This is a genomic window from Gordonia amarae NBRC 15530, from assembly GCF_000241345.1.
Taxonomy (GTDB): domain Bacteria; phylum Actinomycetota; class Actinomycetes; order Mycobacteriales; family Mycobacteriaceae; genus Gordonia; species Gordonia amarae.
This window is the reverse complement of sequence record NZ_BAED01000020.1, coordinates 285,113-326,982: the sequence shown is the minus strand read 5'-3', so window position 1 is coordinate 326,982 and position 41,870 is coordinate 285,113. Positions and strand designations below refer to the sequence as shown.

Below are 41,870 nucleotides of genomic sequence, written 5' to 3'. Positions count from 1 at the left end.
GACGTTTCGACACCTGCCGCCACCACCTCAAAACCCAGCCACCAGAATAAGATTCACCCCCGCACCCACACCGTCGTCGCCGCGGGCACCTGCCCGTCGACAATCGGCGCGCTGGAAATCAGTACCTCACCCGCAGGCAGTGGGCACGGCCCGGAACCGAAGTTGGTGACGCACAACCATTCTCCGGGCCGCCGGAACGCGAGCACGTCGTCGGAACCGGTCTCCACCCATTCCAGATCCTCACCGCCCTGAAGTTCCCGCCGCAGCCGCAGGGCCTCCCGGTACAGATTGAGCGACGAATCAGGATCGGCATCCTGGACGGACACCGCACGCTCCCCGAACCACGCGGGCTGCGGCATATGGGCATCCCCGCTGCCGAATCCGAACGATGATCCTTCGGCCGTCCACGGAATGGGCACCCGGCAGCCGTCCCGCCCCACGTCGACGCCGGGGTGCCGGAAGTAGGTCGGATCCTGCCGGTCTTCGGGTGCGAGGTCGCCGACCTCGTGCAGGCCCAGCTCCTCCCCCTGGTACAGGTAGGCGCTGCCGGGCAGCGCCAGTTCCAGCAGGGTCGCGGCCCGGGCCCTGCGCAGGCCGAGTCCGGTGTCGACGTCATCGAGTGACCCCCCACCCAGCAGCCACAACCGGCCGACGTCGATCGACCCGTTCGCGTCGGGCAGCCCGTAGCGGGTGGCGTGCCGGATGACGTCGTGGTTGGACAGCACCCACGTCGACGACGATCCGGCACTCGCGGCGAGCGCGAGATTGACGGCGATGATGTCGCGGAACTGGCAGGCGTCGAAGTCGGCGCGCAGCAGGTCGAAGTTGAACGCCTGCCCGAGACCGTCGGCGCTGGCGTACCGCGACCGCCGGTCGGCCTCCACCCACGCCTCGGCGACGGCGAATCGCGCGGGCGTGTACTCGTTGAACACGGTGCGCCATTCGCGGTAGATGTCGTGGACGTCGTCACGGTCCCACAGCGGATGCGACCCGTCGAGCGGCATGGCCGCGAGTTCGGCGGTGCTGGGCAGTTCCTGCCCGAGGTTCTTGGCGAGTCCGTTGGCGACGTCGATGCGGAAGCCGTCGACGCCGCGGTCGGACCAGAACCGCAGCGTGGTGAGGAAGTCGGCGTGGACGTCGGGGTTGTGCCAGTTGAGGTCGGGCTGTTCCCGGGCGAAGAAGTGGTAGTACCACTGGCCGTCGCCGACGGGATGCCACGCGGGCCCGCCGAACGTCGACTGCCAGTCGGCGGGTGGTTCCGAGCCGTCGGGGCCTGTGCCGTCGCGGAAGATGTACCGGTCGCGCGCCGGTGACCCCTTGGGACTCGCGAGCGCTTCGACGAACCATTCGTGTCGGTCGGAGGTGTGGTTGGGCACGATGTCGACGATCACCTTGATGCCGGCGCCATGCAGCGCGGCCACCATGTCATCGAAGTCGTCGAGGGTGCCCAGGCGTGGGTCCACGTCGCGGTAGTCGTCGACATCGTAGCCACCGTCGGCCAGCGCCGACGGATAGAACGGACTGAGCCAAACCGCGTCCACCCCAAGTTCTTTCAGGTAGGGGACGCGGGAGGTGACGCCGGGCAGGTCGCCGAGGCCGTCACCGTTGGAGTCGGCGAATGAGCGTGGATAGATCTGATACACGGCGGCCTGACGCCACCAGGTCTCGTCGGTCACCGGCCCGAGTCTACGCGCGGGACCGGCCGTCGCACTCCGCTTCGGCAGTGCCCGCGGCGGCGGCCCACGCCACCTGGCCGGGCACCTGTCAGCCGGCCGGGTACTCGCCGATGGCCTGGGCCCCCGAACTCAGCAATGCCACCACCGAGACGACGAATTGCCGCGGGTTCGGCCTGGTCAGCGCCTCGTACACACGGGCCGCTCGCACCCCGGTGAGGGTGAGCGTCTTCACCCCGGGATGTCGCACCGCGTATCGCGGCATCAGCGCGATGCCGTGCCCGGCGGCGACGAGTGCCTCGATGGTGGTGAAGTCGAGCATCCGCTGGGTGACCCGTGGGGCCACCCCGGTGATCGCCGAGATCGACAGCAGCACGTCGTCTACGGGGAATCCCCCCTCGACGCTGATCCAGTCGGCGTCCGCCAGATCCGTCACCCCGACTGCGCCCTGATGCGCGAAAGCCGATGTGGCCGGGACGATCACGTCGAGCGGTTCGCGCATCAACTCGGAGACCGCCACCCGTGGCGACGACAGCGAGGCCGTCCGTTCGTCACGGTGGGTGACGACGATGTCGTAGTCGGTGAGCGCGGGCGGCGCATCGGCGTAGCCGACCTCCAGGTGACCGGCCCGCACATCGATCCCCGCCTCGGCCGCCTTCCGGAGCAGTCGGGGCAGCAGCAGGGTAGCCCCGGACGGGAACATTGCCAGCCGCACGGTGGCATTACCGGACTTGTACGCCGACATCTCCTCGGCCGCCCGGTCGACAGCTGCGATCACGTCGTCGGCCCGCAGCACCAGCGCGTGACCGGCGTCGGTGAGCCGGATCCCCCGGCCGTCGGGTTCGAGCAATTCCACGCCCGCCTCGTCGGCGAGCACCTTGAGCTGCTGCGATACCGCCGACGGTGTCATGTGCAGGGCGGCCGCCACGGCGCCCACCGACCCCCGGTCGGCGAACTCCCGCAGCAGCCGCAGCCTGCGCACTTCCATGCGTGAACGTTACCGCGCCCGGCGGGCCGGGTCGCATGGGTCCCGCTGAGAGGCCAGTCGAAAGGTCAAGATCACATGCGGCCGTGCGCCTTCGCACGCGGTCAGGATGACCGCATGTTGTGACTATGCTCAGCCTATGGCACTTGTCTTTGATACTGACCACTACGAGTATGAAATTGCACCGGAAGTCAGCGTGCTGTGGGGTCTTGCCGCAGTACAAACACTTCCGGATGGAACCGAATCGGACCGGATCAACTACGAAGTCAATAGCCGGATGGAGGCAGAGGCGGCGATCGAAGAGGCCATCCGGAACGAGGCGTCGGCACCAACGTGTATCACTGCCTCACTTCTCAGCACGACGGTTCACTTTGTCGACGGTTCACAGATGGACTTCTGGATACTGTTGGACGTCACCGACTGGCGGTGCCTTGATTGCCGTGTCGACATGCGAACCGTCGATGAGTACTACCTGCTGCGGGACGAGCTTTGGCTCAGCGTAGTGCCTGACAGAGTGGGACACTTGTGCATCGGTTGCGTCGAGACACGGCTAGGTCGACAACTCAGTCCCGATGACTTTCAACCCGGACGAGCGTCACTCGATGGGCGGTACTCGGCCCGGCTTCGTGACCGTACGGGCGTACCAGAATCTTGATGTTTCCGGTCCGGAGAAATCCAAAACCCCTCTGACCAGCCACGTCGCCCGCATATCTACCAAATCGATTGGCAACACCCCGCCCTCACAGAATCGTGAAGTTGCCGAGGAAGCGCCTCGGAGCCTCTACGAGAAGGGTGGGTTCGTATGCACGGAAGTGTGCGAACGTCTGGCTGGCCGGACCTCGCGATATCAACTGTGGGACTGTGCGCTCTGGCAATTCTGGCAAGCATCGGGATTGCTCTCTCATCCCCGTCGGGGGGGTAAGTACCTCGCAGGACACCTTTGCCGGGACACATCTGTATCTGTCTGCAAAGTCGCCTATCGTGCGCTGTCCGGTGTGTTCGACTCCTCACGGAGGACTGAACACGCCAAAAGACAAGCGGTGCCCGGACTGCGCTTCGAAGGGACTGACAATCAAGAAACCGATGTAACCAACTGTCCAATCGGCCTGCGCGTCGGTGACAACCGGGTTGAATAAAGGCGCGCTAGGGAACACTCTCCGTACATGCCCGAGTTATGGGTATGTACGGAGAGCGCTCCCTTACTTGTGGATGTTTCCTGGCGCCAGGTTTTGACCCTCTAAGCACCGCCGCGAAGCAGTACGACTACGAAGTCGTAAACGGTGAGCCCGGACGCGCGTCGGTCGGTGTGGCCACGTTGAAATGACCGGTCGGCGAACTCCCGCAGCAGCCGCAGCCTGCGCACTTCCATGCGTGAACGTTACCGCGCCCGGCAAGCGGGGTCGCCCCGTCAGACGTTCTGGGGTTCGGCCGCCGCTGGTTCGGGCTGCCAGCCCGGCCCCTTGGCGATGTACCCCCAGCGATCACGCCGGCGCTTGGCGTGCCATACGTCGCGGCCGATGGCGGTGAACTCGTGGGTGGCCACCCGCAGCGGGTTGAAGGTGTTGAGATTCTTGGTCAGCCCGAACACCACCTTCTCGTCTTCTGCCTGAAAGGTCTTGAAGATCCGGTCCCAGATGATGAGGATGCCGCCGTAGTTGCGGTCGAGGTAGATCTTGTTGGAGCCGTGGTGAACCCGGTGATGGGACGGGGTGTTCATCACGAATTCGATGGGCTTCCAGAGCTTTCCGACACGCTCGGTGTGGATGAAGAACTGGTAGACGAGGCTGATGGACTGCTGCAGCAGGATCATCCACGGCGAGAATCCCAGCGCGGCAAGGGGAATCCAGTACGGCAGCGAACTGAACGGGGTCCACGGCTGACGCAGTGCCGTCGACAGGTTGTAGTGCTCGCTGGAGTGGTGCACCACGTGACTGGCCCAGAAGATCCGGACGGTGTGGTGGGTGCGGTGGTACCAGTAGTAGATGAAGTCGTCGGCGAAGAACAGCGCCACCCACGTCCATGGATTGTCGGCGGGCAGGCTCAGCGGGCTCAGTTCGTAGACGGCGGCGTAGACGAAGAGCACCACCAGTTTCCAGCCGGCGTTGACCGCCACATTGCCCAGCCCCATCGCGATACTCGTTGCGCTGTCCCGGAGTTCGTAGCCGCGCTCGTCGTCGTCGGGCAGGAAGTAGAACGAGGCCGCCTCCAGCAACAGCGTGACGGTGAAAAACGGGATGGCGTAAAGGATCAGGTCGAACATGTCGGGCTCACTTCGTTGTGGCGAGAACGTCGAGGACGCGGCTGAGCAGGGTCGTGGCGAGTGCGGTGGTGGCCTCGACGTCGTGGTCGGCGATGTGCCGGGCCAGCCGGACGTGCGAGTCGCGGTCGGTGTACTCCTCGAGCAGGCCGAGATGCCGGATGGCCGGGATGCCGATGGTCTCCAGACCCGACAGCATCGTGTTCATCGCCAACCGGTAGGCGATATTGCCGGAGCCGTTGATGACCGCGATCCAGAACTCGATGTCGGCGGCGACGATGGCCTCGGGGGTCACGACCTCGCCGGGTTCGGGATAGGTGGCCGCGGCGTCGAGGACACGTGCGACCTGCTCGTCGTCGGCGCGCTGCGCGCACAGCCGGGCGGCGTCGACGGCGATGGAGCGGCGCATCTCGAACACGTCGCGGATCAACTCGGCGGACGGGACGGCGCCGGTCGCGGCCAGCGCGGTGAGGACGTCGAGGCCGGCGTTCTCGCGCCAGTCGAGTACCCGGGTCTTGTCGCCCTGCGAGATCCGGACGAGCCCGGCCTGGCGCACACCCTTGAGCGCCTCACGGATGGCGTGCCGGTTGACGCCGAACCGGAGTGCCAGCTCACGCTCGGCGGGCAGCGGGTCGCCGGGCGCGAGGCGGCCCGACAGGATCTCCGTGACGAGCCGGCCGAGCACCTCGTCGGAAACCGCTGCACGTTCGATCGGCTGAATCTCCATGCCGATGATCATGAACCATCGAAACTACTCTGGTCAACTGGTTGGACCAGTGCTAAGTTGATCGGGAGCCGGAACCCCAAGTTGTGGCTCAAACCCCGCAAGACGAACCCTGAGACCAGGCAAGACGGCCCCGCCGGATCGCCTGATTTCAGGGTTCGTCCGGTTTCTGATCCGGTCCGTTTCGGCCACGACGCCCAGCGGTCCGGAATAAAGCGGACCGGAGTTCTATTTTATCGGGTATGAAGAACATCGGCTTCCTGTCGTTCGGCCACTGGTCGTCGGGCCCGGGTTCGCAGACCCGCACCGCCGCCGACACCCTGCTGCAATCGATCGACCTCGCGGTGGCCGCCGAGGAGCTCGGCGCCGACGGCGCGTACTTCCGGGTGCATCATTTCGCTCGGCAGCTCGGTTCCCCGTTCCCGCTGCTCGCGGCGGTGGGCGCCAGGACCAGCAGTATCGAGATCGGCACCGGCGTCATCGATATGCGATATGAAAATCCGTTATACATGGCCGAGGACGCGGGCGCGGCAGACCTCATCTCGGGCGGCAGGTTGCAGCTCGGCATCAGCCGGGGATCGCCGGAGCAGGTGATCGAGGGCTACAAGTACTTCGGTTACGCACCGGCCGAGGGCGAGACCGACGCCGACATGGCGCGTCGGCACACCGAGGTGTTCCTGAAGGTGATCGAGGGCGGCGGTTTCGCCGAACCCAATCCGCAGCCCATGTTCCCCAATCCGCCCGGCCTGCTGCGCATCGAACCGCATTCGCCGGGCCTGCGGAACCGTATCTGGTGGGGTGCGGGCACCCGCGCCACGGCTGAATGGACCGCACGCCAGGGCATGAACCTGATGTCGTCGACGCTGCTCACCGAGGACACCGGCGTGCCCTTCCATCAGTTGCAGGCCGAACAGATCCAGCGTTTCCGCGACACCTGGAAAGAAGCCGGCCACGACTGGGAGCCACGGGTTTCGGTGAGCCGCAGCATCTTCGCGCTCACCAACGACACCGACCGCGCCTACTTCGGCCTGCGCGGCGACGACCAGGACCAGGTCGGCATCATCGACAACACCCGCTCCCGGTTCGGCCGCAGCTACGCCGACGAACCCGACAAGCTCATCGAGCAGCTCCGCGAGGACGAGGCGATCGCCGCCGCCGACACCCTGCTGCTGACCGTGCCCAACCAGCTCGGCGTCGACTATAACGCCCACGTCATCGAATCCATCCTCAAGGAGGTCGCCCCAGCCCTCGGATGGCGGTAAAACCCAACGGTGACAATCGAATCGGAATCCAGGTGTCATATAGTGGCACCTGGATTCCGATATGATCGGGTACTACTCAGTCGACAAGGAGCGTCGCATGATTCCGGTGACCTACTATCCGCCGGCGACGCAATGTCTCGTCGAACGCAATCGTGAGCTCATCGCGGACAAGCCGTACGCACATTTCTTTCGCGACGAGTTGTGGTTGCACGACGATGTGCTGCCGTATCTGCGGGCGCCGATGGATCCGGCGCAGGCGCTCCGGCCGCGCGACGAGCTGAATCGACTGCTCGAACCCGGCTACCAGGAGGTCGAGACCGGGTACTGCGGGTTACCCGACGGCAGCGGCTATACCACCAGCCTGACCCGGTTCCCGGGCGCGACGGCCGAGATGTTCCGCTGGTGGTTCTGGTGGCATTCGGTGGAGGCGGCCCGGTACACGCTGTGGTTTCCATGGAATCACGTATCGGCGCTCGCCCAGGACCGCGGCGTGCTCACCGCCCCCGGTCTCACCGACGAGCAGCGGTACATCGGAAACTCTCACGTCATCGACGAGTACATCGGCGCGGACCTGCAGAAGATCACCATCGACTTCGTCCCGCCGGGTGAGCTCGGCATCGACGAGGGAGCCCTCGCCGGGGCCGGCATACACGGCAGCGCCTGCGGATACGTCTCGCTGCGCACACCCGGATTGCGTTGCGCCACCATGGTTCATCTCATCCGCGACACCGACGACGGATTCGAGCTGCGTTCGCGCTACTTCCTCGCCGACCACCTGGTCCTCGGCCGCGGCAACCGCACACTCGACATCGACAAGCTGGTGCCCGCGTCGGCGAAGACCCGCTTCGCCGGGGAGCGCCTGGCCTACGAGCAGCTCCTGCACGACCAGATCGAATTCACTCACCTCGCGAGCTTCCTGCCCGACCTGTACGCCGAGTTCGGCCCCGGCAAAAACTCCCCCTGACACCCGAACCACGGTTTTACCAATCTATTTGGAATCCAGGTGTCACATATACTGACACCTGGATTCCAAATAGATCCGCGCTCGCCGGACCGACAGCGGCTACAGGACTGCGCGGACGGCTGCGGAGAGGCGGTCGAAGGCGGTGCGCGCCTGGGCCGAGAGCGCAGTCATGTTGACGAACCCGTGGATGAGGCCGCTCGCGCGGTCGAGGGTGACCGGGACACCGGCGGCGCGGAGCCGGTCGGCGTAGGCGATGCCCTCGTCGCGGAGCGGGTCGAATCCGGCGATCAGGACGTAGGCGGGCGGCAGGCCCGACAGATCGTCGGCGAGCAGCGGCGATACCCGGTGACCGGACCGGTCGGCCGGATCGGGAACGTAGTTCTCGGTGAACCAGTTGATGCGTTCTGCGGTCAGGTAGTAGCCGTCGGCGAACTCGCGCCGCGACGCCGTGTCGGCCGACTCCGATGAGTTGGTCACCGGATAGATCAGCAACTGCAGGGCGGGCTGTACCGCTTCCCCGCGCACATCCAGCGCCAGCACTGCGGCCAGGTTGCCGCCGGCACTGTCACCGCCGACGACGATCTTGTCCGCCGACACACCCCAGCGTGGTGCGGCGTCGACCACGAAGCGCCACGCGGCCAGCGCGTCGTCGGCTGCGGCGGGGAACGGGTGTTCGGGTGCCAGCCGGTATTCCACCGACACCACGTCGGCGCCGGTACCGATCGCCAGGCGGCGGGCCACCCCGTCGTGGCTCGCCCGGCTACCGAGGACGAAGCCGCCGCCGTGGAAGTACAGCACGATGCCCGACGACTGTTCGCCGGCCCGGTAGCGGGTCGCCGACACATCGTCATTGATCCGGAAGTCCTCGACAACCGCCATCGGCGGGAAGGTCTCGGCGATCATCGCCGACGATTCCTCCATCCGGTGCCGCGACTGGCTCACGGTGCCGCTGACCAGTGCCATACCGGGCACGTGCGCGGCGGCCCACGCGATCATGGCCATCGGTGGATCAAGATGCTCGCCGTCGGAGTTGACACGGGTCCAGCGGCTCAGCGGCGCCACGAGGGCGTCGGGCATCTTCCCCACGGGTTTCACCAGGGCTCGTTTGACCTTGGCGACCAGCGACAGCGGCGGTGTGGTGGCTTGGCTCACGTCCCTGAGCTTACCGTGCCCGTCCACTACCGTGACAACACCCATTGTCGTATAAGGAACCCGCCCCGGCACCCCGCTCCCCCATGCGGCACCTGTGACAAACTCACTCCATGCCCGAGCGTGAACAGCACAACCCGGCCCGGCTGCCGGCCCGCACGACCGTCGCCCTGGCGGCGGCGGGAGCGGCCCGCTGGGCCTCGCGGACCGCCGGACGCGGCAAGGGGTCGATGATCGGCGGCCTCATCGCCGAGAAGATCGACCCGCAGATCATGTCCCGGCTGGCCGCGGGCAAGAAGACCGCCCTGATCACCGGCACCAACGGCAAGTCCACCACCACCCGGATGACGGCCGCCGCACTGGCCGAACTCGGTGAGGTGGCCACGCAGGCCGACGGCGCCAACATGGATGCCGGCATCATCGCCACCCTGTCGCTGCAACGCTCGGCGCCCATCTGCGCGCTCGAGGTGGACGAACTGCACGTGCCGCACGTCAGCGACGCCGTCGACCCGGCGGTTCTGGTGCTGCTCAACCTCTCCCGCGATCAGCTCGACCGTGTCGGCGAGATCAACATGATCGAACGCCGACTGCGCGAAGGGATTTCGCGGCACCCGAACATGGTCCTCGTGGCCAACTGCGACGACGTGCTGGTCACCTCGGCCGCGTTCAACGCCCCGCACGTGGTGTGGGTGGCCGCGGGCGCGAGCTGGGTGGGTGACTCGGTGAGCTGCCCCCGCACCGGCGAACCCATCATCCGTGGTGACGACGGCTGGTTCTCCAGCGGTGACGAGACCTTCCGCCGCCCCGCCCCCGACTGGTGGGTCGATGACGAAAAGATCTACGGCCCCGACGGTTTCGAGGCTGAGCTGACACTCTCGGTGCCGGGCAAGGCGAACCGGGGCAACGCGGCGCAGGCGGTGGCGGCGGCCGTCGCGATGGGTGCCGATCCGGCGAAAGCCGTTGCCGCCGTGGGCACCGTCGGTGAGGTCGCCGGACGGTACGGCGTGCATCAGGTGGGCAATCATTCGGTGCGCACCCTGCTGGCCAAGAATCCGGCCGGCTGGCAGGAGGCGCTGTCGATGATCGATCAGGACGCCGACGGTCTGGTGATCGCGGTCAACGGTCAGGTTCCCGACGGCGAGGACCTGTCGTGGCTGTGGGATGTGCGCTTCGAGGCCTTCGAGACGATGAAAGTGGTTGCGGCGGGCGAACGTGCGGCCGATCTGTCGGTGCGGCTGCTGTACGCGGGCGCCGAACACGTCACCATCGACGACCCGATGAAGGCCATCGCCTCGTGCCCGCCCGGCCGCGTCGAGGTACTGGCGAACTACACCGCGTTCCGTGATCTCGGTGTGGCCCTCGAACGTGCGGAAGGCGGCAACAAGTGAGCGAATCGACCCTGCGCATTGGCCTGGTGCTGCCCGACGTGATGGGCACCTACGGCGACGGCGGCAATGCCCTCATCCTGCGCCAGCGTGCCCAGATGCGCGGCATCGACGCCGAGATCGTGCACATCACCCTCGACGACGAGGTGCCCGACTCCCTGGACGTCTACACCCTCGGCGGCGCCGAGGATTACGCGCAGCGCCTTGCCACCCGACACCTCACCCGCTATCCCGGTCTGCAGCGCGCGGCCGCCGCGGGGCGTCCGGTGCTGGCGATCTGCGCCGCCATCCAGGTGCTCGGTCACTGGTATGAGACGTCGGCGGGTGAACGGGTGGAAGGCATTTCGCTGTTCGACCTCACCACCAGCCCGCAGGAGCGGCGCAGCATCGGCGAACTCGTCACCGACCCGGTACTCGACGGTCTGACCGAACCGCTCAGCGGTTTCGAGAACCACCGCGGCGGAAGCCTTCTCGGCGCCGACGCGAAACCGCTCGGCAAGGTCCGGCACGGCGTCGGCAACGGTGTGGGCGACGGCACCGAGGGCGTGGTGCAGGGTTCGGTGATCGGCACCTACATGCACGGCCCCGCCCTGGCCCGCAACCCGCAGCTCGCCGACCACCTGCTCAAGCAGGCCCTGGGCGTCGACACGCTCGCCCCGCTCGACCTGCCCCAGGTCGACCGCCTGCGCACCGAACGCCTGGCCGCCGCCCGCCGCGGTTAGGCGTATGAGAGCCCGCCGCGGTTAGGCGTATGACAGCCCGCCGTCCGGATTGACAAAACTTCATATATGTTGCCACTCTAAGTTACCGGTCAGTAGCGGTAGGTGCAGCGAGGGTTGAGGAGTGACGCACATGCGTAGGACAGCGGGGACAGGGATCATCGGGCGGTTCGCCCTCGCGGCGGGGGCGGCCGCGCTGGTGGCGACGGGGGCCGGGGTGGCCGATGCCGCGCCGTCGAAGACCATCACCAGCTATGTGGCGCTCGGCGACTCGTATTCGGCGGGCACCGCGATCCTGCCGCTCTCGGGTAAGGGCCAGTGCGGGACGTCGGCGATCAACTACCCGAGCCTGGTGGCCAAGAAACTGCGGATCAAGAACTTCACCGATGTGACCTGCGGCGCCGCGAAGGTCGGCGATTTCACCAAGCCGCAGCCCGTTCCGTCCGCTCCCCCGCAGTTCAACGCGCTGCGCAAGGACACCCAGCTGGTGACCGTCGGTATCGGCGGTAACGACATCAAGCTCGTCGAGCTGGCGGCTAGCTGTATCAACCCGGCCGCCACTGCGACCTCTCGTAACTGCGCACCGCGTCCCGGGCAGAAGGACAAGGTCGGCGCCACGATCGACGCCTTTGCCCCGCAGTACGACAAGGCGATCGCCGGTATCCGCGCCCGCTCGCCGAAGGCCCGGATCCTGCTGGTCGGCTACCCGTTCGCGATCCGCCAGGGTGGTTGCCCGGGCCGTCAGCCGCTCGGCGGTCCTGACGCCACCTACATTCAGGACAAGGTCAGCCAGCTCAGCCGGGTGATCAAGGAACGTGCCGAGGCCAACGGCGTCGAGTATGTCGACATCGAGTCCGCCACCAAGGGGCACGACGCCTGCGCGGGTGCCGAGTCGCAGCTGGTGGGTGTGGTGCCCACGGACGGCCAGTCGCTGACCCCGCTGCACCCGAACGCCGCCGGCCAGCGCACGATGGCCGACACGGTCATCAAGCAGCTCGAACACTGACCACAGCGACCTCATATCCGTGAATCCACCCCGCCGGGCGGCGGGGTGGATTCACGTTTTCGGGGTGTGCCGGACGATCCCGGCGTGATCGGCGGCGGCGGCGAGCACCTCACGCAGCATCGCCGGGGTCAGCCGGCCGGTGAAGGTGTTGTGCTGGCTGACGTGATAGCAGCCGAACAGGGTGATCGTCTCGTCACCACGATGTAATGAAACCTGCATGCCATGACCGAATTTCGGCGCCGGACGTGGCACTTCCCAACCAAAGTCCCGCAATTCACGCAACGCCACCTGCCACCCGAAACCACCGAGCACGACGACCGATCGTGCTGTGGGGAACAGCAATTCCATCTCGCCGCGAAACCACTTGGCGCACTTGTCCCGTTCGGCGGGCGTCGGTTTGTTCTGCGGCGGAGCGCAATGCACGGGCGCCACCATCCGCACCCCGAACAGTTCCATCCCATCGTCGATCGACGTCGCCACCGGCTGACTGGCCAATCCCACCTCATACAGGGCACGGAACAACACATCGCCGCTCTGGTCGCCGGTGAACATGCGGCCGGTGCGGTTGGCGCCGTGCGCGGCCGGCGCCAGCCCGACGATCAGCATCGCCGCATCGGCCGGCCCGAAACCGGGAACCGGTCGGCCCCAATACTCCTGATCGGCGAACGCGGCCCGCTTCTCCCGCGCCACCTGCTCGCGCCAGCGCACCAGCCGCGGACACGCGCGGCACTTGACCACCGCGGCGTCGAGCTGATCCAGCGTCCGATAGCGCACACAGTCACGCTACGCCAGATCAACAGGGATGCCGGTCAATCCAGGATCAGGCACCGATCGCGGGTCCGGTCCACCCCGAACCAGCCGCGTTCGAACTGCTGCCACCGCGTCAGGTGTTCGCGTTCGGCCTCCCCGTCGCGGGCGACGGTGCGCGCCAGGCGCTGCCCCTCGGTGCCGCCGTCGACCCACAGCGCCCGAGTCAGCCGCTCCGCGATCGCGGTGCGTGCCGACGACACCCCCTCGATGATCAGCAGCGGTTCCCAGCGCACCCACACCGGCCGGCCGGCCGACGGCGCCCCGTCGCGCCACACCCGCGGCCGGTACACGTAGTCGCGGCGCCGGAAGAACGGCCGCAGGATGTCGGTCTCGAGTTCGGGCCACCACGCCACCGGGTTGTCCCAGGTGGCGAAGTCGTCGGTGCGGATCAGCACCGCCCCGGTGCCGCGGTGCGCCAGCTTGGTCATCAAGGCGTCCGCGATCACTGATTTTCCGGCGCCCGACGGCCCGTCGATGGCGACGATCCCGGTGGACAGTTCGGCCGCCAGCTCGTCGAGATGCCGCTCCACGACGGCCTCGAGTTCGACGACCGCCGTCCGGTTCCCGGTGAGCACGGGCGCCAGAAACTCAGTCACCATCAACTCCCCTTGATCGGGAACTTTGGGGTGAGAATCGGTGCTTGCGGGGCGGAGGTCACGGTGGTGCGGCCGGTGCGCAGGTAGGTGACGACGGCGTTGTCGATGACCTTGTTGCGGCGGCCGACCTGGCCGTGGTCGCCACCGCCGACGGTGATCAGGTGGGTGCCCATCAGCCGCCGCATCGCCAGCGACTGCCGGTACGGGGTCTGCGGGTCGCCGGTGCTCTGGAACTGCAAGGGCTGCACCTTCAGGCCCCGGTTGCGCACCGGGACGGCCTTGCCCACGGGTGCGGCGCCGGCGCATGCCATGCCGGACTTGTACAGCAGGCCGGGCGCTTCGAAGGCGTCGCCGACGATGAAGTTCTGCACGTACGACGCGGGCCACTGCGTGGGGTCGGCCACCGACCGGTTCTCGTTGCACAGCATCAGTTGCTGCATGCTGGTCGAAGCCGTCAGCTCTTGGAGCACCTCGGGCGTGAACACCGTGATGTCGCGTTTCGTGGCGAGGAGCTGCCCGACCATCGACCACATGTTGCGGTCGGGTGCGGCCAACCGTGTCACCCCGAGCAGTTGCGACAGGCCCTGGACCTTTCCGGGGTTGTTGACGGTCGCCAGATAGTTCTCGAACCGGGCTCGGGTATCGGCGGTGAGGTTGGCGCCGCGGACGTACAGTTCGCCGAGCGCTTTCAGCCCGGGCGGCACGTCGCCGATCTGGGCGGGCGGCGCCGACAGCGACGGCGGCACACCGGCCTGCTTCTCGACCCGTGTACTCCAGGTCCGGTACACGGCCAGCGGAGTCTTCCCGGCGTGGTAGCTGCGGTCGTTGCGGGCGATCCACGCCATCATCTCGTGGACCCGCCGCTTGTAGCCGGGGGTCTGCGCGACGAGGATGTCGCTCCAGGCCAGTGCGGGGTCCATCGCGGAGTCGAGGATCAGCCGGTCGGTGTGCTGCGGGAACAGCGTCGCATAGGTGGCGAACAGCCACGTCCCGTACGACAGCCCGAACAGGCTCACCTTGCGGACGCCGAGCGCTTTGCGCACCTGCTCGACGTCGCGGGCGCCGGTCTCGGTGGTGAGCGTCTTGTAGTAGCCGGTTTTCCGGGTGTCACAGCGTTCGCGGTTGACCAGGCCCATCTCGGTGATCACCCGGCCCGGTTCCTTGACGGCCTCGCACCGCACCGGGGTGGCGCCGGGCAGGCCGCGTGGCTGCACCGCCACCAGGTCCCACTCGTCGCGGACCGCGTCGGGCATCGCGAGCGCGGAGAACATGGCGATCGCCGACCCGCCCGGACCGCCCGGATTGCCGACGAGCACGCCGCGTTTGCGTCCGGGATCGCGGGCGGGAATGCGGCTGACAGTGAGCTCGATGGTCGGGCCGGACATGTTGTCGTAGGAGCGGGGCACGCGCAGCGTCGCACACTGGGTGTTCTTCGACGCCCCGAACGACTTATCGCATGCACCCCAGTTGAGCTGCGCCGGCGCGGCCTGTGCCTGCGTCGGGACCGTCAGGGCGGATGCGACAACCGCGAACGATGCGCACGCCGCCACCGGTAGAAATCCTCGACGGACACGGGCAATCCTGTGAGTCGGCATAACTACACCTAACCAAAACGCAGAGCGCACCGACCACCCCGATACAGGGTTGTCACTTCGCGGCTGCCGCACCGCCCTGTCCTCGGGCGGCGTCACCTCTGCTGACCCACAGCCAACGACCGACCCTGACAATGCCGAGCAGCGCGCCGGCGACGGTGAGGCAGATGGCAGCGATCAGCCCGGCGCGGCGCCAACCGTAGAGGAACGCGCGCTGTTCCTCGTAGTCACGGGAGACGTAGTAGTGCGCACCGAATCGGTCGATCCCCTCATACCGACAGCGGTCACCGGGTGCCATGGCCACACCCTGACAGGTGACGACAATGCTGCCGTTCAGGAAGAACCATGCGACAACCGAGAGCACGGACCCGATCACCACGATGACCACTGCCAAGGCGACACTGAACCGGGGAAACCGGCGACGACGAAGAGACTGGGCACCCGAAACGGCGCCGGCAACAGCTCCCGCTGCGCCCAGTGCCAACGCGACCCCGAGCAACCGCCGGTCATCGCGCGTCATCCCGGACCGACCTTCATCCGGTCAAATTATCACCAGGCAGTTCGCGACCACAGTCTCCTGAATGACGCCGCCGCCGTCGGACTCAGGCCAGTACGCGGCGACCGGACAAGGCTCGGCCGAGGGTGAGTTCGTCGGCGAATTCGAGGTCTCCGCCCATCGGCAGGCCCGACGCGAGCCGGGTGACCGACAGCCCGGGGAAGTCTTTGAGCATCCGCAGCAGGTAGGTGGCGGTGGCCTCGCCCTCGGTGTTGGGGTCGGTGGCCACGATCACCTCGGTGACGTCGACGCCGTCGGGCTGGTTGGCCAGGCGTCGCAGCAGTTCCCGGATGCGCAGCTGGTCGGGGCCGATCCCCGACAGCGGGTCGAGCGCGCCGCCGAGCACGTGATAGCGCCCGTGGAACTCCTTGGTGCGTTCGATGGCATGCACGTCTTTGGGTTCTTCGACGACGCAGATCTTGGTGGCGTCGCGGCGGGCGTCGGAACAGATCCGGCACAGCCGCTCGGCCGACACGTTGCCGCAGTAGTCGCAGAAGGTGACGTCGTCGCGGACCCGGGCGAGTGCGGCGATCAGCCGGTCGATGTCGGCGTTCTCCCCGGCCAGCAGGTGAAAGGCGATGCGCTGGGCGCCCTTGGGCCCGAGGCCCGGCTGTTTGGCCAGTTCGTCGATCAGATCCTGGATCGGGCCCTCATACACCGCTGGTCAGCCCAGTCCGGGGAATCCGCCGCCGAGTCCGCCGGCGAGGGGACCCATCTTGTCCTGGGCGAGCGCGTCGCGTTTGCCGGCCAGGTCGTCGAGCGCGCCGAGGACCAGGTCCTGCAGGGTGTCCACGTCGTCGGGGTCGACGACCTTGGGGTCGATGGTGACCGAGGTGATCTCGCCCGCGCCGGTACCGGTCACGGTGACCAGCCCGTTGCCGGCGGTGCCGGTGATCTCCGCGGCGGCGATCTCGTTCTGGGCGGCCAGCAGCTGGGCCTGCATCTGCTGGGCCTGCGCGAGCAGCCCGGCCATCGGGTTGTCGCCGCCGGCTCCGCCACCGAAGATCGCGCTGGGATCGAAAGGTTGACTCACACCGACCAGGGTAGACGAGGCACCCCGGCCAGCAGCCGCCCGACATGCGACGACAGTTCGTCGACAGTCACCTCGGCGGCGGTGACCTCGAACGACAGCAGGTTGTCACCGAACAGCCTCCCGGCCTTCGGGGTCAACGCGAACTCGAACGTGGTGCCGCGCATGCGCCACTGCGTCACGGCGCCGTACACGGGTGCCGACGCCCCGGTGGTGACGCAGTACTCACCGCCGGGCAGGTCGCGCTGGATCTGGAAGCACGCCCCGGACTCGTCGTCGATGAACACGATCGCCTCGCACCGCAGGTCAGGGTGGTGCTCGTAGGAGGCGTGGATGGTCATGGAGCCACCGTATCCAGGCGCAGGCCGCTGGTGAACTCGCGGCGCTCACCGGTCAGCGGGTCGTCGAAGGCCAGCGACGACGCGAGCAGCCGCAATGGCCGGGTGAAGTCGCCGGCGTCGGGCAGCGCTGCGAGGCCGGGCCGCACGTCCGGGTACAGCGGGTCGTCGACGATGGGTGCGCCGAGCAGCGCCATGTGCAGACGCAGCTGGTGGGTGCGTCCGGTGTGCGGGACGAGCCGGTACAGACCGGTGTGCGGGTCGATCAGGGTGATGTCGCTGACCGCGTTGATCTCCCCGTCGACGACGAGTGCGCGCAGGTCACCGGCGGTTTTCTCGATGCGGTTGCGGACGGTGACCGTCTCGATGAGCTCGGGCCGCACGGGGGCGAGGGCCCGGTACTCCTTGGCGGCGCGGCGTTCGGCGAAGATCGACTGGTAGGCGGCCCGCACCTGCGGCCGCAGCGTCAGCAGCAGCACCCCGGCGGTGAGCCGGTCGAGCCGGTGGGCGGGCGAGATCTCGTCGACACCCAGTTCGCGGCGCAGCCGCACCAGCGCCGACTGCACGACGTGCCGGCCGCGCGGCATCGTCGCCAGGAAGTGCGGTTTGTCGACGACGACGATGTTGTCGTCGCGGTACAGGACCGGCAGGCCGAACGGGACGGGCGGTTCGTCGGGCAGGTCCCGGTACAGGAAGAGCGCGGTGTTGCGCCGCACCGGGTGCGCCAGGTCCAGCGCCCGGCCGTCGATGTCGACGATCTCACCGGCGTGGGCGCGGCGGTCGAGCGCGGCGGCGTCGAGTCCGGCCAGCGACGGCGCGGCGAGCAGTGCCTCGCCGACGCTGAGCCCGTCCGCCCGCACCACCACGCGCGTCGCGTCGACGCCGTCGCGTGGTGGCAGCGGCGACGGCCGGCTGCGCCTACTCACCCCTCACACCTACCGCTGGTTGAGGTGCGAGGAGCGCTGGCGACGAGCCTCGAAACCCGGTGACAGGACCATGTCGTCTCACCGGGTTTCGAGGCTCCTCGCCTAGCGGCTCGTCGCACCTCAACCAGCAGTGGGATCACTCGACGCGGGCTTTGAGGTTGGCGAGGAGGGCGGCCTGGATCTTGTTCAGGCCCTTGGGGGCGAAGGTCCTCTCGAAGAAGCCGCCGATGCCGGTGGCACCGGTCCACGAGGTGGTGGTGGTCACGGTCGACCCGCTGCCCGACGGCTTCACCGTGTAGGTGGTGACCATCGAGGAGTTGGCATCGGTCTCGGTGATGGTGTCGGGGGTGACGGTGACGGTGGCCTTGACGTCGCGCTGCCGCTTGGAGGTGGCCTGCAGGATCCAGTGCACGAGGGTGCCGTCGCCGCTTCCGCCGGAGATGACCTGGTAGTCGCGGTACTGCTCGGGAAGAATCGCCGGGCGGGCCTCGTTGTAATCGGCAAGTGCGCCGACCACCGCGTCGGGGGTGGCGGCGATATCGATGGACTGTGTTGCGGAAACCTGACCCATACCGATGGGCTCCTTTGTACGACGGTGGCGTGTTCTGCGGTGAAGTGCTGATGACGGCGTGGCCTGATTGGCGGCCCCCTGGCTTCCGTCCTAGGCTAACGAAGTGGTGTCTGTGAAGCGGGAGATGGGGCCGGAGGCATTCAGCGAGGGGGTTCGGGCTCTCCTCGCGAGCTATCGGGCCATCCCGCCCGGGGCCACTGTCCGATTGGCGAAGAAGACGTCAAATCTTTTCCGCAAACGTGCCGAAAACCCCAATCCGGGCCTCGACGTGTCCGGCCTGGGCGGGGTGATCTCCGTCGATCCTGCCGCCCGCACGGCCGATGTCGCGGGCATGTGCACCTACGAGGAGCTGGTGGCGGTCACACTCCGCTATGGACTGGCGCCCAAGGTGGTGCCGCAGCTCAAGACCATCACCCTCGGCGGCGCGGTCACCGGCCTGGGTATCGAGTCGACGTCGTTCCGCAACGGCCTTCCGCACGAATCGGTCACGGAGATCGACGTTCTCACCGGCAGCGGCGACATCATCACCGCCACCCCCACGGGGGAGTACGCCGACCTGTTCTACGGTTTCCCCAATTCATATGGCACGTTGGGCTATTCGGTGCGACTGCGGATTGAGCTGGAGTCCGTCGCACCGTATGTCGCGTTGCGGCACATCCGGTTCGGCAGCATCGCCGAGCTGCAGGCCGCGATGGACCACATCGTCACCGACGGCAGCCACGACGGCGAACGCGTCGACTATCTCGACGGTGTCGTGTTCAGCGCCGCCGAGTCATATCTGACGCTGGGCCGCCAGACCGACGAGCCGGGACCGGTCAGTGATTACACGGGGATGGACATCTTCTACCGGTCCATCCAGGAGCGGGAGACCGACCGGCTCACCATCTCAGACTACCTGTGGCGCTGGGACACCGACTGGTTCTGGTGTTCGCGGGCGTTCGGCGCGCAGAATCCGAAGGTGCGCCGCTGGTGGCCGAAACGCCTGTTGCGCAGCAGTTTCTACTGGAAGCTGATCGCCTACGATCACCGCTGGAACATCGGTGACAAACTCAACGCCCGCAAGGGCCTGCCGCCGAGCGAGCGGGTGGTGCAGGACATCGAGGTCCCCATCGAGAACACCGCCGCCTACGTCGAATGGTTCCTGGAGAACGTCCCCATCGAACCCATCTGGCTCTGCCCCCTCCGGCTTCGGTCCGGCGGGCCGTCGTGTTCTGGACTGACGACTGAGCCGGGTGAGCTTGCGAGCCCGCGCGAAGGAGGAGGGAAGAACACGACTTCCGGCCCGCAGGACCCGCGATCCGCGAGCCCGCGAGCGGGCGCAGACAAGCACAGACAGTGGCCGCTCTATCCTTTGGCACCGAACCGGACGTATGTGAATGTCGGGTTCTGGTCGGGGGTTCCGGTGACACCCGGCGATCCCGGACACACCAACAAACTCATCGAACGCAAGGTCTCGGAACTGGACGGGCATAAGTCCCTGTATTCCGAATCATTCTACGACCGTGACGAATTCAATGACCTATACGGAGGGGGGCACTATGAGCTCCTCAAGAAGCGGTACGACCCGGACGGCCGGCTGCTAGATCTTTATGCGAAGGCGGTGAAGCGACAGTGACCACGTTCAAGGAACAACCGACACGATCGCAGGAGGAGGGGTCGGCCAAGCTGACCCTGGCCGAGATCTTCGAGACGATGATGGGCGGCGATTTGTCCATCCGCATCACCGCCTACGACGGCAGCTCCGCGGGACCCGAGGACGCCCAGTACGGTCTCGATCTGAAAACCCCGCGCGGCACAACCTATCTGGTGACCGCCCCCGGCGACCTGGGCCTGGCCCGCGCCTACATCTCCGGCGACCTGGAGCTGGTCGGCGCCCATCCGGGAGACCCGTATCCGGCATTGAAGGCGCTGGCCTCCGACCTCAAGTTCAGCAAGCCGTCGCCGCTGCAGCTGGCGAATGTGGCGCGCTCGCTGGGCATCGAACATTTCAAGCCGATCGCCCCGCCGCCGCAGGAGGCGGTGCCGCGCTGGCGGCGTTTCGCCGAGGGGCTGCGGCATTCCAAAACCCGTGATGCCGAGGCCATCTCGTACCACTACGACGTATCCAACACCTTCTACGAATGGGTGCTCGGGCCGTCGATGACCTACACCTGCGCGGTGTACCCGGACCGGGATGCCTCGCTGGAGGCGGCGCAGGACAACAAGTACCGGCTGATCTTCGAGAAGCTGCGCCTCAAGCCGGGCGACCGGCTCCTCGACATCGGTTGCGGCTGGGGCGGAATGGTCCGCTACGCGGCCCGCCAGGGCGTATACGCGGTCGGTGCGACGCTGTCGGCGGAGCAGGCCGAGTGGGCGCAGCAGGCGATCGTCGACGAGGGGCTGAGCGAGTTCGCGGAGGTCCGGCACAGCGACTACCGCGACATCACCGAGGACAGTTTCGACGCGGTGTCGTCGATCGGCCTGACCGAACACATCGGCATCGGCAACTACCCGTCGTACTTCGGGTTCATGCGCGACAAGCTCCGCCCCGGCGGAATGCTGTTGAACCACTGCATCACCCGCCCGGACAACCCGAACCGCAACAAGGCGGGCACGTTCATCGACCGGTACGTGTTCCCCGACGGCGAGCTGACCGGTTCGGGCAAGATCATCTCCAAGATCCAGGACATCGGCGGCCTGGAGGTGATCCACGAGGAGAACCTGCGCGAGCACTACGCGATGACCCTGCGCGACTGGAACGTCAACCTCGTCGAGCATTGGGACGAGGCGGTGGCCGAGGTCGGCGAGGGCACCGCCCGCCTGTGGGGCCTGTACATGGCCGGCTGCCGGATCGGTTTCGACCGCAACATCGTTCAGCTCCACCACGTCCTGGCCACCAAGCTCGACGAGCAGGGCAGCAACCAGCTCCCCTTACGCCCCTGGTGGCAGGCCTGACGACGGCTCCCCCAGCTCTCTGCCCCTCGCTGGTTGAGGTGCGAGGAGCGCAAGCGACGAGCCTCTGCCCCTCGCTGGTTGAGGTGCGAGGAGCGCAAGCGAGGAGCCTCGAAACCCGGTGACATGACATTGTCGTCTCACCGGGTTTCGAGGCTCCTCGCCTGGCGGCTCGTCGCACCTCAACCGGCGGGGGTTCCGCCTGGCTGCAGCTCAGTCGGCGGGGCGATCACTCGATAACCGTCGCGCCCAGTTCGGATTTGAGCAGGTCGAGCGCGGCGGCCCCCTGGTCGTGGCGACGGTCAGGGGTGCCCGAGTGGGCGTCGGCGACCATCTCTGCCTGTTCGTCCTCGGGAATGTCCTCGTCGGCGCGGGGCGGTTCGGGTTCCGGTTCCGGTTCGGGCGGCGGTGGCTGCTTGTCGGCGGCAGGTTCCGGTTGCCCCGCCGCGGGCGACGCGGCGACCTGATTCTGGGCGCTCGGACGAGAGTAGGTCTGAGTGCGTTTGGGCTGCTGCTTCACGGCGGGCCGCGGACCACCGGACGCTCCTGCCGCCGGGGCCGATCCGGGCGCCTGATGCACCGCCCGCACGTCAAGTTCGGTGCCGAACACCTCCTGCAGCGCCTCCCGCATCACGGAGACGGCGTGCGGGGCGCCGAGCCGCTGCACGAGCGCCTCGTACGGGTGCGCGAGCACGACGGTGCGGTCCTGCAGGTCGTGCACGACGGCGGCCGACAGCATCGGTTCGAGGGTCTTGGCCCGTTCCCGTACCGCGTTGCGGAACTCCTGGTACCGGGTGCGCACGGCGTCGAGGTCAAGACCACCGGGTTCGGCTTCGGGTTCCGGCTCGGGTTCCGGCGCCGGACGCACCGGCCGGGACCGGGGTGCCGCATCCTCCGGCGGCAGCGCGTATTCGTCGACAGGCTCCTCGGGGAGCGGGACGTCGTCGTCGTCGGCAGACGTTGCGGCCGTGCCGGATTCATGATCCGGGCCGTTTTCCTGGTCCGGAACGAGCCGCAACCGGGCTTCCCGGCCCGCACCGGACGGTGCGGCAGGTTCTGGTACCGGCTCCGCGACAACGGATTCGGCAGGTTCGGTGACCGGTTCCGGTTCTGGTTCCGCTGCGGGAGAAGGTGTTTCTGCGGATGACGGTGTTTGCCGAGCAGACGCCAGATCCTCCGTGGCCACCGGGTCGGGATCCCACGGCGGGGTCTCGTCGACCCGCGCCGCGGGCGGTACGAGCGCCTCTGCGGCCTCAGAGCGAGCCGACTCTGCGTCGTGTGCCACAGCCAACGCCACCGGCTGATCGGGTGCGGCTTGTTCGGGCACCGGTTGTTCGGCCACCGGCTCCCGCACCGCCGGATCCTGCGCCGCGTGATCGGCCTCGGCCTCTTCGGCTTTGCGCCGCTCGGCCTCCTCCGCTGCCTTGCGTTCCTCCATCGCCTTGCGTTCGGACGGCCGCATGAACCGCGACTCGGTGACCGGCGGTGTCGGCGCAGGCGGGGCGGACGCAGCCGCGGCGGCAGGCGCGCTCGCGGGCGCGGCGGCAGGACGGGCCGCAGCGCCACTGGTGACCACACCCGCTTCGAGCTGCTCGATCCGCTGCAGCAGCGCCGTCTCATCCGACGACGCCGCGGGCAGCAACAGTCGCGCGCACAGCACCTCCAGCAGCAGACGCGGCGAGGTGGTGCCGCGCATCTCGCCGAGCGCGGCGTGCGTGGTCTCGGCGAACCGGGTGAGGGTGGCGGGCCCGAGCACCCCGATCTGGTGCCGCATCCGGTCGAGCTGCTCCCCCGGCGCCTCCACCAGACCACGGTCCACGGCCTCCGGAACAGCTTGCAGCAGAATGAGATCCCGCAGCCGTTCGAGCAGGTCGATCGCGAACCGGCGCGGATCGTGCCCGGCGTCGACGAGCCGTTCGACCGTCGCGAACACCGACGCGCCGTCGCCCGCGGCGAGGCCGTCGATGGCGTTGTCGATGAGCGCGACATCGGTGACGCCGAGCAGCGCGAGGGCCCGGTCGTAGGTGACCCCGTCCTCGCCCGCACCGGCGAGCAACTGGTCGAGGATCGACAACGAGTCACGCGGCGAACCGCCACCGGCGCGGATCACCAGCGGATACACGTCGGGTGCGACGGTGACGTGTTCCTTGGCGCAGATGTTCTCCAGCAGACCGCGCATCACCGGCGGGGCGAGGAGCCGGAACGGGTAGTGGTGGGTGCGCGAGCGGATCGTGGGCAGCACCTTCTCCGGTTCGGTGGTGGCGAACACGAAGATCAGATGCTCCGGCGGCTCCTCGACGATCTTGAGCAACGCGTTGAAGCCCGCGTTGGTGACCATGTGCGCCTCGTCGACGATGAACACCCGGTACCGCGATTCCGACGGCGCGTAGAAGGCACGGTCCCGCAGCTCGCGGGTGTCGTCGACACCGCCGTGGCTGGCGGCGTCGAGTTCGATCACGTCAAGGTTGCCGGGTCCGCCCGGCCGCAACGCCACACACGACGAACAGGTACCGCACGGCGTCGACGTGGGTCCTTGCGCGCAGTTCAGCGAGCGCGCCAGGATGCGCGCCGACGATGTCTTACCGCAGCCGCGCGGGCCGGAGAACAGGTAGGCGTGGTTGATCCGGCCGCTGTCGAGGGCGCGGCTGAGCGGGTCGGTGACATGCTCCTGACCGACGACTTCGGCGAATGTTGCCGGGCGATAGGTGCGATACAGGGCCACGCGTCGAGCCTACCGGCGACCACTGACGGTCGACCGATCAGGCGAACCCGGAGGGTTCGCGAGTGTCATCCGGGCTGCCACACCCGCAACCCGATGTGGGGGGCGGCATGGACGAAATCGCGATCCGCAGTGAGCAGAGTGTGTTTGTTCACGATCGCCAACCGAGCGAGCAGTGCATCGATTGTTCCCAACTGAACCCCCGCTCTGCGGCACGTATTGCGCACCGAAGCCGCACCGATGTGGTCCTCAATCGAGGGAACGAGCACGGGAACCGACGCGAAGCGAGCAAGAATCTGCTCCTGCGCGTGCCGGGGAACGAACCCTTGGAGCAACTCCTGAAGGACGAACCCGGTGGTGATCACCACGTCCCCGCCCACGAGGAGCCGACGAAGCTCATCGAGTTCAGGCGTGGTCGGCGGAGAATCCCGGCGAAACGCCAACGACCACACACTTGTGTCGACAAGAACGCTCATCAGCGCGCGCGCTCAGCCTTGTAGTCGAAACCCTCGTCCCAGTCCAGCGTGCCGAACAGATCAAGGATCGCCGCCTGTTCGCGGCGCGCGATGAACTCCTGAAGTGCAACGGTGACCGTTGCCTTCTTGGTTCGCTCGCCGCTCACCCGGAAAGCGTGTTCGAGAAGTTCAGGATCAATTGCGAGGTTCGTAGCCATGTGTGCCTCCTTACACACAAAGCTACACAGCATTCGGGCCGATCGTGGTTTGGCGAAGCTGGCGGCGACACCGTCGGCTTCGGTGCTGCGTTCGATCCTCTTACGCCGGTGATCATGGCGGCGCCGGCGGCAAACGCGTCCCACACCCTTATTCGGACGCCCTCGACTGCCAGGAACCACGCGGTCAGATGCGTTCGATCGCCGTCTCCGCAACTCGAACCGGCCGGTACACGGCGATCGTGGCGAGCGCAGACACCGCGAAGATCGCGCCATACGGGAAGATCGTGAACCACTTGAGCCAGCCGACGCCGGTTTTGAAGAACAGACCGATCATGTAGCCGTCGGGCACCGACCGCAGCACGAACCAGATGGCGTGGTCGTAGTGGGTGCGCCAGGAGAACGCGGCCAGCAGCATCGCCACCAGGCCCGCCCCCACCAGCAGCCGCCGCATCGAGGAGACATCGGCCCGCAGCAGCAGGTCGACGCCGATCACCGTCAGCGGCACGAACCACACCCAGTGATGCCCCCACGACATCGGCGACACCGCGCACCCGGTCATCCCCACCATCGTCAGCGCGAGCAACTCGTTCCCCCGATGGTGAGCCAGATACGCCGCGTACATGCCGACGCCGAGCGCCACCACCGCCAGCACCAGCCAGATCGTGGTGCTCGGGGTGTCGGTGCCGGTGAGGTTGGCCAGCCAGCCGCGCAACGACTGGTTGCCCACCGACTGCGGCGAGCCGACCCTGTTGGAGTCGGAGATACGCGCGGTCCAGAACTTGAGCGCGGCCTTCGGCATGATCACGAAACCGATCACGATGGTCGCGGCGAACCCGGCCACCAGCCCGGCGACGGCCCGCCACCGCCCGACGATCGCCAGGTACAGCCCGAAGATCAGAGGGGTCATCTTGATCCCGGCGGCCAGTCCGGTGGCCGCGCCGCGCCACCGCGACTCGCCTGCGCCTGTCCGATCCGGGGTTCGGGTCAGGTCGGCAAGGACCAGCAACATCAGGAACACGTTGATCTGCCCGTACCAGATGGTGGTGCGCACCGGTTCGAGCAGCATCACGACGGCCACCAGCGACCCCGCGATCACCCGCACCTGCCACGACGGCCGCCGCCCCAGCACCCGGAAACTCAGCATGATCACCAGGTACAGCGCGACGATGATACCCGCGCTCCACACGATCCGCGCCGCGGAGAACGACATCAGCGCGAACGGGATGAAGAAGGGAATGGAGATCGGGGCGTACGTGTAGTCCATCTGCCCGAGCAGCTTGACGTCGTACAGTTTCTGGCCGTCGAGCACGGTCTGCGCCCCGGCCCGGTACACATCGAGGTCGAGCTGGTTGTCGAACAGCCCCCAGAACGGCATCGAATAGGGGACGATCACGTCCTGCAACCACAGCGCGACCAGCGCGAGCACAACGAAGGCCGCGGCGGCGATCGTCGGGCGGGCTGGTCTCACAGACGATTATTGTTCACCACGCCGCACCCTGGTCAGTCGGTATGTGTGGTGAGCAACGTCTCAGTCGCGGCGAGCAGCACACAGGTGGCCACACCTTCCATCGCGGTCCGCAGATCGTCGATGCCCGGATACGTGGGGGCGAGGCGGATGTTGTGGTCGCGCGGGTCCTGCTTGTACGGGTACGTCGACCCGGCCGCGGTGAGGGCGATACCGGCGTTCTTGGCCAGTTCGATGGTGCGTTTGGCGGCACCGTCGAGCACATCGAGGTTGATGAAGTAGCCGCCCTCGGGATGCGACCAGTCGGCCACCTTCGCATCGCCGAGCCGGTCGTCGAGGATGTCGAGGACCAGCGCGAACTTGGGGGCGAGCAGTTCGCGGTGCTTGGCCATGTGGGCACGCACTCCGTCGGCGTCGCCGAAGAAGCGGACGTGCCGCAGCTGATTGACCTTGTCGGGACCGATCGTCGAGATCCCGAGGTGCTTGGTGAACCAGGCCAGATTGTCGGCCGACGACCCGAAGAAGGCCACCCCGGCACCGGCGAAGGTGATCTTGGAGGTGGATCCGAGCACGTAGACGCGATTGGGGTGACCGGCCTCGGCGGCCCACTCGAGCACCGGGTGCGGCACCGGCGGGGCCTCGACGAGGGTGTGCACGGCGTACGCGTTGTCCCAGTAGATGCGGAAGTCGGCGGCGGCCGCGGGCACCGCGAGTAGTGCCTTGGTGACGTCGGCGGAGAAGGTGACACCGGTCGGGTTCGAGTAGGTGGGCACCACCCACAGCCCCTTGATCGATGGATCGGCGGCCACCAGTTCGGTGATCGCGGCGACGTCGGGGCCGTCGGGGTTCATCGGGACGGTGATCATCTCGATGCCGAACGATTCGGTGATCGCGAAGTGCCGGTCGTAGCCGGGGGCCGGGCACAGGAACTTGACGGTGTCCTCTTTGGCCCACGGCCGCTCGGAGTCGGGGGTGCCGTGCAGCAGCGCCGCGACCGTGACGTCGTGCATCAGGGTCAGGCTCGAATTGCCGAACGCGATCAGGTTCGCGGCGTCGACACCGAGCAGCTCACCGAAGATCTCGCGCAGCTCTTTCAGACCGGCGATGCCGCCGTAGTTGCGGGTGTCGGTGCCGGCGGCGTCGAGGTAGTCGTCCTCGCCGGGCAGGCCGAGCAGCCCGTTGGACAGGTCGAGCTGGTCGGGCGCGGGCTTGCCGCGGGTGATGTCGAGGGACAGGCCGAGCGCGCACAGCTCGTCGTAGAGCTTTCGCAGTTCGGCCTGGGTGTCGCGGAGATTGTCGGCACTCATCGAGTGGTAGTTCAACGCGGGACCTCTCACCGTGAACCGGGTGTGCGGGAAACTTCCCTCTAAAGCATAGGGGACCCCGCGCACCCGGCAGAGCCCGTTGACCCTTGCTGCCTTCCGGCCCTGGGGGAGTTCACAGGATGCGCGCCGCGCGGGATCCGACGACCAGCATAGCCCCACCCGCCGCCGGGGTCACAACGGGTATGTCGGCGGCGCGGCGGGGGCAGGCGGTTCGGGCGGCGGTTTGGGCGCTCGCGCGTCTACCGCTATCATCGCCATGTTGGAGGATTCGCCTAGTGGCCTATGGCGCTCGCCTGGAACGCGGGTTGGGTTAACAGCCCTCAGGGGTTCAAATCCCCTATCCTCCGCAGTTGATCGGAGCCTGGGTGTCACCACGTGATACCCAGGCTCCGATTCGTTGTGCCGACGGCAGGGCCCGCCGGGCGGCGTTCGCTCGGCGGGCCCTGTGACTGACGGGTCGTACTGTCAGGTCGTGCTGTCAGTTCCCGGTGATGTCGGCGTTCTCGTCGGGGGTGATCTCGTCGCCCTGGTCCTTCGAGGACTTCATGACGCCGGTGACGGACTTCTCGACGTCCTCGACGCCGGCGAGGTCACCGTTCCTGGCCTTGCTCACCGCGTCGGAGATCTTGTCCGAGATGGACTTCAGCGGCGCGGCGACGGCCTTGCAGAGGGTCGGGTTGGCCTTGGCATCCTCGGCCGCGAGACGGACTTCACGCTTGACGAACAGTGCCGCGAGACCGGCCTTGGCGAATGCCTTGATCCGGCCGTCGGCGCCCTTCTTGAATCCACCGTTCTTGGCGGGCTTGTAGATGTAGCGGTGGAATGCGCCGAAGCCGAGACCGGCGTGCGTGACGAACTTGGTCTTGGCGAATTTGATGGTGTTCGACTCGGGGCAGCTGAAGTCGTCACCCGACGACACACCCGCGGCGTTCGTGGTGGTCGTCTTGGCGCTCGACGAGTCGGAGTCGCTGTCCTTACAGCCACCTACGAGCAGTACCAGCGCGACCGCGATCAGTGCGGTCAGCAGCTTCAGTACGGGACTTTTGGTTGTTCGCATATCTGAGTCATCCGATCCAGTGAGTTCTTGACTTACCGACCGTTCATAGTGGCACAGATTTGCCACGGTGAATTGAAAGAACACTCGCCGGGAACATTGTCGCCAATCAAAGATATGCCCGTTTTGGGAATTATCGGGGGCCTATCCCGTGTTCTCCGCACCGGAATCGGAGCCCGGTTGCCACCATGTGACACCCGGGCTCCGATTCGTTTGTTCAGTTGTTTCGCCAGGTCACTCCCGCGCCGACGACACCAGCTGCGGCTGTGCGGAGCGGTGGCCACGTACCCGGTCCGCGAGCGCGTCCAGACGGCCGAGCTGGTCGTCGGACAGTTCGACCTCCACGGCTCCCACGTTCTCGGTGACCCGCTCGGGGAACCGCGAACCCGGGATCGACACCGCCGACACACCGAGCTGCCGGCCCTTGTTGTAGAACCAGGCGAGCGCGAGCTGTGCGCCCGTCACCCCGGCCTCGCCGGCGATCCGCAGGAACTCGTCGAGGATCGGCTGGTTGTAGGCGAGGTTCGTCGGGGTGTAGCGCGAGATCTTGAGCCGCACATCCCCGTCGACGAGTTCGTCGTAGTCCAGCAGCCCGGTCAGCCACTTGCGGGCAAGCGTCGAGTACGACACGAAACCGACGCCGTGCTCCTTCGCCGACGGCACGACGAACCGCTCGACGTCGCGGGAGACGACGCTCCACTCCGACTGGATCGCCGCGATCGGGTGCACGGTCGACGCCCGGCGGATCTCGTCGCCGGTGGCCTCCGACAGACCGATGTGCAGCACCTTGCCTTCCTCGATCAGTTCCTTGATCGCGCCGACCGTCTCCTCGATGGGCACGAGCGGATCGACACGGTGCTGGTAGTAGAGGTCGATACGGTCGGTGCCGAGGCGCCCGAGGCTCAGCTCCACCTGTTCCCGGATGTACTCGCGGTCGCCGCGCACGCCGCGCTGCCCGACGCCACCCTGCTTGACGATCCCGAACTTCGTCGCGAGCTGTACCTCGTCGCGGCGGTTCTTGAGCAGCTTGCCGATCGTCGTCTCGCTGCGGCCGTCGCCGTACCCGTTGGCGGTGTCGATGAACGTGACCCCGCTGTCCACCGCATGGTTGAGCGTGCGCAGCGCGTCGTCGTCGGTCACCGCGCCGTAGACATCGGTGAGCGACATTCCACCGAATCCGAGCGCCGACACCTTGAATCCGTCGCCGAGTTCCACAATTGCCGTCATGTGCTTCCTTCCCACGTTCTCCGCCGTATAGACGCACCCTAGCCACCCGCCGCGGCCCCGCTGGCCCTCGAACACCTATATGCCCTGGTCATAGGGTTATTTTCGGCCGGGTTCCAGGATCGGGCAGCGGCGCGGTTCCGCCGTTCCCGACGTACTCCGGTCACGGCCGGTCCATGATCGACAGGGGCGGTGTGTCCGCCGCCGGTAGCCGACTCCAGGAGGGCCGCGTGATGGCCGACTACACGAACGCACTCGCCGAACTGTCCCGGATCCAGGCCGCGAACTGGCCCGCGGAGGTCTCGCGCACCGTCGACTACCCGGCGGGCGAACAGACCCTGGTGGCGCACCTGCGGCACTGGGCGCGGGAACGCCCGTCGGCCACCGCGATCAACTTTTACGGCCGCCTGATCGACTACGCCGAATACGACGAGGCATCGGACCGGTTCGCCGGCTGGCTCGACTCGGTCGGGGTGGTGGCCGGCGACCGGGTCGGGGTGCATCTGGGGAACTGCCCACAGGTGCACATCGCGATGCTCGGCATCCTCAAGGCCGGCGCGGTGTACGTCCCGATCAACCCGATGTTCAAGGGACACGAACTGCGGTACGAACTGCTCGACGCCGATGTCGGGGTGCTGCTCACCCAGCCCGACCTGCGGCCACTCGCCGACGAGGCCGTGACGGGGACGTCGGTGCACACCGTCGCGACCACCGCGCTCGGCGATCTTCTCGACACCGAACCGGACATTACCGTGCCGTTTCCCGCTGGGCCGCAACCAGATTCGGACTGGGCTTCGATCCTCACCGCACCCCGGGCGCCCGCCCGCACCGACGATCCGGACGCCCTGGCCGCGCTGAACTACACCGGCGGCACCACCGGCATGCCGAAGGGCTGCGAACACACCCAGCGACACATGGCGTACACGGCCGCGACCATCACGGTGGCCGGCGGCGGCACCATCGGCGATCCGGAACCGGTCGCACTGAACTTCCTTCCGGTGTTCTGGATCGCCGGAGAGGACTTCGGGATCATCGGCCCGCTCCTGAACGGCCAGACCGTGGTACTGATGACCCGCTGGGATCCGGCGGTGTCCGTGCAACTGATCGAACGCTACGGCGTCACCCAGATGATCGCGACCATCGACAACTACGTCGAGATGTCCGGGCTCCCCGATTTCACCGGCTCCCGGCTGGCGAGCATCCGCAACGCCTTCGGGGTGTCCTTCGTCCTCAAGCTCGACCCCGAATTCCGGTCCCGCTGGCGCGATCTCACCGGAATCACGTTGCGCGAGGCGTCGTACGGGATGACCGAAACCCACACCGGTGACACCTTCACGCTCGGCTTCCAGGACGGCGACCGTGACCTGCTCGCCGATCCGGTGTTCTGCGGGCTGCCGGTCCCCGGCACCGAGATCCTCGTCGTCGACGAGCAGGGCGAGCCCGTTCCGATCGGCGAATCGGGCCAGATCATCGTCCGCAGCCCGTCGGTCATGACCGCCTACTACGGGCGCCCGGACGCGACCGCCGACACGCTGCACGACGGCTGGCTGCAGACCGGTGACGTCGGCTGCTTCGACGACTGGGGTGCCCTGCACTATCTGGCCCGCACCAAGGAGATGATCAAGATCAACGGGATGAGTGTGTTCCCGTCCGAGGTGGAGGCGCTGCTCCGGCTGCACACCGGGGTCGGGGCGGTGTCGGTGGTGCCGCGCCCCGACCCGGACCGCGGCCAGGTTCCCGTCGCGTTCGTCGTCCCCGCCGACCCGGCGCTCACCGCACCGGACCTGCGGGCCTGGGCCAAGGACAACATGGCCGGTTACAAGGTGCCCGAGGTGATCCTCGTCGAACAGCTCCCGATGACCGCGACCGGCAAGATCCGCAAGGGCGAACTCCTCGACCGGGCCGCGGCCGGGCGCTGACCCCGCCCTATCCGGCCGCCGCGATCCGGTCGTGCACCTCCCACGCGCCGATGGTGGCGCGGATCGCGGCGATCAGGGTGAGCGGGCGGTCGAGCATCGGGTGGTGGCCGCTGTCGGGGAGTTCGACCATCGGCACCCGGTTGTCGAGCAGGTCGTTGATGTCGGCGGCCATCGCGTCGTTGATGAGGCCGTGTTCGCAGCGCACGTAGGCGGTGCGCACCTTCAACTCCGGCAGCCGGTCGCGCAGTTTGAAGCCGCCGTGCCGGTGCGGGGTGAAGATGCCCTTGTCGAACTTCCACACCCAGTTGCCGTCGACCTCGTGCACCGACTGTTCGGCGATGTTGCGGCCCACGTACGGCAGCACCACATCCTGCAGCGGCTGCGGCCGGAAGCGGGCGCAGATCTCCTCCAGCGTCGACTGACGAGGGCCGAGATGTTTATGGGCGCGTTCGGTCATCGGTTTGATCTCGGGCGGCTCGTCGTTGAGCGGCGAGTCGATGATCATGATCCCGGCCAGTTCGTCACCGAAGTCGACGGCGATCTGCGAGGTGACCCAGCCGCCCATGCTGTGCCCGACGACGAACGGTTTGCCCTCGATCCCGCCGGCGCGGGCCGCGGCCATCGCCTCCTTCGCCCAGGTCTTCGTCCAGTACATGTCGCGGCGGCCGCTGTCGCCGTGGCCGCTCATGTCGAGTGCGACGATGCGGTGGGTGCCGGCGCCGAACGGTGCCACGTGATCCCACCACGACGAGTTGGCGCCACCACCGTGGACCAGCAGGAGGCCGGGTTTACCCAGGTCACCCCAGGCACGGTAGTGGATGTCGCAGCCGTCGACCGTCGTCGAACCGTGTTCGGGTTTCTGGGCCAGCGCCCGGGTGAACCATGCGGGTGCAGCGACCGACTCGGAAGTAGCTGACAACGGGATTCCTCTCAACACGAATCCGCACCGGTCCCGACGGGGCTCGCATCAGGGACCGGCGGATTCCTCACGGCTTCAACGGTTTGAGCAAACCATCTCACCGACGCGAATGTGCGATATCAGGCATCCCCGGACACGCAGAGGCTCAGTTCAGGGTCAGATCCAGCGGCGACGCCGGGCCGGCGCTGAGCACCGCCAGCGCCTCGGGCCGGATGCCGGGGCGGAAGGTGACCTTGGCGCCGCGCACCGGCTTCCCGTTGCCGATGCCCGCGAGGTCGACGTCGGCGATGGTGACGCGGCGCAGGGCGTCGGTGCCGTTCATGTTGGTGGTCGAGGTCCGCATGCTGAGCACGCCCTTGCCGTTCTTCACGGTGATGGTCGGGTCGGCGAGCGCGATCTCGAACAGGTGGAACCGGGTGAACGCGACGATGGTGCCCCTGAAGCGCAGCGTGCCGGTGCCGTTGCGGAGTTCGCCGCCGGCACGGGTGTAGGTCAGGCGGTCGGAGTCGTCGATGCCCGCGCCGTCGGTGCCGTACACCTTGCCTTGCGAGCGTTCGGTGACCGTGGCGTAGAAGCGCGGTGAGTACGCCCAGGCCAGGTCCGCGGGGGCGGGCTTCGGGGTGTTGGGGCCGGGCTGCGTCGAATAGCTCACCGGCACCGAGAGTTCCTGGGCCGCGTTGGTGGCGCCGGCCGCCCCATACGTGTACACACCCCACCGGGCGTTCGCCGGGATGTCCTTGGGCGTGGACGCCTTGAGCTCGGCGGTGAACGATCCGTCGGCCGCCAGCGGCACCCACTGCTGGCGGATGGTGCGGCGCATGTCGAACGGCGCCGACGGCACCCTGCTCAGGGCGTCCCGCGACATCGCCCACCGCACACCGAGCCTGCTGGTCGCGCGCGCCGACTCGGGGGCGTCCTGTGACGGCTTCCACTGGGGTGCGAACGCGCCGAACGCGATGAACGTGCCGTGCGGCACGCCCGGCGGCACCGGCAGCGGGAATCCGTCGGTGTTGGACCTGGGGTCGAAACCGCGGCCCTTCACCACCAGGGTGTCGCCGGGATGCACACCGGTGGTGCCCACCGGGGTGACGCCGTCGGCGAGGAACACGTCGATGTGCGGCCGGAAGGCGGGCGCGGCGTCGGCGCTCGCGACGCGCACTCCCCCGGACACGACGAGGGCCAGGCTCAGCCCGGCCATCACCATCAGCGTGCTGAATCTGCCCCGGAACCGCGTCGTTGCCATAAGGGCACCCTAACGCGCGCCGGTTCCCGGGAAACACCGACTTAGGTCACCACCCACCAACTGCGACAAATCAGGCAACCGCCTACGCTCGCGGGTATGGGGCCGGATGCATGAACGAGTACGTTCTCGTCGCCACGGGTCTGCTCGCGCTGGTCGTCGGCGCCGAGGCGCTGGTCCGGGGCGGCGCCACCATCGCCACCCGGCTCGGGGTGTCCCCGCTGCTCGTCGGCCTGACCGTGGTGTCGATCGGCACCAGCCTCCCCGAACTGGCGGTCGGTATCGACGCCACCCTGGGCGACGCGGGGGCGATGGCGATCGGCAATATCGCCGGCACCAACATCGTGAACATTCTGCTCATCCTGGGCATGTCGGCGGCGATGACCCCCCTCGCGCTGCACCGGCGCACCCTGCGCGTCGACCTGCCGTGCATGGTGGTGAGCGCGCTCGCACTGCTGGTGCTGTCGGCGAACGGCACCCTGTCGCGGCTCGACGGCACGCTGCTGCTCGTGCTCGCCGTCACGTACACGGCGCTGGTGATACGCGCAGATCTGACGTCGAAGGCGTCGCCGCCCGAGGAGCAGGAACCGCCGCCCGGGCCGTGGCCGATCGCCGCAGTCCAGCTCGCCGGGGGTATCGCGGTGGTGGTGCTGGGCGCCGACTGGCTGGTCGACGGCGCGGTGCGGCTGGCCACCGACCTCGGGGTCAGCGAGGCCGTCATCGGCCTGACCGTCCTCGCCATCGGCACATCGGCACCCGAACTGGTCACCACCCTGGTGTCGACGCTGCGCGGCAACCGGGAACTGGCCATCGGCAATCTCATCGGGTCGAGCGTCTACAACATCACCTTCATCCTCGGCACAACGGCGCTGGTCGGGCCGATGGCCGTCGACGACGGCCTGATCCGCATCGACATCCCCCTGATGGCGGCGGTGGCGTTGCTCTGCATCCCCGTCTTCGTCTCCGGCAGGAGGATCTCCCGGTTCGAGGGCGCGGCGTTCGTCGGGGCGTACGCCGTGTACCTCGGACTGCTGCTGGTGCTGCGCACCTAGCCGTCGACACCCAGCCGCCGATACCTACTCTTCGACGCGGTTGCCGTGTTCGTCCCAATGTGCGGCAACCTTCTTGCTCGGCTGCACCCGCGGCGGCTCCCCCGGCATCTTGGGGTAGCTCGGCGGGTACGGCATGTCCCCGAGACCGTTCTCCTCGTCGCGGTCCACCATCTCCAGCAATGGTTCGATACCTGCCCGGCGCTCATCGATGTCGGTCCACGGATCCTCGCGCCGGGCAACGAGATCCGGCACGGTGGCCATCGTGAACGACGCCGGGTCGACGTCGGCGAGTTCGGCCCAGGTGACCGGCATCGACACCCGGCCATCGGGGCTGCGCCGCACCGAATACGGCGCGCACATCGACCGGTCACGGGCGTTCTGGTTGAAGTCGATGAAGATACGCTGTCCGCGTTCCTCTTTCCACCACGAGGTGGTGACGGATTCGGGGTCGCGGCGTTCGAGTTCGCGGGCCAGGGCGATCACGGCACGACGACCGGCGATGAAATCCCAGCGCGGTTCGATGGGTACGAACACGTGAATACCGCGGCTGCCCGAGGTTTTCACGAATCCGGTGACATCGAGTTCGGTGAGCAGCGGCTGCACGAGGTCGATGGCGACGCGGCGCACGTCATCGAAATCGGTACCCGGCGACGGGTCGAGGTCGATGCGCAGTTGGTCGGGGTGATCGTTGTCGGGGTGACGGGTGGGCCAGGTGTGGAAGATGACGGTGCCGTAGTTGGCGGCCCACACGATGTCGGCGGGGACCGTGGGCCGCAACGCATCTCCCTTACGTCCGGACGGGAACGTGATGGGTGTGGACAGTACATGTTCGGGACGTTTACGGGCGATGTGCTTCTGGTAGATCTGATCGCCGTCGACGCCGTCGGGATAGCGTTCGATGAACGTCGGCCGGTCCCGCACGGCCGACAGCATCGGCCCGGCGAGGGCCATCGTGCGGTAGTAGCCGACGAGATCCCTTTTACGGCCACCGTTCTCGCCGAGGCCGGGAAAATAGATCTTGTCCGGGTTGGACAGCCGGACGGCGATACCGTCGACGTCGAGTTCCTCGGCGGGAGACCGCGATGCCATGCTCAGTTCCCTTCCAGCACGTCGTACAGGTCGTAGGTGAGCGGAACCTCCAGCTGGTCGTAGCCGCAGCTCTCCGGTTCACGGTCGGGACGCCACCGCATGAACTTCACGGTGTGCCGGAAGCGGTGGTTCTCCATCTGGTCGTAGGCGAACTCGGCCACCAGCTCGGGACGCACCGGAATCCAGGCGCCGTCCTTGCCGGAGCGCCACCGGGTCTGCTCACCCATCGCCGGCTTGTCTGGGTCCAGTCGCATCGGTTCCAGGAGTTGTTGCAGTTCAATCCGTTTCGCATCGGAGAAGGCGCTGGATCCGCCGACCATGTGCAGGTCGCCGTCGTCGGTGTGCAGGCCGAGCAACATCGACCCCAGACCCGTTCCGCTCTTGTGGATCCGGTAGCCGATGACCACGCAGTCGGCGGTGCGTTTGTGTTTGATCTTGATCATCTCGCGCTTGTTCTGCACGTACGGCCCGGCGAGGCGCTTGCCCACCACACCGTCGAGGCCGGCACCCTCGAACGCCGAGAACCATTCCCGCGCCAACTCCGGATCGGTGGTCACCCGGCTCACGTGAAAGAGCCTGTCGCGGCCGGGTGTCACGGCGTCGAGCAGCACCCGGCGGCGCACCTCGAACGGCTCGTCGAGGACACTCCGGTCGCCGAGCGCGAGGGCGTCGAAACCGATGAACATCGCCGGGGTCGTCTCGGCGAGCATCGTGATGCGGGACTCGGCCGGATGAATGCGTTGGGACAACGAATCCCAGTCCAAGCGGTGCATGTCGCCAACAAGGGCCGACACCCCGATCTCGCCGTCAAGAACCACCTTGTCGGGGAGTTCGGCCCGGGCCGCGGCCACGATCTCCGGAAAGTACCTGGCCAGGTCTTTGCTGCCGCGCGAACCGATCGCCACCGAGTCGCCGTCCCGGAACACCAGCGCCCGGAACCCGTCCCACTTCGGCTCGAACGACCAGGCGGGCTCGTCGTCGGGCTGGGCGGGGATCGCGGTGACCGCCTTGGCGAGCATCGGCGCGACAGGTGGCAGGACCGGAAGCTGCATCTCCCCATCCTGCCAGTATTGACCGGGTCTGCCGGCGAATCGGGCCCAATGCGCCGTCTTCCCGCCTCCTTCACGCGACTCGCCACGCTCGCCGGTTCAGTCATCAGTCCAGGCGACGCGGCCCGCTCCGCACCGGACCGGCCGCCCGGGTAGCCTCGTCCCGATGACCGCCGCCGGACGCTTCGCCCCCTCACCGTCTGGGACCCTGCACGTCGGGAACCTGCGGACGGCGCTGCTGGCGTGGCTGTTCGCCCGTACCACCGGGCGGGCGTTCTGGATCCGGATGGAGAACCTTGACCGCACCGCCCGCGGCGCCGACGTCCAGCAGCTCGCCGACCTCGCGGCGCTGGGTATCGAGTGGGATGAGCCGGTGAGCTACCAGACCGACCGGCTGGACGTGTACCGCTCGGTGATCGCCGAACTCACCGATGCCGGCGAGACCTTCGAGTGCTTCTGCACACGCCGCGAGATCCTGGAGGCGCCGTCGGCCCCGCACGCCCCCGACGGCGCGTACCCCGGCACCTGCCGGAATCTGACCGACGCCCAGCGCGCGGAGAAGATCGCCGCCGGACGCCCGCCCGCGATCCGGTTGCGTGCCGCTGTTGCCTATTTCACCGTCTCCGACACCCAGCTCGGCGAATACACCGGCATGGTCGATGATTTCGTGATCTGCCGGGGTGACGGCATCCCCGCCTACAATCTGGCGGTGGTCATCGACGACGCCGCGCAGGGTGTCGATCAGGTGGTGCGCGGCGACGACCTGCTCTCCTCGGCACCTCGCCAAGCGTATCTGGCGACCCGCCTCGGCCATCCTCCGCCGAGCTATTCGCATGTGCCGATGGTGCTGAACAACAAGCACATCCGCCTCAGCAAACGCGACGGCGCGGTCACCCTCGCCGACCTCGCCGCCGCAGGCGTCTCCACGGCGACGGTCCTGTCCCGCATCGCCGAATCCCTCGGCCTGGCCGACCACGGCGAGATCGTCGACATCGCCGCGCTCGCATCGCGATTCGATCCCGCCGCGCTCCCCCGTGAACCCTGGATCGTCACCCCCGACGTCTTCGCCGGTTGAGGTGCGAGGTTTCGAGGCTCGTCGCTGGCGCTCCTCACACCTCAACCAGCGAAACGCGGCCCCACTGCCGGTTGAGGTGCGAGCTTGCGAGCCTCGAAACCCCGTGACAGAACAGCGTCAGTCGGTGGTGGCCAGCAGACGCTGCAGGACGTCGTTGATGGTGAGCATGCCGATGCTGACACCGCCGTCGGTGACGGTGGCGACGTGGCTGCGGGTGTCACGCATCTTCTGCAGCACCTCGTACACGGGCGAGGATGCGTCGAGTGCCAGGACGGGCCGCATGATGGCGGCGGCCCGCACATTCTCGTCGGCGCCGACGGCGTCACGCACGTGAACCACCCCGTTGACGAGGCCGTTGGCACGCACCAGGATCCGGCGGAAACCGGTCTGCCGGCTCATGTCCCGGATCTCGGCGACGGTCGCGTCGGGCCGGACGCTGGTGAGGGGCGCACCGGGCGGCAGCACGTCGCGCACGGTCAGCTTGGACAGCTCCAGCGCGCTGGCCAGGTGGGTGTGGTAGCGCTCGTCGAGCGTGCCCACGTCGGCCGAATGCTCCACCAGATGCGCCAGCGCCTCCGAATCCTGCCCGGCGCCAACCTGATCGACGGCCTGTACGCCCAGCTTGCGCAGCAGTGAGTTGGCGAGCTTGTTGAGTCCTTCGAGCAGCGGCCGGGTGAGCCACATGAATGCCCGCATCGGCAGGGCGAGCATGATCGCCGATTTCTCGGGGTGCGCGATGGCCCACGACTTGGGCGCCATCTCCCCCACCACCAGGTGCAGGAACGTCACGATCAGCAGGGCGAGAACGAAACCGAGTACGTCGGCCAGCCAGTACGGCGCGCCCCAGTGATCGAGGACCGGTGTGATCCAGTGATGCACAGCGGGTTTGGTGATCGCACCGAGCGCAAGCGTGCACACGGTGATACCGAGTTGCGAACCTGCCAGCAGCACAGGCAGTTCCGACGCGCTGCGCAGTGCGGCCGACGCGCTGCGGCTGCCGGCGGCGGCATCCTCCAGCCGGTGCCTGCGGGCACCGATCAGCGCGAACTCGACGGCCACGAAGAACGCGCTGAGCGCGATCAGTCCGGCGGTGACCAGCAGCACGATCCACGGATTACTCATCGCCGTCCTCCTCACGCGCGACGGCGGCGACGGTCACGAACACCAGCGACGGCACCCGCTTCTCGACCTCGCGCACCGTGGCCCGCACCTCGAGCGGTTCGACGTCCTCGCCGATCGCCAGTTCTGCCGGGTCGGGGTCGAGCGGGATGGTCACCTCGTCTCCCACGACGGGCAGCCCCTCGAGGGTGGTGATGACCAGGCCGGCGATCGTCTCGTAGTCGCCTTCGGGCAGTTCGTATCCGATGATCCGCGACACCTCGTCGATGTGGGCGTCGCCCTGGATCAGCCAGCCGCCGTCGGTCTTCTCCACGTCCTTCGGGGTGACCGGGTCGTGTTCGTCGTCGATCTCGCCGACGATCTCCTCGGCGATGTCCTCGATGGTGACGATGCCGGCGAATCCACCGTATTCGTCGATGACGATGGCCAGTTCGCCGATCACCTCCGGACCTTCTACGGCCTCCATCTGTTCGAGGGCCTCGGGCAGCGGCAGGGAGTCGGGGATGGTGATGGCGGGGCGGCACAGCGCACCCGCGGTCACTGTCGGGTCGGCGCCGGCGTTGGACCAGTTCAGCAGGATCTGCAGGTCGATGATGCCGCGCACCTCGTGCGCGCCGTCGACCACCGGGTACCGAGTGTGGCCGGTGCTCATCAGGTCGAGGACGTCGCCGGCGAGGTCGTCGACGGAGACGGTATCGACGTTGCCGCGCGGGATCATCGCGTGTTCGGCACTGCGGGTGGGAAAGTCGAGAACCCGGTCGAGCAGCGTCGACAGTTGGGCGGGCAGTTCACCGGTCTCGCGTGATTCGGCGACGATGTGTTCGAGGTCGCGCGGGGTGGCCGAGTGTTCGACGTCGTGGACGGGTTCGATGTGCAGCAGCCGCAGCAGCAGTTCGGCGGCCTTGTCGAAGATCGTGATGACAGGCCCGAACACGGCGAGGTAGATGGTGGTGGAGCGCGCCAGCCAGCGGGCGACGGGTTCGGGTTTGGCGATGGCCATGTTCTTGGGCAGCAGCTCACCGAACACCATCTGCACGACGGTCGAGAATCCGACGGCCAGCACCGTGCCGATCGCGACACCAACCGACACGGGGACACCGATATCCCCGAAGATCTCGCCGACGCCTTTACCGATGAGCGGTTCGGCGACGTAACCGACGAGCAGTCCGGTGATGGTGATGCCGAGCTGCGCGCCCGACAGCATGAACGAGGTGCGGCGGGTGACCGACAGGGTGCGTGTGGCGGTGGCGTCACCGGCCTCGGCGCGCGCGGCCAGGCGGGACCTGTCGACCGCCATGAAGGCGAACTCCTGCGCGACGAAGTAACCGGTCAGCGCGGTGATCGCGAAGACGACGAGAATACCCAGCAAGATTCCGAGAACGGTCAGCACAGCCGGTCCTCACGGTCCGCGGCCTGATGGTTCGGGCCGGTCGGGACGGGTATGTCAGAGGGGGGCAGGGTCGATCGTCGGCGGCGTTTTCGGCGCTTGACGCGTCTCATTCTTCTCTCACTGTTCAGGCGCCGACGTGCATCGGCCGGGCACCCAGGTGTTCGGCAATTGTTCGATCCAGGGTGCCGAAACTCGGTCACCGGTGCAAGTCGCCGCGATGCAGGTCACTCACGAATTCGCGTAGTAGCGGCCCAGGAAATCGTCGCGGTAGGCGAGGTAGTCACCGGATTCGATGGCCCGGCGCGCACCGTCGACCAGGTTCACGATGAACGACACATTGTGCAGCGTCGCCAGCGTCGCGGCGAGGCCTTCCTTCGCCTTGAACAGGTGGTGCAGGTAGGCGCGGCTGTACTGCGAGGTGTAGTTCTCGGTGTCGGCGTCGAGGGGACCGAAATCCTTGCGGTATTTCGCGTTGGTGACGTTGTAGCGGCCGTCGCGTGAATAGATCGCGCCGTTGCGGGCGACGCGGGTGGGCGAGACGCAGTCGAAGGTGTCCACGCCGTTCTCGATGGCGGTGAAGATGTCGTCGGGTTCGCTGATGCCGAGCAGATGTTTCGGCGCGTCCTGCGGCAGTTCGGAATTGACCCAGCCGACGATGGTGCCCAGATTGTCCTTCTCCAGCGCGCCGCCGATACCGTAGCCGCCGAACCCTTTGCCGCCGGCCGCACGGTCGGCCTCGCTCAGGGCGACCAGGTCGCGGGAGGCCTTGCGGCGCAGGTCCTCATACTGGGCGCCCTGAATGACACCCCACAGCGACTGCTGCGGCCGGTGGCTGCGTTCGACGCTGAGCCGGTTGTGTTCGGCGAGGCAGCGGATCGCCCACAGGCGGGTGCGTTCGAGGGAACTCTCCTGGTAGGCGCGGGTGTTCATCAGCGTCGTCAGCTCGTCGAAGGCGAAGATGATGTCGGCGCCGAGCTGATGCTGGATCTGCATCGACACCTCGGGGGTGAACCGGTGCTTCGATCCGTCGAGGTGCGATTTGAAGGTGACGCCGTCGTCGTCGACGTTGGACAGGCGCTCTTTG

General features: G+C 67.4%; 39 protein-coding genes, 1 tRNA gene and 1 other RNA gene (1 of these 41 cut by a window edge). 12 read left to right on the top strand and 29 right to left on the bottom strand.

The features are described from left to right. Positions 1–53: 53 nt before the first annotated feature. Positions 54–1,676: a glycoside hydrolase family 13 protein gene (locus tag GOAMR_RS06535; RefSeq protein ID WP_005184488.1), complete on the bottom strand. Its 1,623-nt coding sequence runs from the start codon at positions 1,674–1,676 to the stop codon at positions 54–56. Positions 1,677–1,764: 88 nt separating this feature from the next. Then, positions 1,765–2,661, bottom strand: coding sequence for a LysR family transcriptional regulator (locus GOAMR_RS06530; RefSeq protein ID WP_005184474.1), 897 nt, complete (start codon positions 2,659–2,661; stop codon positions 1,765–1,767). 136 nt (positions 2,662–2,797) lie between these two features. Here GOAMR_RS06530 and GOAMR_RS24460 point away from each other — a divergent pair, with 136 nt between their 5' ends. Next, positions 2,798–3,313 (top strand): hypothetical protein, encoded by a 516-nt coding sequence (locus GOAMR_RS24460; RefSeq protein WP_085949037.1) that lies wholly within the window; start codon positions 2,798–2,800, stop codon positions 3,311–3,313. Between the two features lie 753 nt (positions 3,314–4,066). Here GOAMR_RS24460 and GOAMR_RS06520 read toward each other — a convergent pair. Further along, positions 4,067–4,918, bottom strand: coding sequence for a sterol desaturase family protein (locus tag GOAMR_RS06520; RefSeq protein ID WP_005184464.1), 852 nt, complete (start codon positions 4,916–4,918; stop codon positions 4,067–4,069). A 7-nt stretch (positions 4,919–4,925) separates the two neighbouring features. Beyond that, positions 4,926–5,642: a FadR/GntR family transcriptional regulator gene (locus GOAMR_RS06515; RefSeq protein ID WP_040514553.1), complete on the bottom strand. Its 717-nt coding sequence runs from the start codon at positions 5,640–5,642 to the stop codon at positions 4,926–4,928. Positions 5,643–5,881: 239 nt separating this feature from the next. Here GOAMR_RS06515 and GOAMR_RS06510 point away from each other — a divergent pair, with 239 nt between their 5' ends. Both GOAMR_RS06510 and GOAMR_RS06505 read left to right on the top strand, forming a co-directional pair. Then, positions 5,882–6,901, top strand: coding sequence for an LLM class flavin-dependent oxidoreductase (locus GOAMR_RS06510; RefSeq protein WP_005184460.1), 1,020 nt, complete (start codon positions 5,882–5,884; stop codon positions 6,899–6,901). Positions 6,902–6,998: 97 nt separating this feature from the next. Continuing rightward, the gene (locus tag GOAMR_RS06505) at positions 6,999–7,865 is read left to right on the top strand and encodes a DAPG hydrolase family protein (RefSeq protein ID WP_005184458.1); all 867 of its coding nucleotides are present in this window, start codon (positions 6,999–7,001) and stop codon (positions 7,863–7,865) included. A 99-nt stretch (positions 7,866–7,964) separates the two neighbouring features. On the opposite strand, the gene GOAMR_RS06500 is transcribed toward GOAMR_RS06505, so the two are convergent. Then, entirely contained in the window at positions 7,965–9,017 is a 1,053-nt protein-coding gene (locus GOAMR_RS06500; protein WP_040514495.1) for an alpha/beta hydrolase, read from the bottom strand. Positions 9,018–9,127: 110 nt separating this feature from the next. Here GOAMR_RS06500 and GOAMR_RS06495 point away from each other — a divergent pair, with 110 nt between their 5' ends. The 3 genes from GOAMR_RS06495 to GOAMR_RS06485 all read left to right on the top strand — a co-directional run bounded on the left by GOAMR_RS06495 (position 9,128) and on the right by GOAMR_RS06485 (position 12,124). Continuing rightward, entirely contained in the window at positions 9,128–10,402 is a 1,275-nt protein-coding gene (locus GOAMR_RS06495; protein ID WP_005184454.1) for a Mur ligase family protein, read from the top strand. Further along, on the top strand, positions 10,399–11,121 hold the full coding sequence (locus tag GOAMR_RS06490; protein WP_005184451.1) for a type 1 glutamine amidotransferase: 723 nt from the start codon (positions 10,399–10,401) through the stop codon (positions 11,119–11,121). Before GOAMR_RS06495 ends, GOAMR_RS06490 begins: the two co-directional genes overlap by 4 nt. Before the next feature lie 130 nt (positions 11,122–11,251). Further along, positions 11,252–12,124 carry an SGNH/GDSL hydrolase family protein gene (locus GOAMR_RS06485; RefSeq protein ID WP_005184448.1) on the top strand — a complete coding sequence of 291 codons (873 nt, stop codon included), beginning with the start codon at positions 11,252–11,254 and terminating at the stop codon, positions 12,122–12,124. A gap of 51 nt (positions 12,125–12,175) precedes the next feature. Here GOAMR_RS06485 and GOAMR_RS06480 read toward each other — a convergent pair whose 3' ends face one another. The 9 genes from GOAMR_RS06480 to GOAMR_RS06440 form a co-directional block, all read right to left on the bottom strand. Beyond that, positions 12,176–12,898, bottom strand: coding sequence for a uracil-DNA glycosylase (locus GOAMR_RS06480; RefSeq protein WP_005184445.1), 723 nt, complete (start codon positions 12,896–12,898; stop codon positions 12,176–12,178). Positions 12,899–12,933: 35 nt separating this feature from the next. Further along, on the bottom strand, positions 12,934–13,533 hold the full coding sequence (locus GOAMR_RS06475) for a uridine kinase family protein (RefSeq protein WP_005184441.1): 600 nt from the start codon (positions 13,531–13,533) through the stop codon (positions 12,934–12,936). Next, positions 13,533–15,080 (bottom strand): alpha/beta fold hydrolase, encoded by a 1,548-nt coding sequence (locus tag GOAMR_RS06470; RefSeq protein WP_005184439.1) that lies wholly within the window; start codon positions 15,078–15,080, stop codon positions 13,533–13,535. Before GOAMR_RS06470 ends, GOAMR_RS06475 begins: the two co-directional genes overlap by 1 nt. 97 nt (positions 15,081–15,177) lie before the next feature. Continuing rightward, positions 15,178–15,642 carry a hypothetical protein gene (locus GOAMR_RS06465; protein WP_005184437.1) on the bottom strand — a complete coding sequence of 155 codons (465 nt, stop codon included), beginning with the start codon at positions 15,640–15,642 and terminating at the stop codon, positions 15,178–15,180. Between the two features lie 82 nt (positions 15,643–15,724). Then, positions 15,725–16,336, bottom strand: a complete 612-nt coding sequence (gene recR, locus GOAMR_RS06460; protein WP_005184435.1) for a recombination mediator RecR — start codon at positions 16,334–16,336, stop codon at positions 15,725–15,727. 6 nt (positions 16,337–16,342) lie between these two features. Beyond that, positions 16,343–16,711, bottom strand: a complete 369-nt coding sequence (locus tag GOAMR_RS06455) for a YbaB/EbfC family nucleoid-associated protein (RefSeq protein WP_005184432.1) — start codon at positions 16,709–16,711, stop codon at positions 16,343–16,345. Beyond that, a complete protein-coding gene (locus GOAMR_RS06450; RefSeq protein WP_005184419.1) occupies positions 16,708–17,049 on the bottom strand; it encodes a hypothetical protein in 342 nt (113 codons plus the stop codon). Before GOAMR_RS06450 ends, GOAMR_RS06455 begins: the two co-directional genes overlap by 4 nt. After that, the gene (locus GOAMR_RS06445; RefSeq protein WP_244427290.1) at positions 17,046–17,972 is read right to left on the bottom strand and encodes a pseudouridine synthase; all 927 of its coding nucleotides are present in this window, start codon (positions 17,970–17,972) and stop codon (positions 17,046–17,048) included. The genes GOAMR_RS06450 and GOAMR_RS06445 overlap by 4 nt, the downstream gene beginning before the upstream one ends. A 136-nt stretch (positions 17,973–18,108) precedes the next feature. Beyond that, positions 18,109–18,543: an SRPBCC family protein gene (locus tag GOAMR_RS06440; RefSeq protein WP_005184413.1), complete on the bottom strand. Its 435-nt coding sequence runs from the start codon at positions 18,541–18,543 to the stop codon at positions 18,109–18,111. 124 nt (positions 18,544–18,667) lie between these two features. On the opposite strand from GOAMR_RS06440, the gene GOAMR_RS06435 reads away from it, so the two are divergent. Together GOAMR_RS06435 and GOAMR_RS06430 are read left to right on the top strand one after the other, a co-directional pair. Beyond that, positions 18,668–20,158 carry an FAD-binding oxidoreductase gene (locus GOAMR_RS06435; RefSeq protein WP_040514493.1) on the top strand — a complete coding sequence of 497 codons (1,491 nt, stop codon included), beginning with the start codon at positions 18,668–18,670 and terminating at the stop codon, positions 20,156–20,158. Further along, positions 20,155–21,477, top strand: coding sequence for a class I SAM-dependent methyltransferase (locus tag GOAMR_RS06430; protein WP_005184409.1), 1,323 nt, complete (start codon positions 20,155–20,157; stop codon positions 21,475–21,477). The genes GOAMR_RS06435 and GOAMR_RS06430 overlap by 4 nt, the downstream gene beginning before the upstream one ends. Positions 21,478–21,703: 226 nt before the next feature. On the opposite strand, the gene GOAMR_RS06425 is transcribed toward GOAMR_RS06430, so the two are convergent. The 6 genes from GOAMR_RS06425 to ffs form a co-directional block, all read right to left on the bottom strand. Continuing rightward, positions 21,704–24,196 (bottom strand): DNA polymerase III subunit gamma and tau, encoded by a 2,493-nt coding sequence (locus tag GOAMR_RS06425; RefSeq protein WP_005184403.1) that lies wholly within the window; start codon positions 24,194–24,196, stop codon positions 21,704–21,706. 65 nt (positions 24,197–24,261) lie between these two features. Then, entirely contained in the window at positions 24,262–24,669 is a 408-nt protein-coding gene (gene vapC, locus GOAMR_RS06420; RefSeq protein WP_005184400.1) for a type II toxin-antitoxin system VapC family toxin, read from the bottom strand. Further along, the gene (locus GOAMR_RS06415) at positions 24,669–24,866 is read right to left on the bottom strand and encodes a type II toxin-antitoxin system VapB family antitoxin (protein ID WP_005184398.1); all 198 of its coding nucleotides are present in this window, start codon (positions 24,864–24,866) and stop codon (positions 24,669–24,671) included. Before GOAMR_RS06415 ends, vapC begins: the two co-directional genes overlap by 1 nt. 184 nt (positions 24,867–25,050) lie before the next feature. After that, positions 25,051–26,334 (bottom strand): glycosyltransferase 87 family protein, encoded by a 1,284-nt coding sequence (locus tag GOAMR_RS06410; protein ID WP_244427287.1) that lies wholly within the window; start codon positions 26,332–26,334, stop codon positions 25,051–25,053. 32 nt (positions 26,335–26,366) lie between these two features. Then, positions 26,367–27,653: an aspartate aminotransferase type Ic gene (locus GOAMR_RS06405; protein ID WP_040514492.1), complete on the bottom strand. Its 1,287-nt coding sequence runs from the start codon at positions 27,651–27,653 to the stop codon at positions 26,367–26,369. Positions 27,654–27,703: 50 nt separating this feature from the next. Further along, positions 27,704–27,798, bottom strand: an RNA gene (gene ffs / locus GOAMR_RS24085) — signal recognition particle sRNA small type. A 119-nt stretch (positions 27,799–27,917) separates the two neighbouring features. Here ffs and GOAMR_RS06400 point away from each other — a divergent pair. Continuing rightward, positions 27,918–28,003 (top strand) — tRNA-Ser (locus GOAMR_RS06400). 131 nt (positions 28,004–28,134) lie between these two features. Here the strand turns inward: GOAMR_RS06400 and GOAMR_RS06395 are convergent. Continuing rightward, entirely contained in the window at positions 28,135–28,713 is a 579-nt protein-coding gene (locus GOAMR_RS06395; RefSeq protein ID WP_005184391.1) for a hypothetical protein, read from the bottom strand. Positions 28,714–28,944: 231 nt separating this feature from the next. Further along, positions 28,945–29,937 (bottom strand): aldo/keto reductase, encoded by a 993-nt coding sequence (locus GOAMR_RS06390; protein WP_005184388.1) that lies wholly within the window; start codon positions 29,935–29,937, stop codon positions 28,945–28,947. A gap of 230 nt (positions 29,938–30,167) precedes the next feature. Here GOAMR_RS06390 and GOAMR_RS06385 point away from each other — a divergent pair, with 230 nt between their 5' ends. Further along, positions 30,168–31,853 (top strand): AMP-binding protein, encoded by a 1,686-nt coding sequence (locus tag GOAMR_RS06385; protein ID WP_005184385.1) that lies wholly within the window; start codon positions 30,168–30,170, stop codon positions 31,851–31,853. Positions 31,854–31,860: 7 nt separating this feature from the next. Here the strand turns inward: GOAMR_RS06385 and GOAMR_RS06380 are convergent, their stop codons facing one another. Together GOAMR_RS06380 and GOAMR_RS06375 are read right to left on the bottom strand one after the other, a co-directional pair. Continuing rightward, positions 31,861–32,772 carry an alpha/beta fold hydrolase gene (locus GOAMR_RS06380; RefSeq protein ID WP_005184382.1) on the bottom strand — a complete coding sequence of 304 codons (912 nt, stop codon included), beginning with the start codon at positions 32,770–32,772 and terminating at the stop codon, positions 31,861–31,863. Between the two features lie 145 nt (positions 32,773–32,917). Then, positions 32,918–34,015 carry an HtaA domain-containing protein gene (locus GOAMR_RS06375; RefSeq protein ID WP_005184379.1) on the bottom strand — a complete coding sequence of 366 codons (1,098 nt, stop codon included), beginning with the start codon at positions 34,013–34,015 and terminating at the stop codon, positions 32,918–32,920. 110 nt (positions 34,016–34,125) lie between these two features. Between GOAMR_RS06375 and GOAMR_RS06370 the strand changes: the two genes are divergently transcribed. After that, positions 34,126–35,064 carry a calcium/sodium antiporter gene (locus GOAMR_RS06370; protein ID WP_005184359.1) on the top strand — a complete coding sequence of 313 codons (939 nt, stop codon included), beginning with the start codon at positions 34,126–34,128 and terminating at the stop codon, positions 35,062–35,064. A gap of 24 nt (positions 35,065–35,088) precedes the next feature. Here the strand turns inward: GOAMR_RS06370 and GOAMR_RS06365 are convergent, their stop codons facing one another. Both GOAMR_RS06365 and GOAMR_RS06360 read right to left on the bottom strand, forming a co-directional pair. Further along, the gene (locus GOAMR_RS06365) at positions 35,089–36,153 is read right to left on the bottom strand and encodes a DNA polymerase domain-containing protein (RefSeq protein WP_005184356.1); all 1,065 of its coding nucleotides are present in this window, start codon (positions 36,151–36,153) and stop codon (positions 35,089–35,091) included. Between the two features lie 2 nt (positions 36,154–36,155). After that, complete coding sequence (locus tag GOAMR_RS06360) at positions 36,156–37,205, bottom strand: ATP-dependent DNA ligase (RefSeq protein ID WP_005184354.1); 1,050 nt, start codon at positions 37,203–37,205, stop codon at positions 36,156–36,158. Between the two features lie 163 nt (positions 37,206–37,368). On the opposite strand from GOAMR_RS06360, the gene gluQRS reads away from it, so the two are divergent. Next, entirely contained in the window at positions 37,369–38,277 is a 909-nt protein-coding gene (gluQRS, locus tag GOAMR_RS06355; RefSeq protein ID WP_005184352.1) for a tRNA glutamyl-Q(34) synthetase GluQRS, read from the top strand. 117 nt (positions 38,278–38,394) lie between these two features. Here gluQRS and GOAMR_RS06350 read toward each other — a convergent pair whose 3' ends face one another. The 3 genes from GOAMR_RS06350 to tgt all read right to left on the bottom strand — a co-directional run. Next, positions 38,395–39,399 carry a hemolysin family protein gene (locus GOAMR_RS06350; RefSeq protein ID WP_005184349.1) on the bottom strand — a complete coding sequence of 335 codons (1,005 nt, stop codon included), beginning with the start codon at positions 39,397–39,399 and terminating at the stop codon, positions 38,395–38,397. Then, positions 39,392–40,786 (bottom strand): hemolysin family protein, encoded by a 1,395-nt coding sequence (locus GOAMR_RS06345; protein WP_005184346.1) that lies wholly within the window; start codon positions 40,784–40,786, stop codon positions 39,392–39,394. Before GOAMR_RS06345 ends, GOAMR_RS06350 begins: the two co-directional genes overlap by 8 nt. A 228-nt stretch (positions 40,787–41,014) precedes the next feature. After that, positions 41,015–41,870, bottom strand: partial view of a tRNA guanosine(34) transglycosylase Tgt gene (tgt, locus tag GOAMR_RS06340; RefSeq protein WP_005184342.1) — the 3' portion only. 419 nt of this gene lie beyond the right edge of the window; only the last 856 of its 1,275 coding nucleotides appear in the window; its start codon lies beyond the right edge, outside the window; the stop codon is at positions 41,015–41,017.

What these genes read in the sequence shown, in the direction of transcription:
- GOAMR_RS24460 (WP_085949037.1), top strand. Translation starts at nt 2,798, where the DNA reads ATGGCACTTGTCTTTGATACTGACCACTACGAGTATGAAATTGCACCG.
- GOAMR_RS06395 (WP_005184391.1), bottom strand. Translation starts at nt 28,713, where the DNA reads ATGCGAACAACCAAAAGTCCCGTACTGAAGCTGCTGACCGCACTGATC.
- GOAMR_RS06465 (WP_005184437.1), bottom strand. Translation starts at nt 15,642, where the DNA reads ATGACGCGCGATGACCGGCGGTTGCTCGGGGTCGCGTTGGCACTGGGC.
- GOAMR_RS06365 (WP_005184356.1), bottom strand. Translation starts at nt 36,153, where the DNA reads ATGGCATCGCGGTCTCCCGCCGAGGAACTCGACGTCGACGGTATCGCC.
- GOAMR_RS06515 (WP_040514553.1), bottom strand. Translation starts at nt 5,642, where the DNA reads ATGGAGATTCAGCCGATCGAACGTGCAGCGGTTTCCGACGAGGTGCTC.
- GOAMR_RS06350 (WP_005184349.1), bottom strand. Translation starts at nt 39,399, where the DNA reads ATGAGTAATCCGTGGATCGTGCTGCTGGTCACCGCCGGACTGATCGCG.
- GOAMR_RS06415 (WP_005184398.1), bottom strand. Translation starts at nt 24,866, where the DNA reads ATGGCTACGAACCTCGCAATTGATCCTGAACTTCTCGAACACGCTTTC.
- GOAMR_RS06485 (WP_005184448.1), top strand. Translation starts at nt 11,252, where the DNA reads ATGCGTAGGACAGCGGGGACAGGGATCATCGGGCGGTTCGCCCTCGCG.
- GOAMR_RS06450 (WP_005184419.1), bottom strand. Translation starts at nt 17,049, where the DNA reads ATGACCATCCACGCCTCCTACGAGCACCACCCTGACCTGCGGTGCGAG.
- gluQRS (WP_005184352.1), top strand. Translation starts at nt 37,369, where the DNA reads ATGACCGCCGCCGGACGCTTCGCCCCCTCACCGTCTGGGACCCTGCAC.
- GOAMR_RS06360 (WP_005184354.1), bottom strand. Translation starts at nt 37,205, where the DNA reads ATGCAGCTTCCGGTCCTGCCACCTGTCGCGCCGATGCTCGCCAAGGCG.
- GOAMR_RS06530 (WP_005184474.1), bottom strand. Translation starts at nt 2,661, where the DNA reads ATGGAAGTGCGCAGGCTGCGGCTGCTGCGGGAGTTCGCCGACCGGGGG.
- GOAMR_RS06390 (WP_005184388.1), bottom strand. Translation starts at nt 29,937, where the DNA reads ATGACGGCAATTGTGGAACTCGGCGACGGATTCAAGGTGTCGGCGCTC.
- GOAMR_RS06385 (WP_005184385.1), top strand. Translation starts at nt 30,168, where the DNA reads ATGGCCGACTACACGAACGCACTCGCCGAACTGTCCCGGATCCAGGCC.
- GOAMR_RS06505 (WP_005184458.1), top strand. Translation starts at nt 6,999, where the DNA reads ATGATTCCGGTGACCTACTATCCGCCGGCGACGCAATGTCTCGTCGAA.
- GOAMR_RS06495 (WP_005184454.1), top strand. Translation starts at nt 9,128, where the DNA reads ATGCCCGAGCGTGAACAGCACAACCCGGCCCGGCTGCCGGCCCGCACG.
- GOAMR_RS06375 (WP_005184379.1), bottom strand. Translation starts at nt 34,015, where the DNA reads ATGGCAACGACGCGGTTCCGGGGCAGATTCAGCACGCTGATGGTGATG.
- GOAMR_RS06440 (WP_005184413.1), bottom strand. Translation starts at nt 18,543, where the DNA reads ATGGGTCAGGTTTCCGCAACACAGTCCATCGATATCGCCGCCACCCCC.
- GOAMR_RS06510 (WP_005184460.1), top strand. Translation starts at nt 5,882, where the DNA reads ATGAAGAACATCGGCTTCCTGTCGTTCGGCCACTGGTCGTCGGGCCCG.
- GOAMR_RS06370 (WP_005184359.1), top strand. Translation starts at nt 34,126, where the DNA reads ATGAACGAGTACGTTCTCGTCGCCACGGGTCTGCTCGCGCTGGTCGTC.
- vapC (WP_005184400.1), bottom strand. Translation starts at nt 24,669, where the DNA reads ATGAGCGTTCTTGTCGACACAAGTGTGTGGTCGTTGGCGTTTCGCCGG.
- GOAMR_RS06520 (WP_005184464.1), bottom strand. Translation starts at nt 4,918, where the DNA reads ATGTTCGACCTGATCCTTTACGCCATCCCGTTTTTCACCGTCACGCTG.
- GOAMR_RS06475 (WP_005184441.1), bottom strand. Translation starts at nt 13,533, where the DNA reads ATGGTGACTGAGTTTCTGGCGCCCGTGCTCACCGGGAACCGGACGGCG.
- GOAMR_RS06435 (WP_040514493.1), top strand. Translation starts at nt 18,668, where the DNA reads ATGGGGCCGGAGGCATTCAGCGAGGGGGTTCGGGCTCTCCTCGCGAGC.